The sequence below is a fragment of the Streptosporangium sp. NPDC053982 genome (genome assembly GCF_055585205.1).
In genome coordinates this window covers 229529-281238 of record NZ_JBVJKQ010000014.1, presented here as the reverse complement: position 1 = coordinate 281238, position 51710 = coordinate 229529, and the positions used below count along the sequence as shown (strand labels likewise).

Below are 51710 nucleotides of genomic sequence, written 5' to 3'. Positions count from 1 at the left end.
CCACCTCCCCCCGGAACACCGCACACCCATCCAGCAACCCCACCGCCATCCCCGCCCACTGCGACCCCTGACCCGGAAACACGAACACCGGACGCGCCCCCCCCCCCCCCCCCCCCCCCCCCCCCCCCCCCCCCCCCCCCCCCCCCCCCCCCCCCCCCCCCCCCCCCCGCGGCCCCCCGCGGCCGGACCTACAGGCGCGGGTCCACCGGCTCCGACTCCAGCGCCAGGACCGCGAAGACCGGCTCGTGGACCCGCCACAGCGGCTCGCCCTCGGCCAGCCGGGAGAGCGCCTCCAGCCCCAGGGCGTACTCGCGCAGGGCCAGCGAGCGCTTGCGGCCCAGGAAGCGGTGACGCAGTTCCGCGAGGCTCTCGGTGTAGTCGGGGCCGTAGACGATCCGCAGGTACTCCCGGCCGCGCACCTTGATCCCGGGCTGCGTCCGGCTCCCCTCCGGGGCGTCCAGCGGCTTGACCACCATGCCCTCGCCGCCCGCGGCGGTCAGCTCCGACCACCAGGCGGTGGCCGCCTCCCGGGAGGAGTCCGAGGCGAGGTCGGCGAACACGTGCCGGGTGGGCGCGATCAGCGGGTCGGTGAGCCGCGAGAGCGTCTCCAGGTGCCAGGTGTGCGGCTCCAGGGCGGTGACGCGGCCCTCGCAGGCCAGGATCTGGAACGGCGCCAGCCGCAGGCCGTCCAGTCCGTCCACTTCCCAGCAGTATCGCGCATAGGCGTCCCGGAATCGGGCAGCGTTATCCAGGCGGCGACGGGTGCGGTCCAACAGATCGCCCACATCCAACCCGCGCCCGGCCGCCGCCTCCAGCGCGGCGACCGCCTCGGGCAGCGCCGCGCGTGCCGCGGCACCCACCGACGCGTACTGACCGCGGATCAGCCCCTCGGCCTTCGCCGACCAGGGCAGCAGCTCCGCGTCGAGCACCAGCCAGTCGGTGCCCAGCTCGTCCATGAGCGGCTCGCACGCCCGCCGGAGCCGGTCCACCAGCCCGGCGGTGTCCTTGAAGAAGGACCGGCCGGTGCGGGTGTGCACGACCCCGGCGCTCCCGTCGGAGACCCCGAACCGCGCCGCGGCCACCTCGGCGTTCCTGGCGAGCACGGCGACCGCCCGCGACCCCATGTGCTTCTCCTGGCAGACGACGCGGGTGACCCCGGCCGCGGCGAACTCCGCGAACGCCTCCGCCGGGTGCTCCAGGCAGCCGTCCAGGGAGGAGGTCTCCGGCGGCGCCATCGTCGGCGGCAGGTAGACCAGCCAGCGCGGATCGACCGCGAACCGGCTCATGATCTCCAGCGCCGCGGCGGCGTTCTCCTCCCGGACCTTGATACGGCCTCCGCCGTGGCGCACCTCGACGTGCATGGGGCCCCGGACGTCGGCGGCGGCGAGCGCGCCCCGGTCGCGGTGGCCGGCGTCGCGGTGGCCGGGGGCGGCCAGCGGCCGGACCGGCTCGTACCACGTCCTCCCGGCCGGCACCGAGACGAGTTCCTTCTCGGGGTAGCGCAGCGCGGTGAGCCGGCCGCCGAACACGACCCCTGTGTCCAGGCAGATCGTGTTGTTGACCCACTCGGCCTCGGGGACGGGGGTGTGGCCGTAGACGACCATGGCCCGGCCCCGGTACTCCCGCGCCCACGGGTAGCGCACGGGCAGGCCGTACTCGTCGGTCTCGCCGGTGGTGTCTCCGTACAGCGCGAAGGAGCGCACCCGTCCCGAGGCGCGGCCGTGGTAGGCCTCCTTCAGCCCGGCGTGCGCGACGACGAGCCGGCCGCCGTCGAGCCGGTAGTGGCTGATCAGCCCCTTCATGAAGTCCAGCGCGGCGGCGCGGAACTCCTCCGGCTCGGCCGCGAGCTGCTCCAGCGACTCCGCGAGGCCGTGGGCGACCCTGACCTTGCGGCCGTCGAGGGCACGGGCCAGCTTCTGCTCGTGGTTGCCCGACACGCACAGGGCCGTGCCGGCGGCGACCATGCCCATGACCAGCCGGAGCACGCCCGGCGTGTCCGGCCCGCGGTCGACCAGGTCGCCGAGGAAGATCGCCGTCCGCCCCTCGGGGTGGGTCGCCCCGGCGCCGTCGGGACGGATCTCCCAGCCGAGGTCGCGCAGCAGCGCCTCCAGCTCGGCGCGGCAGCCGTGCACGTCGCCGATGAGGTCGAACGGGCCGGTCAGCTCCCGCCGGTCGGTCCACGCCCGCTCGGTGACGATCGTGGCGGCCTCGATCTCCTCGGCCCCGCGCAGCACGTGGACCCGGCGGAACCCCTCGCGGGAGAGACCCCGCAGCGACCGGCGCAGGTCCTTGGCCTGCCGCCTGATCACGTGGGACCCGAAGTCCCGGTCGGGCCTGGTCTCGTTGCGCCCGGCGGCGACCGCCTCCGGCACGTCCAGGACGATCGCGTCGGCGAGCACGTCGTGGGCCTTGGCGAGCGCGATGAGACTCCCGCGCGCCTCCCGCTGGACGTTCGTGGCGTCCACGACCGTCAGCAGACCGCGCCGCAGGCGGGTGCCGACGATGTGGTGCAGCAGGTCGAAGGCGTCGGCGCTGGCGCCCTGGTCGTTCTCGTCGTCGGACACCAGGCCGCGGCAGAAGTCGGAGGAGACGACCTGGGTGGGTGCGAACCGGCGGCGGGCGAAGGTCGACTTGCCGCTGCCGGAGATCCCGACGAGCACGACCAGCGACATCTCCGGCAGGGAGATCTCGGTGCCTACGGCGCTCCCGGTGATCCGGGTGTTCTCGGTGGTCTCCGTGGTCCCGGGCGTCCCGGTGGTCTCCGCGGCCACGGTGGGCTCGGAGACCATGATGGCCTCGGTGACCTCGGTGACCTCGGTGCTCTCTGTGCTCTCTGTGGACTCGGCCATCCCGGTCACTCCCCTTCCCGCGCCGTCTCGTCCGCCCGTTCCGGCGGGCCCGCCGGATCCGCCGGCGCCGTTCCCTCCGCGTGCGCCGCCCCGTCTCCCTCCGCGGCCCCGTCCACCCGGGTGAGCACCGCCAGCTGGGTGGGCGGACCCACCTCGGGGTCGTCCTCACCGACCGGCCGGAACCCCGCCCGGTAGCCGTTGCGCTCGCCCACCGCCAGCGCCCACGCCCGGAACTCGTCGCGGGTCCACTCGAAGCGGTGGTCGGGGTGGCGCATGCCGTCGAGGAACTCGTAGCGGACGTTGTACTCGGCGTTCGGCGTCGTCACGATCACGTGCCGGGGACGGGCCGCGCCGAAGACCACGTGCTCCAGCGCGTCCAGACGGGACGGGTCCACGTGCTCGACGACCTCCATGAGCACCGCCGCGTCGTATCCGGCGAACCGGTCGTCGGTGTAGGTCAGCGCCCCCTGGAACAGCTCCAGCCGCTCCCTGCGCCGCTCCGGCATCCGGTCGAGCCAGAGCCGCCTGGCGGCGACGGTCAGGGCCTGCGTCGAGACGTCCGTACCGGCGACCCTGGTGAAGGCGGGCCGCTCCAGCAGCGCGCCGACGAGCTGCCCCGATCCGCAGCCCAGGTCGATGACCGTACGGGCGCCCAGCTCCTCCAGCACGCCGATCACCGCCTCCCGGCGCAGGACGTTCAGCGGGCGCCGGGACGACGCGTCCGGTACGGTCTCCTCCCCGGACGTGCCGGACGTCTCCGGCACGCCGGCCCCGTCGCGTACGGCGGGCACGCCCGGGTCCGCTCCGGGTGCGGAGACAGGGGCGGTCCCGGCGTCGGAGCCGATGGGCTCCGCGAGGTCGACGGGGTCGCCGAGGTCACCGGGGTCCTCTTCGACGGGCGGCTCCAGCTCCTCCGCCACGTCGTCGCCCAGCTCGGCCAGGCGGGCGAAGGCCGCCCGCTCCAGCGACCGGCGGCGGCCCAGGTAGCGGCGGGTGATCAGGTTCCGGTCAGGGTGGGCCGCCAGCCAGGACTCCCCCGCCCGGATGAGCTTGTCGACCTCGTCGGAGGCGACCCAGTAGTGCTTCGAGTCGTCCAGCACCGGCAGCAGCACGTAGAGCTGGTTGAGGGCGTCGGCCAGGCGCAGCTCGCCGCGTAGCGTCAGCCGGACGTAGCGGGAGTCGCCCCACCGGGGGAACCGCTCGTCCAGCGGCACGGCGCGCGCCTCGACCGTCCAGCCGAGCGGCTCGAAGAACCGGCGGGCCGCCTCCGCCCCGCCCCGGCAGGGCAGGGCGGGCAGCGTGATCTCCAGCGGGAGCGGCCGGGCGGCCAGCTCGGGGCGGGCGGCACAGCGTCCGGCGCGGGCGGTGCGGAACACGTCCCCCAGGGCCACGGCCAGCAGCGACGACGCCGCGTAGGGCCGGTCGTTGACGTACTGACCCAGGGCGTAGTCGGGCGTGGACCGGCCGCGCGAGCGGACCAGGCGGACCGGGTCGACGTCCAGCATGAGCGCGGCCGTGCAGCGCTCCTCGTCCGCCTCCGGGTAGAAGACGCGGGCCACGCCGTACGACTGGCCGAACTCCTGGACCCGGCCGGGGTGCTTGTGCAGCAGGAACCCGAGGTCCGTCGCGGGCCGGGCGGTGGTGGAGATCGTGATCAGCACCCGCGACAGTCTGCCTCATACCCGGCGATCCGGACCATGGATTAACCGGCCCCGGCACCGGGCGGCCGGCCCCGCACGGCGGCCGCGCGGGGCCGTCCGGGGCGGGGCGGGGCGGGGCGAAAGGTGCGGGGCTCGGCGAAAGGTGCGGCGGCCGTGCGGGGGCCGGGCAGGCGGGAGACGAGGCGGTCAGACCCGCGGGAGCACCTCGGCGGCGATGAGCTCCAGGTGGTCTAGGTCCGACAGGTCCATGACCTGCAGATAGAGGTGCTCGGCGCCCAGCTCGGCGAACCTGCCGATCTTCTCGATCACCTCGGAGGGGGTGCCCGCCAGTCCGTTGGCGCGCAGTGCGGCGAGGTCGTGCCCGGCTGCCCGTGCCCGCCGCGCGACCTCGGCCTCGTCGGCCCCGACCGCCACGGTCTGCGCGGCCGACAACACGATCGACTCCCGGCCGGCGGCCTCGCACGCCTTCCTGACCCGGTCGAACGCCAGCTCGGTGTCATCGAGATCGTGGAACGGCAGGTTGTACTCGTCGGCGAACCGCGCGGCGAGCCGCGGGGTCCGCGTGGCGCCGAACCCGCCGATGATGATCGGCGGCCCCGGGCGCTGCGCCGGCTTGGGCAGGGCCGGGGAGTCGGCCAGCCGGTAGTGGGCGCCCTCGAAGGAGAAGGTCTCGCCGGGGGGCGTGGACCACAGCCCTGTGATGATCTCCAGCTGCTCCTCGAACCGGCCGAACCGCTCGCCGACCGGCGGGAACGGGATGCCGTAGGCGGTGTGCTCGGCGTCGAACCAGCCCGTCCCCAGCCCCAGCTCGACCCGGCCGCCGCTCATCTGGTCCACCTGGGCGACGCTGATCGCCAGCGGGCCGGGCAGCCGGAAGGTGGCGGGGCTGACCAGGGTGCCGAGCCGGATCGTGGAGGTGTCCCGGGCCAGGCCGGCGAGCATCACCCAGGCGTCGCTGGAGCCCGGCCCGTGGTCGCCCTCGGTGATCCGCAGATAGTGGTCCGACCGGAAGAAGGCGTCGAACCCGAGCCGCTCCGCCGTCCGCGCGACCGTCAGCAGTTCCTCGTAGGTGGCGCCCTGCTGCGGTTCAGTGAAGATCCTCAACTTCATGTCCCCCATTATCCGGGCACACCGGACGGCATCCGCAGAAAGTCCGCCCCGCGCGGCGGGTCCTTGCTAGCGTTCGAGCTTTGAAAGCACCGGGTGGCGGACCCGGTGCGCAGAGCGACCATCGGGCGGCATCGAGGAGGGGGACCCCATGCCGGTCACGACAGACCGCTCCGCCGGCCGTGGCCCCGGCGGGCCGGTCGGGCCGGGCACCCTGCCCCGGCCGCTGACCGCGCTGGCGTCGGCCGCGCTCCTGGCCGGGACCGGCGTCGCGGTGTGGCTGCTGCCGTCCGGGCCGGTGAACCGGCCCTGGGCGGGCGGTCCCGGCCCGGACGGCCCGGCCCGCGGCGGGGCCTCGTCCCGCCCGGTCCCCTCCGGCCCGCCCTCCCCCGCCTCGTCCGGGCCGGACTCTCCCCCGCGCCCGGGACCCGGAGCGGCCCGGACGGAGCCGTCGACCGGCCGTCCGTCCGGCTTCGTGCCCTTCGCCGACGTCGCCCGCGGCCCGTCCCTCGCCCCGTACGGCATGACCGGGCGTGAGCGCGCCCGGTGGGTCGTCCTCGGTCACCTGGTGGCCGCCGGCGACGGCTGCGCCACCGGGTGGGCGGGCCTTCCCGGGCGGGCCGGCGGGATCGCCGCCCGCCTCGGCCCGCTGCGCGCGGCCGGCGGCGAGGTGGGCGTCGTCTTCGGCGGTCCCGCGGGTCGCGAGCCGGCCGCCGCCTGCGCCGACCCGGGCCGGCTCGCCGCCGCCTACCGCCGGGCGGTCGGCGCGCTCGGGGCCTCCTACGCCGCCTTCGAGCCGTCCGGCTCTTCCGGCTTGAACGGCCCGGACGGCCCGGAGACCGTGCTGCGCCGCGCCCGGGCGATCGCGGTCCTCCAGCGCGAGGCGGCCGCGCGCGGCCGTCCCCTCACGGTGGGCTTCGCGCTGGAGGCCACCGTGGCGGGTCTGGCCCCGGGTGACCGGGCGATGCTCAGGTCCACCCGGCTGGCCGGGGTGGAGATCGGCGCCGTCGACCTCCTGGTCCCGCTCGACCGCGCCCCCACCGGGCGCGCCCGTCTGGGCGCGGTCGCCGCGGCGGTCCGGGCGGCCCAGCCGCAGGTCGCGCGGGCCCTCGGCCGTCCGACCTCCTGGGACCGGATCGCCCTGTCGCCGGTCCTGACCGGCCCGCGGGGGCTCACCGCCGCCGAGACCCGCACGCTGACCGGCTTCACCGTCCGCAACGGCCTGGCCTGGCTGTCGGTCCGGGAGCCCGCCCCCGGCCCCGGCGGCGCCCGCCTCCTGGCCGGCGGCCCCGACCGGGCGAGGTGAGGCTCACTTCCTCAGCATCACGTACAGACCCAGGACGACGCCCCCGGCCACCAGCAGGAAGCACAGAGCGGCGCCTGCCCGCCCGGCCGGACGTCCGGTGGCCAGGCCCACCAGGGCGAGCGAGAAGACCGACACCAGCCCCGCGCCCGCCACCAGGGCGAACACGACGACCTTCCACAGGGTGTCCAGGCCGAAATAGTCGTTCACGACACGGTCTCCGGGGTGCGGGCGGGGGTGATGCCGCCCCGCCAGTCGTCGTTGACGTTGCCGGCGTGCACCGGGCGGCGCCGCGAGGCGGCGTAGAGCGCGCCGCCCAGCAGCAACGCGACGGCGAAGACGACCGCCACGCCGGTGGCTCCACCGATCCGCGTGGCCGCGAACCACGACAGCGCGCCGACCACGGCCGCGGCGGGCAGGGTGACCAGCCAGGCGGCGAGCATCGTGCCCGCGAGACCCCAGCGGACCTCGGCCAGCCGTTTGCCCAGTCCGGAGCCGATGACCGAGCCGGTGCACACATGCGTGGTCGACAGGGGGAAACCGAAGTGGGAGGAGACGAAGATGACGGCGGCCGAGGAGCCCTCGGCCGCGAACCCCTGCGGTGTCTCGATCTCGGTCAGGCCCTTGCCGAGGGTACGGATGACCCGCCAGCCGCCGAGATAGGTGCCGAGGGCGATCGCGACGGCGCACGCCGCGACGACCCAGAACGGTGTGGCCGCGTTCACGGCGAGGGTGCCGTTGGCGATCATCGCCAGGGTGATGACGCCCATGGTCTTCTGCGCGTCGTTGGTGCCGTGCGCGAGGGAGACCAGGGAGGCCGAGCCGATCTGGCCGTACCGGTACCAACGTCCGCGCAGCTCTTCCGGCACGTTGCGGGTCAGCCTGTACACCAGGCAGGTGCCGACGGTGGCCACCAGGATCGCGGTCAGCGGGGCGAGCACCGCGGGGACGAGCACCTTCGACACGACCTCGGCAACCTTGATCGCCGAGGTGCCGGCCGCGATCAGGGTGGCACCGACCACGCCACCGATCAGGGCGTGCGAGGAACTGGAGGGGATGCCGTAGTACCAGGTCAGGAGGTTCCAGGCGAACCCGCCGACCAGCCCGGCGAAGACCACGGTGAGGGTGATGGCACCGCTCTCGACGATACCGGTGGCGATCGTGGCGGCGACCTTCAGCGACAGGAAGGCGCCGACGAAGTTGAGGACGGCGGACAACGCCACCGCCGCTTTGGGCGGCAGCGCGCCGGTGGCGATCGAGGTCGCCATGGCGTTGGCGGTGTCGTGGAACCCGTTGGTGAAGTCGAATGACAGCGCCGTGGCGACGACGACGGCGAGGAGCACGGTATTGGCGTCCATGCACCGCCTCTGACCCTGAGGGCCCGCGCCAATCCGGCGCGGCGAAGAAATTCACCCGCCGTTCTCCGGGAAGCGGCGACGGGCGGCGGTGGCCTCGGCCTCGCCGAGGAGGGCGATCCACAAGGGAGTGCACGTCTCACCGTGTTCTCGCGCCCCTACCTGGCGGGGGGAGCCGGTGCAGAGGGGTGGTCGGTTCGGTTCACGGCCGAGTCTGCCCGGCGGACGGTGCGGGGCCGGTGGAGAGGACGTGGTCGACGGCGGCGTTGAGGGTCTCGGTCTCGGCGATGAGGACGGATTCGCGGGTGGGCAGGGCGCGTTCGACCGAGAGCCCGTTGAGGACGGTGAGAAGGAACCTGACGTTGCGGGTGTGGTCTCCCGGGGGCAGTGCGCCTTCCTCGGCGAGCACCTGCAGCCAGTGTTCGACCCGGCGCTCCGCCGCCCGCTCATGGCCGAGGTATGCGGCGCGTACCGGTTCGGTCGGCGTGGGTTCGATGAAGGCTCGATACATCGCGCCCCATGCGGCTCGCGCGTCCTCGTTGGTGCCGAGCGGTGCGAGGACCTGCCGCAGGCAGTTCAGAAGCCGTTCGCGGGGCGGCAGTGTCCGGTCCCGGATCGGGTCGTCGGGCAGCAGGTCTTCGTAGATCCGCGCGAGCAGGCTGTCCTGCAGGGCGCGCTGGGTGGGGAAGTGGAACCTCAGCGAGCCGGTGCTCACCCCCGCACGCGCGGCGACCGCTCGCACGCTCAGCTTCGCCGCCACATCCTCGGCGATCATCTCTGCAGCGGCCCGGAGGATCTTCTCGCGTGTTTCCATGCCCCGCGCTCCTTCGCTTCTTCCAGCCCCCTCAGCCTACTAGCACGCCGTACTAGTACAGTGTGCTAGCGTCTTCACCAACACGCTGTACTAGTGCCGTTGCGGCCGATGCGCGCAGGAGGGGCGGAGCATGATGTGGAAGCAGTGGGCGGCATCGAAGCGCCTCAAGCCGGGAGACGGCAGGGAACTGCAGCCGTTCCGCTGGTGGCAACTCCCCCTGCGCTCCCTGTTCTGGCTACGACTCCCCGGCGCCGGCGGGCACGCCCGCCTGCACGCCGTCGACGTACGGCACTGGGCGCGGTTGGACGACAGCAAGGTCCGGGCGCATCTGTTCCTGGACGGCAGGCACGTGGCCGAGTCGAAACTGCCCGCGGTCTTCCCTGTCGACGGGGGCGTCATCGAGGTGGCGATGAGCAACTACGGCATAAGGCGCTGCCACTACCGCCCCTCGGGCGGACAGCCGCGTCAGCTCACGCCCGACCCGGCCTCGGCGGAGGGGCGGCGGGCGCGCTTCGGCGCCCGCCATCCGGGACTGAGCCGGGCGATCGGCATCGGATCGGTTTTGCTGCTCCTCATCGGTGTGGGCCTGAACCTGTTACAGCTCGCTGAACCCCTCTCTCACATTCCTCCCGTCATGCAACGGGTCGGAACGTTCGAATCACCGATACACCTGCCGATCTGGCTGAACCTCGTTCTGGGGGGCGGGGCCGTCCTGGCGAGCATGGAGCGCGCGCTCCGCCTGCGGTACTCCTCCCTGCTCGACGCGGCCGGTCACTGACCCCCCGAAGTCTCTGCTCGACACGGCCGGCCACTGACCCCCCCGAAGCGAGGAAGGCACGACCACGTCGGCCCTCTCCGGCCGGCCCCTTGCGCGGCCGGCATGGCCCGGCCGCATGGAATGACACGAGCACGGCGAAAGGAAGATCATCATGATTCGGTCGAGGCCAAGGCCCGCCGCCTGGTACGGGGCGGCGTTCGCCGCAACCCTCATGGTCCTGACCGGGTGCTCGTCTGGCGCCTCGGGGCCGCGCAGCACGTCCGCAGCGGGCGCACCGGCCTCCGTCGTCCCGTCCCCGGACCGGCTCACATGGAGCACGTGCGGGAAGAACCTCGAATGCGCCACGATCAAGGTGCCGCAGGAATACACCGAGCCTCATGGCGCGCAGATCCCGCTCGCGGTCATGCGGCACCGGGCCACCGATCCCGGCCACCGCATCGGCAGCCTGTTCTTCAACCCGGGCGGGCCCGGGGTCCCCGCCACCGAAACGCTGCGTAATCTACCCAGAACAGCCGGCACTCCCGGCGCCTTCTCACCCGCGGTGCTCGCCAGATTCGACATCATCGCGATGGACCCGCGCGGCGTCGGCGGATCGCAGGCCGTTCGCTGCCTGACCGACAAGCAGCGAGCCGACGCCGCCGGAACCGCCTTCGACCCGGCCGTCCCCGGGGGCAGACCCCTGCCGCGGCTGCTGACCGATGCCGCCGCGTTCACCGGCGGCTGCGCCAGACACCAGAGCAAGAAATTCCTGGCAGGCATGTCCAGCGACAACGTGGCCCGCGACATCGACCGGGTTCGCTCCGCGCTCGGCGAGCGCGAGATCACGTATTACGGCTTGTCCTACGGCACCGTGGTCGGCCCGATGTACGCCACCCTGTTCCCTCACCGCGTCCGCCAGATGGTGCTCGACGCACCCATCGACACCAACCTGTGGTTCGGCGACTCCCTCACCTTCCTCAATGAGGTCGCCGTGGCGAGCGAACGGACGCTCAACGCCTGGTTCGAGACCTGCCGCACCGAAGGGACCGCGGTGTGCCCGTTCGGAGCGGGAGACCCGCAGGCGGCGTTCGACACACTGATCGGCAGACTGGAAGCGAAGCCGCTGAAGATCGCACCCGTCAGGGGCGCCACCCCGGGCGGTGAACTCGACGGCGCCATGGCTCTTGAGGCCACCCGAGCCCTGGCCGGCGACCAGCACACCTGGCCGTTGCTGACCTCGGCGCTGCTGGCCGCGCAGGACGGCAACGGCGCACCCCTGTACACCCTGTGGAGCGCCGTCACGGTATCCCCCTTCCCTGTCCCCACCGAGATGTTCGAAGCCCACACCGCGGTACGCTGCGCCGACTGGCGGACCCCGGCCGGCGTCGCCGCCCACAAGGCCGCGGCCGCCAAGGCCGTCACCGAGGCGAAGCGGATCGGGACCCGGGCCGCCTACTCCGCCCTGAACTGCGCTCGGTGGCCCGCGCCGAACAAGGACCGCGTCACCAGGCCGCTCACAGGCACCGGTACGCCGCCGGCACTGGTGGTCGCGGGCCGGCTGGACCCCGTCACCCCCCACCATTGGGCCGAGAACATGACCCGGACTCTGGACTCCGCGGTCCTGCTCACGCGCGAAGGAGTCGGACACGGCTCCTACGGCGCCAACTCGTGTGTCAACAGCGCGGTCGACGCCGCCCTCATCAACGGCGCCCACCCCGCCGACGGCGCCGTATGCAAGACGGACAAGCCCGCCACCACCCGCCCTCTCGTCTTCCCGAACCGCTGAGTCACAACCGGTCTTCACCCGCGTACGCACGGCATGACCGTCGGGCGAGTGAAGGCGGAGGTCGCCGCCATCCGTCGGGCGGCCGGAGACCTCGCTCAGCCGCGCTTTCCGGCGGGTTTGAGGATGGCGACGCACTCCACGTGGTGGGTCATCGGGAAGGCGTCGAAGGCGCGCAGGTCCGCGAGGGTGTAGTGGTGGTCGGCGAACCAGGCGAGGTCGCGGGCGAGGGTGGCCGGGTCGCAGGAGACGTAGACGACGCGACTCGCGTCGAGGCCCGCCACACGCCGGACGACGTCGCGGCCGAGGCCGGCCCGGGGCGGGTCGACGACGACGACGTCGGCGCTCTCGATGCCGAACCGGTCGAGGGCGTCCTCCACACGGCCTCGGGCGAACCGGGCCTGGGACAGGTCGCGGAGGTTGCGCTGAGCGTCGCGCACGGCGGCGGCGTCGGACTCGACGCCGAACACGGCGCCCTCCTCGCCGACCGCCTCGGCGAGCGCGGCGGCGAAGAGGCCGACCCCGCAGTAGAGGTCCAGGGCCGACTCCCCCGGCCGCGGGGCGGCGAACTCCATGACCGCGTCCCGCAGCGCGGCGGCGGCGCCGGGGTGGATCTGCCAGAATCCGCTACCGGTGACCTGGAAGTCCCGGTCGCCGACCCGTTCGACGACGTGGCCGCGGCCGTGGACCGCGCGGGTGCGGCCCTTGCCCTCGTCGACGAGGACGGCGACGCTCCGGTCGAGGTCGGGCACGGCCACCGTACGGCGCGGCCGAGGGGTGATCACCACGGCCTGGTCGCCGGTGCCGGAGGCGATGACCTCCACCGCGGCGGCGTTGCGCCAGTTCATCACCTCGACGCCGACGTTCTCCACCTCGGGGTGGGCGATCAGGCAGAGGTCCACCGGCTGGACGTCGTGGGAGCGGTGGCGGCGCAGGCCCGGGACGCCGTCGCGGTCGACGGCGAACTGCACGCGGGTGCGCCAGCCGAGCCCGTCGGGGGCGCCGGGGACCTCCTCGACGACGCCTTTCCACTCGATCCCGGCCAGGCGGCGCAGCTGCTCGGCGACGACCTCGGTCTTGAGGAGGCGCTGGGCATCGAGGGAGGCGTGCTGCCAGTCGCAGCCGCCGCAGAGGCCGGGCCCGGCGAAGGGGCACGGCGGGGTCACCCGGTCGGGCGACGGCTGGAGGATCTCCACCGCGTCGGCGCGCAGGAACCGGGTGGTCTCCTCGGTCACCTCGGCCATGACGCGCTCGCCGGGCAGGGCGTGGCGGACGAAGACCACCCGGCCGTCATGGCGGGCGACGCACCAGCCGCCGTGCGCGACGGGCCCCACCGTCAGTTCGATCGCCATGGTCCGTTAGCCCCCAAAGAATCCTTGTCGAGCCTCCCCGCGGTCCGGAGCGCATACGACGCATACGAAAGGTTATGCCTTGGTGTCCGGGCCGCGATCCATTCCCTGCGGCACATCCCCCGGCCAGGGACGGCGGACGGCCATGGCGGCGGCCCGCTGGGCGCGGCGGACCTTGAGGCGGTCGGCGGAGTGCAGCTGCCAGGGCACGCTGGTGACCATCACGCCGGGCTGGAACAGCAGGCGGCCCTTGAGCCGCAGCGCGCTCTGGTTGTGCAGCAGGTGCTCCCACCAGTGACCGACCACGTACTCGGGGATGTAGACGGTCACCACGTCACGCGGCGAGCGGCGGCGCAGCGACTTGACGTACTCCAGGATCGGCCGGGTGATCTCGCGGTAGGGCGAGTCGAGGGTCTTCAGCGGTACGGCGATGCCCCGCCGCTCCCACTCCTCCTGCAGCGCCCTGGCGTCCTCGCCGTCCACGCCCACGGTCACGGCCTCCAGGGTCGAGGGCCGGGTGGCGCGGGCGTAGGAGAGGGCCCGCAGGGTCGGCTTGTGGATCTTGGAGACCAGGACGACGGCGTGGTTGCGCGCCGGCAGCATCGACTCGTCCACCTGTGTGCCCTCGGCGACGGCCAGCTCCTGGGAGACGTTGTCGTAGTGGCGGCGGATGGCCTTCATCATCAGGAACAGCACGGGCATGGTCACGCAGACGATCCAGGCGCCGTGGGTGAACTTGGTCAGCAGCACCACCACCAGCACCAGGCCGGTCATGATGCCGCCGAAGAAATTGATCACCCGGGAGCGGCGCATCCGGGCGCGCGCCGACGGGTCCTCCTCGGTCCGGAGGTGGCGGGTCCAGTGCCGCACCATGCCGGTCTGGCTGAGGGTGAAGGAGACGAAGACGCCGACGATGTAGAGGTTGAGCAGGCGGCTGACGTCGGCCTGGAACCCCCACAGCAGCAGGCACGCCCCGGCCGCCAGGATGACGATGCCGTTGGAGAAGGCGAGCCGGTCGCCCCGGTTGTGCAGCTGGCGGGGCAGGAAGCGGTCCTGGGCCAGGATGGCGCCGAGCACCGGGAAGCCGTTGAAGGCGGTGTTGGCCGCCAGGAACAGGATCAGCGCGGTGACGGCGGCGATGACGACGAAGAACACCGACCCGTTGCCGAACACCGCCTCGGCGACCTGGGCGATGATCGGCGGCTGGTTGTAGCCGGGCCCGGCGGGCCGGCCGTCGATGAGCACGCTGGTCGCGGCGGTGGCGGGGTCGGCGAGCTTGACGCCGGAGGCCAGACCGAGCGTGATGATGCCGACGAACATGGTGATCGCGATCAGGCCCATCATCAGCAGCGTGGTCGCGGCGTTCTTGCTCTTGGGCTTGCGGAAGGCGGGCACGCCGTTGCTGATCGCCTCCACGCCGGTGAGGGCGGCGCAGCCGGAGGAGAACGCCCGCAGGATCAGGAACACCGCCGCCAGGCCCGCGAGGTTCGACTGCTCGCCGACGATCTGGTAGCCGGCCGTGGGCGCGCGCAGCTCGTCGCCAAGGACCAGCAGCCGGAAGCCGCCCCAGAAGACCAGGCCGATGACGGCGAACATGAAGGTGTAGGTGGGAACGGCGAAGGCCGCCCCGGACTCGCGGATGCCGCGGAGGTTGACGATCGTCAGCAGCACGACGATGAGGATCGCGATCTGCGGCTTGTGCTCGGCGACGTAGGGGATCGTCGCGCCCACGTAGTCGACACCGTTGGCCACCGACACCGCGACGGTGAGGATGTAGTCGACCATGAGCGCGCTGGCCACGGTGAGGCCGGCGTTCTGCCCGAGGTTGACGGTGGCCACCTCGTAGTCGCCGCCGCCGCTGGGGTAGGCGTGCACGTTCTGCCGGTAGGAGGCGACGACCGTCAGCATCACCACGACCACCGCGGCGGCGACCCAGGGGGCGAACCCGTAGAAGGAGACGCCGGCGATCGACAGGATGACGAGGATCTCCTGGGGCGCGTAGGCGACCGAGGAGAGGGCGTCACTGGCGAAAACCGGCAGCGCGATACGCTTGGGGAGCAATTGCTCATGCAGCTGCGTACTGCGCAGCGCGCGCCCGATGAAAAGGCGCTTGACGAGGTCCGTCACCTTTGACACGTCTGCCGATGCTAGCCGCTGCCAAACCCCGCCGACACGGCACTCCCCCTCCGGGTCATACTGGCTGAGTACATTCGGAGCAAGATCCGCCTCAAACGACCGGCGGGGGAGCATGCATATCGTGATCATGGGGTGTGGGCGTGTCGGATCCACGCTGGCGCACATCCTGGAGGACAGCGGCCACTCGGTCGCCATCATCGACCGGGACCCCCAGGCGTTCCGCCGCCTGCGGGCGGGGTTCCGGGGCCGCCGGGTCACCGGCATCGGCTTCGACCGCGACGTGCTGGAGGAGGCCGGGATCGAGTCGGCCGGCGCCTACGTGGCGGTGAGCAGCGGCGACAACTCCAACATCATCTCTGCCCGGGTCGCCCGCGAGACGTTCGGCGTGGACAACGTGGTGGCCCGGATCTACGACTCCCGGCGCGCCGAGGTCTACCAGCGGCTCGGCATCCCCACCGTGGCCACGGTCCGCTGGACCGCCGACCAGATCCTGCGGCGGGTGCTGCCCGAGGGCGCCGAACCGCTGTGGCGCGACCCCACCGGGACCGTCGTGCTCGCCGAGGTGGCTTATCACCCGGGCTGGATCGGCACCAGGACCAGGGACCTGGAGGCGGAGGCGGGCACCCGTACGGCCTTCGTCAACCGGATGGGCGAGACCCTGCTGCCCAAGAACGACACCGTGCTGCAGGAGGGCGACATCCTGCACGTCATGGCGGCGGGGAACGACATGGACCGCATCAACAAGGTGCTGTCCGGGGCTCCGGAGGAGAGGCACTGATGCGCGTCACCATCGCAGGCGCCGGCGCCGTCGGCCGGTCCATCGCCGCCGAGCTCCTGGAGAACGGCCACGAGGTCCTGCTGGTCGACATCGACCCCAGGGCCATCAAGATCGACACGGTGCCGCGGGCGGAGTGGCTGCTCGCCGACGCCTGCGAGATCTCCTCGCTGGACGAGGCGGGTCTGGCCGACTGCCACGTGGTCGTCGCCGCCAGCGGCGACGACAAGGTCAACCTCGTCGTCTCCCTGCTGGCCAAGACCGAGTACGGCGTGCCCCGCGTGGTCGCCCGGATCAACCACCCCAAGAACGAGTGGCTGTTCAACGAGTCGTGGGGGGTGGACGTCGCCGTCTCGACCCCGCGGCTGCTGAGCGCGCTGGTGGAGGAGGCGGTGAGCGTGGGCGACCTGGTCCGGCTGATGACCTTCCGCCAGGGCCAGGCCAACCTGGTCGAGCTCACGCTGCCCGAGGACGCGCCGGTCGTCGGCCACCGGGCCGGGTCGGTGCCGTGGCCCACCGACACCGCGCTGGTGGCGATCCTGCGCGAGGGCCGGGTGCTGGTGCCCAGCGAGGACGATCCGCTGGAGGCGGGCGACGAGCTGATGTTCGTGGCCAACCAGGAGGTCGAGGAGGAGCTGGCCCGACTCCTGTCCCCCCGCACAACAGGCTGAGCCGCGGGAGGGAGCCCGCTCGGGGGCGCCGGTGTCTGGACTGAGGAGAGAGCGAGCGCAGCGAGCGAACGACGAGGGAAGACACCGGATAAGAGCCCCCGAGCCGCGACACGCAGTGTCGCCTGAGCACAGGGGCGCCGGTGTCTGGACCCGCTCGGGGGCGCCGGTGTCTGGACTGAGGAGCGCAGGAGCGAAGCGACGGAGCGACGAGGGAAGACACCGGTTACCAGCCCCCGAGCCGCGACGCGCAGCGTCGCCATGAACACTGTCGCAATGAGCTACGTACGGACCGGGGTCCTGCCCCTCGTCAGCAGCCACACCATCGCGGCCAGACCCGCGATCTGCAGCGGCCAGCCCATGACGATCTTGAGGATTCCCAGCTCGGCCACGGCGTCGTTGCCGCCGATGAGGTAGACCGGCAGCTGCACCGCCACCCGGATCACGCACGGGACCAGCAGCAGCCAGGTGAGCCTGGAGCAGAGCCGCACCACCGCCGGGTCGGCGCGCCATCCGGTCGGGTCGCCGGTGACCGACCCGATCAGGAAGCCCACCACGGGCCACCGGGTGACGATGGACAGCAGCATCGCCACGGCGTATCCCGCGTTGTACAGGATGCCGGGGAGGTAGACGTCGCGGGCCTCACCGGTGCGGGAGGCGAAGAACGCGCCGATCCCGATGCCGACGAGGCTGTTGAGGACGAACTGCGGCGTCGAGCGCTGCGCCAGGCGTACCACGAGCAGCACCACCGCCGCCGCGATGCTGACGGTCAGCGACTGCCGCAGGTCGGAGGTGGTGATCCAGGCCAGGGTGAAGAAGATCGTGGGCACGGCCGCCTCGACGACGCCCCGCACCCCGCCGAACGCCTTGGCGAGCTGGACGCGGATCGCCGCCTCGACGGTGTCGTGCGCGGCGGTCTCGGTGGACGCCGCCGGCCCCGGCTTCGACGTCCCGGCGGAGGGCTCGGGGGTGGTCATCTTGTCGTTCACGCTCCGTGCTCGTCGATGGGTCACGCACCGCCCGCGGGACGCAGCTCGTAGCGCGGGTTGAACATCACCTTGCGGCCGTCCTGCACGCTGACGAGCCCCTCGGCCAGGACCATGCGGCCCGGCTCGATCCCGGCGATCTTCCGGCGGCCGAGCCAGATCAGCTCGACCACGTCGGAACCGTCGTAGAGCTCCGCCTCCAGCGCGGGGGCGCCCCCGCGGGGACGTAATGTAACCGTACGTAGTGTACCGGTCACGCAGAACCTGCGGCGCCCGGCGCAGGAGACGATGGGGGTGGCGCCGTGGCGGTCGAGGTCCTGCTGGAGTTCGTCGGCCTCCAGCTCCTCCTGACTCGTGGTCAGCCGCCGGAAGAAGCTCCGAAATCCGCGCTGTTTATGCGGTTCCTGAGAACCCACGACTTTCTCCTTCAGATACGTGTCGCAACAGCGTACGCGATCCGGTGGTTCAACGGAGTTCGGCGATCTCGGGCCCCCGTTCGAACGGCCGGAGGTCCCGGCCGTTCGGGGCCCCGGCCTGCTGCTCCATGGCCTGGCGGGCCTCCGGGGGCAGTTGCAGCTCGATCGGTTCCTTCGGCACCATCGGCTCGTCCCCGCGGACGACGACGATGTCACGGATCACGTCCTCCAGCGTCGCGGCCACCTCGGCGTCCGTCGCGGCGCGGCCGCTGAGGACCGCCCGCAGGAACCAGCGGGGGCCGTCGACCCCGATGTAGCGGACCGGCTGGGCGACCCCTTCCGCGGGGACCCGCGCGTCCAGCTCGACGCCGAACGGACCGTCCTTCTCCTCGGCCGTCCCGCCCGCGGTCTTCACGCCCGCGGCCAGCTCGGCCCGTACCTCGTCCCAGATGCCGTTGCGCTTGGGCGCGGCGAAGGCATGCACCTGCAGGGCACTCTCCTCGGCCAGGATGACCGCGCCGACGATCTGCTCTCCGGCGAGGTTGAGCTGCACCTCGAACCCCTGGTCGATCGGCAGCCGCAGGCCACCGAGATCGACCCGCTCCCGCTCGGGGTAGGCGTCGGCGGCGTCCCACGGCCCGGACTCCCTGGCCGGTCCCTCCGCGGTCCCCTTGGGCTCCTCGGTCCGCGCGAACCCCTCGGCCGGGGCCGGGGACTCCTCGCGACGGCGGCGTCCGAACACTTTCCTCACGCTCCTTGAAGTCTCGTCTGCGGCGGGCCACCGGCTGGTCGCCCGCCGGCTCTCAGCGGCCGGTGGAGCCGAAGCCTCCGGCGCCGCGCGCCGACCCGGGCAGCCGGTCCACCTCGTGGAACACCGCCCTGGCGACCCGTTGGACCACCAGTTGCGCGATGCGGTCTCCCCTGTGCAGCCGTACGGCCCGCCCGGCGTCGGTGTTGAGCAGCGTCACCCTGATCTCGCCACGGTAACCCGCGTCGACGGTGCCGGGCGCGTTCACGATCGTCACGCCGTGCTCGGCCGCCAGGCCGGAGCGCGGGTGGACGAAGGCGGCGTAGCCGTCGGGCAGCGCGATCGCCACGCCGGTGCCCACGGTGGCCCGCCCGCCCGGCGGCAGCTCGACGTCCTCGGCCGCGCGCAGGTCGGCGCCGGCGTCGCCCGGGTGGGCGTAGTCCGGCAGCGGCAGCCCGGCGTCGATCCGGCTGATCAGCACCTCGACCTTCTCGCTCACGGGTTCACCTCGTAGTCGTGATGCTCGTCCAGGAGTGCCTGGGCGTCGCCGTGCTCGGCGAAGTGCTCCATGCCCACCTCGACGAAGAGGGCGGCGGCCCGTACGGCGACCGGTCCGTCGGCGGAACCGATCCGCCCCTCGGCTTCAAGGTACGCCTTCCGGCCCGACACCCCGGTGCACCAGGCCCGGAGATGCAGGGTGGTGCCGACCGGGACCGGCGCGAGGTAGTCGGTCTCCAGCCGGGCGGTGACGTAGGGGCGGCGGAACAGCCAGATGGACATGCCGATGACCTCGTCCATCGCCGTGGCGAGCACGCCGCCGTGCGCGAGGCCCGGGGCGCCCTGGTGGGCCTCGGCGACGGTGAACTCGGCGACCACCGTCTCCCCGTCGGGCGTGACGGCCTTCAGGTGCAGGCCTGTGGGGTGCCGGTCGCCGCAGCCGAAGCAGCGGCTGTAGTGGGAGCCGAGCGGCTCACCGGGGCCGGGCGCGCCGGAGGCCGGCCGGGGGCCGGCCGCGCCGGGCGGAGGGGTCGTCAGGGCTGAACGGGTCACGAGGCAGAACGTTACCGCCTGGGCTGCGGCGACTCCTCATTCACCGGATCCTCCCCCGCCGGATCGGCGTTCCCTCCGGCTTCGGAGGGAACGGTCCTTTCCGGCGGCCCGGCCTCCCCGGCGGCGCCGGACGACCCTCCCGGCGCGTCTCCGGCCGGCACGTCCGCGGACGGCGCGTCTCCGGCCGAGACGTCTGCGGACGGCGCGTCTCCGGCCGAGACGTCCCCGGCCGAGACGGTCGAGGTCGAGGCGGGCGGGGCGTCTCCGGCCTGCTCGGCCGCGGACGGCGGGCCCTGCGGCCCCCCGGCGTCCCCGGACCCGCCGGGCGGTTCGTGCGGCGGGGCGGGCGGCAGGGCCCGCTGGTCGCCGGCCAGCGCGGGCAGCGCCCGGTAGATCACCGCGGCGATCGGCACCGCCACCGCGGCCCCGGCGATGCCCGCCAGGACGCCGCCCACGGCCAGCACCAGGATGATCGCCAGCGGGTGGAAGTCGAGCGCCCGGCCGACGATCAGCGGCTGGAGCACATGGTTCTCCAGCTGCTGCTCGACCACCAGGATCCCCAGGAAGATCAGGGCGTAGACCGGCCCCTGGGCGCCGAGGGTCACCACGGTCGCGACCGCGCCGGCGAAGAGGATGCCGACGATGGGGATGAAGCTGGCCAGGAAGATCAGTACGGCGAGCGGCGCCCAGAGCGGCACGCCCATCCCGGCGAGCACGATGCCCATGACCACGCCGTGCACGGCGGCCACCGCGACGGTGCCCTGCACGTAGTGCGACAGCGTCGTCCAGGCGGTGCGGCCGGCCCGGTCGACGCGGGGCGCGGCCGAGCCGAACGCCCTCAGGAACCACGACCAGATCCGGTCGCCGTCCTTGAGCAGGAAGAAGGCGATGAACATCACCAGCACCAGGGAGGCCAGCACCTCCGCCGCGACCGTGGCGCCGGTGAGGACCGTCTGGGTGATCTGGTTGCGGCTCGCGCTGAGCTGCTCGGTGAGGTTGTCGATCCAGGAGCTGATCTGGCTGCGCTGCAGGTGCAGCGGCCCGCTGTACAGCCAGTTCTCCACATCCTTGATCGTGGACTTGACCTGGTCGACCATCCGGGGGAACTCGTCGTTGGCCCGCAGTCCGATGAACCAGCCGATGCCGCCCAGCACCGCGAACGCGATCAGCATGGTCAGCCACGTGGCGTAGATCGGCCGCATCCCCGCCGCCCGGAACCGGCGGGTCACCGGGAACAGCAGCGCCGTCAGCAGCAGCGCGATCGCCACCGGCAGCACCACGATGCGCAGCGTCGCGATGAACTGCGCGAAGTAGAAGACGGCCCAGCCGATGATGATCAGGCACAGGCTCCAGGCCGCGATGCGGAGCAGCGTGAGCGGCACCAGATGCTTCAGACGTTCCCGGTCGGAGATCACGCGTTCCAGACTGTCACGTCACGGCCTGCGGCGCGCATGGTCAACACCCGGACTCGGAAGAGACCGGCCAAGGAACGGCAAAGGGGAGGCCCGGCGGGACGCCGGGCCTCCCCTCAGCGGGCACCGGATCAGCGCTCTCCCGGCGGCCGGGAGATCACTCTGTCCTCGAGGTAGCAGTTGCAGCTGCCGCACCCTGGCGTCATGCGCCGTCCTCCCCTCGCCTGCCCTGGACCGGTCCGTGCCTCGACCGTACGGCAGGACCGCCCGACGCGGAGGACAGATTCCCGTGGGCTCAGGTGAGGGCGACCTCCACCGTCAGCTCGCCCTCGGCGGGCTCCAGCACGAACTCCTCGACGACGCCCGCGCCGCACAGGTCGTCCTGCGCCTGCCGCACCAGGTCCGCCTGGGCGCCGGTGACGCTCAGCCGGGAGACCTCGGCGCGCATCGAGAGCCGGGCGTCGGACTTGGCCTTGCGGACGTGGCCGAGGACCGCCGCCACCGCCGGCAGCAGGTCGGGCCGGCCGCCCGTCTCGCGGACCTCGGGCCAGGGCGCCCGGTGCACCGAGCCCTCGCGCCACCAGGACCAGACCTCCTCGGTGACGAACGGCAGGAAGGGCGCGAACAGCCGCAGCAGGACGTCGAGGGCCTCGCGCAGCGCCGCGCGGGCCGAGCGGGCGGGGCCGCCCTCGCCGTAGGCGCGGTTCTTGACCAGCTCCAGGTAGTCGTCGCAGAACTCCCAGAAGAACCGCTCGGTCCGCTCCAGCGCGCGGGTGTAGTCGTAGGACTCGAACGCCTCGGTGGCCTCGCCGGTCACCTGGGACAGCCGGGCGAGCATCGACAGGTCCACCGGCTCGGTGATCTCGGCGGTCCCGGCGGTCCCGGAGCCCGCCGGTCCGCCGTCCGGTCCGTTTCCGGCCTCGCCCAGGCCGAGGATGAACTTCGAGGCGTTCAGGATCTTGATCGCCAGGCGGCGGCCGACCTTGATCTGCCCGACGTCGAACGCGGTGTCGGTGCCCGGCCGGCCGCTCGCCGCCCAGTAGCGGACCGCGTCGGAGCCGTACTGCTCCAGCAGGCCCAGGGGGGTGACGACGTTGCCCACCGACTTGGACATCTTCTTGCGGTCGGGGTCGAGGATCCAGCCGGAGATGGCGGCGTTGCGCCAGGGCAGGGTGCCGTGCTCCAGGTGCGCGCGGACCACGGTGGAGAACAGCCAGGTCCGGATGATCTCGTGGGCCTGCGGGCGCAGGTCCATCGGGAAGACCTTACGGAACAGCTCGTCGTCGATCCCCCAGCCGCCCGCGATCTGCGGGCTCAGCGAGGAGGTGGCCCAGGTGTCCATGACGTCCGGGTCGGCGATGAAGCCTCCCGCCTTGCCGCGCTGGTCCTCGGTGTAGCCGGGCGGGACGTCGCTCTCGGGGTCGACGGGCAGCGCGGACTCGTCCGGCAGGATCGGCCGGGAGCGGTCGGGCTCGCCCGCGGCGTCGAGGGGGTACCACACCGGGATCGGCACGCCGAAGAACCGCTGCCGGGAGATCAGCCAGTCGCCCGCCAGGCCCTCCACCCAGGACTCGTAGCGGACCCTCATCCGCTCCGGGTGCCAGGACAGCTCCCGCCCGCGTTCCAGCAGCGCCTCGCGCAGCCCGGCGTCGCGCCCGCCGTTGCGGATGTACCACTGGCGGGTGGTGACGATCTCCAGGGGGCGGTCGCCCTTCTCGTAGAACTTCACCGGGCGCTTGACCGGCCGGGGCTCGCCGTCCATCTCGCCCGAGACCCGCAGCGCCTCCACGACCCGTTCCCGGGCGCCGTGGACGGTCAGGCCGGCCAGCTCGCCGTACGGCCCGGCCGGGACGCCGGCGGGCGGGTCGGGCAGCAGCCTGCCGTCGCGGCCGATGACCGGGCGGGTGGGGAGGTTCAGCTCTCGCCACCAGACGATGTCGGTGACGTCGCCGAAGGTGCAGACCATCGCGATGCCGGAGCCCTTGCCGGGCTCGGCCAGGTGGTGCGGCAGCACCGGCACCTCGACCCCGAACAGCGGCGTGGCGACGGTGGTGCCGAACAGCGGGCGGTAGCGCTCGTCGTCGGGGTGGGCGACCAGCGCCACGCAGGCGGGCAGCAGCTCGGGCCGGGTCGTCTCGATCCAGACGCGCTGCCCGGCGGCCGGACCCCCGGCGGCGGTGAAGGCGATCCGGTGGAAGGCGCCGGGGTGCTCGCGGTCCTCCAGCTCGGCCTGGGCGACGGCCGTGCGGAAGGTGACGTCCCACAGCGTGGGCGCCTCGGCGAGGTATGCCTCGCCGCGGGCGAGGTTGCGCAGGAAGCCGCGCTGGGAGGAGGCCCGCGCGCCGCCGTCGATGGTGGCGTAGGTCAGCGACCAGTCGACCGACAGGCCCAGGCGCCGCCACAGCTCCTCGAACGCCTTCTCGTCCTCGATGGTGAGCCGCTCGCACAGCTCGATGAAGTTGCGGCGCGAGATCGGCACCTGCCGCCTGGGGTCGGGGTCGGCCGGCGGGCGGAAGGCGGGGTCGTAGGGGACGGAGGGGTCGCAGCGCACGCCGAAGTGGTTCTGCACCCGGCGCTCGGTGGGCAGGCCGTTGTCGTCCCAGCCCATGGGGTAGAAGACCTCGCGGCCGCGCATGCGCCGGAAGCGGGCGATCGCGTCGGTGTGGGTGTAGGAGAAGACGTGGCCGACGTGCAGGGATCCGGAGACGGTCGGGGGCGGGGTGTCGATCGAGTAGATCTCGTCCCGGCTGCGCGACCTGTCGAAGCGGTATGTCCCCTCGGCCTCCCAGCGGGCGGCCCATACGGATTCCAGCCCGTCGAGAGTCGGCTTCCCGGGCATGGCCGCATGGCGTGATCGCTGGTGTGTCATGCCTCCCCATGGTATGGCTTCGCGCGTTCCCGCGACGGGGAGGGTTAGTGTTCTTCTGCAAAGCGATACAAAGGCAGGGAGCACATGCCGGGCAAAAGCGATAAGCAGCAGCAGGACATGGCGTGGCGGGCCATCGGCGGCCTGGTGGGCCTGGCGACGGCCTTCGCCGCGCGCAAGGCCATCGGGTTCGCCTGGGAGAAGACGACCGGCAGGAAGCCCCCCGTGGACACCGAGTCGCTCGACGTCGGACTCGGCGAGGCGATCGGCTACGCCATCGTGATGGGCGTGGGCATGCAGGTCGCGCAGATCCTCGCCGGCCGTACCGCCAGGAAGCGCTACGACGCCTGGAAGGCCGTGAAGTCCACCGCGCGCGACGCCGTCTCCTGACCCGCCTCCGCGCGCCCGCCGTACGGGCCTCCCTCGGGGAGTGCGTACGGCGGGCACAGGCGGGCGCGGGCGATCACGGGCGGCGCGCACGGCGTGCCGGCCGTACGGCGGTCACAGGTGGTCACGGACGGCGCGCCGGGGCGCCGGGCCGGCCGTACGGCGGACGGCCGCGCGGGCGGCGCGGTCAGGACTCCAGGTCGGCGAGGAAGTCCTTCGCCCAGCGGTCCACGTCGTAGGTCGAGACCCGGCGGCGCAGCGAGCGCATCCGCCGCGACAGGTCGTGCGGCGTGGCCCGCATCGCGGCGAGCATGGCCCGCTTGAGGCCGTCGATGTCGTAGGGGTTGACCAGGAACGCCTGTCGCAGCTCGTCGGCCGCGCCGGCGAACTCGCTGAGCACCAGCGCGCCGCGCAGGTCGTGGCGGCAGGAGATGTACTCCTTGGCGACCAGGTTCATCCCGTCGCGCAGCGGCGTCACCACCATGACGTCGGCGGCGAGGTAGAGCGCGGCCAGTTCGTCGCGGCCGTAGGACTGGTGCATGTACTGCACCGGCTGCAGGCCCAGTTCCCCCTGCTCGCCGTTGATCCGGCCGACCTGCAGCTCGATGGAGTCGCGCAGCCGCATGTACTCCTCGACCCGCTCCCGGCTCGGGGTGGCGATCTGCACGAACGCCGCCTCCCCCGGCTTGATGGAGCCCTCGTGGAGCAGCTCGCCGAACGCCTTGAGCCGCTGGCCGATGCCCTTGGTGTAGTCGAGCCGGTCGACGCCGAGCAGCACGCACTCCGGGTCGCCCAGCTCGGAACGGATCTCTTTGGCGCGCTCCACGATGTGGGGCTGGCGGACCAGGGAGTCGAACTCGCCGAAGTCGACCGAGATGGGGAAGGCCGCGGCGCGGACCACCCGGCCGCCCTCCAGGTGGATCTCGTTCTTCTGGTGCTGCAGGCCCAGCAGGCGGCGGCAGAGGCGGGTGAAGTTGGACGCGCCGCCGGGGCGCTGGAAGCCGACCAGGTCGGCGCCGAGGAGGCCCTCCAGGAGCTCCCGCCGCCAGGGGAGCTGGTAGAACAGCTCGCCCGGCGGGAAGGGGATGTGCAGGAAGAAGCCGATGCGCAGGTCGGGGCGGAGTTCGCGCAGCATGGCCGGGACCAGCTGGAGCTGGTAGTCCTGGATCCACACGACCGCGTTCTCGGCCGCCTCCTCGGCGGCGGCGCGGGCGAAGCGCTCGTTGACCGTGCGGTAGGCGTCCCACAGCACGCGCGAGTAGACCGGGGGGGCGACCACGTCGTGGTAGAGCGGCCACAGTGTGGAGTTGGAGAAGCCCTCGTAGTAGAGCTCGACCTCCGACGCCGACAGCGGCACGGGGATGAGGTGCATGCCGTCGTGGTCGAAGGGGTCGAGGTGCTCGTCGGGGGATCCGGGCCAGCCGATCCAGGCGCCCTCCCTCCGCTGGAGGACCGGAGCGATCGCGGTGACCAGTCCGCCGGGGCTGCGCCGCCACGTCCCCTCCCCCACCCGATCGACGGGAAGGCGGTTTGCGACGATCAGAAACGAGCTGCGGCCCGGCACGAAATCCTCCAGGGAGTTGGTTTGTTCTATCAACTACCCAGTTGGGGACTTTTTATGACTTAGCGGGAGGGAGTTCGTGGCGGCTTCTCAGGTCGGCGCGCACGACCTCGGCGAGCTTGCGGGTCGCGGCGCGGTTGAGCGTGCCACCGGCCACGGCGCCGGTGAGGAAGGGGCCGAGGGTGGTCAGGTTGCGGCCGAGCGTGCGCATCAGCCGGTTGCGCAGGGCCGTCTTGGCCGCCGTCCCGAGGGCGACGGTGACCGAGCCGGGGGCCGCGGGGTCGACGCCGCGCTGCTTGGACCAGGCGTTCACGAACGCCACGGCCCGCTGGGCGCCGCCGCCGGGGATCTGCACGCCGTACACCTCGTGGAGTTCGGCGAGCAGCTTGACCTCGATGGCCGCCACGACGAGGGTCTCGGCCACGAGCTGGGCGGGGGCGGAGAGCAGCAGGGGCGGGGCGGCGAACTCGGCCGCCGCGAGGGCTCCGCCGATCGCGCCGACCGTCATGGTCGCCTTGCCCGCCGTGCGGACCAGGTCGTCGGCCAGCGCCTCGGCGGTGAGGCCGTGATGGTGCTCGGAGAGGGTGGCCAGGTCCCGGACGGGGATCCGGGGGGCCACGGACATGAACACGTCGGCCAGCCAGCGTCCCCGGCCGACGCCCGACTTCCTGGCGTTCTTCGCTCCCGCGGCCAGCGCCGCGGACAGGCGGCCGAGCAGCCGTCGCCGCTCGGCGCCCTTGATGTCACCGGGCTCGGTGAGCCTGCCGACGATCTCCGCCACTTCCCGTTCCGGTGCGCCGGCCTCCCCCGCGGGCGCGGGATCCTCCGGCGAGCCACCGGTCTTGCCCCTCTTCGAAGTCATGTCGCGGAACCTCCTCAAGGCCGTCCTGGCGCGCACTTACCCTTCCACGGGAGAACACACCTCGGACAGGCCATCGGAACGATCGTCAGGCCGCGCACTCCCGGCAGATCTGCTGGCCGTTCCTCTCGGTGGCGAGCTGGCTGCGGTGGTGCACGAGGAAACAGCGCGCGCAGGTGAACTCGTCGGCCTGACGAGGGATCACCCGGAGCGAGAGCTCCTCGTTGGACAGGTCCGCGCCCGGCAGTTCGAGCGACTCGGCGAGATCGGTCTCGTCGATGTCGATACTGCCCGAGGACTTGTCCGTACGGCGCGCCTGCAGTTCCTGAAGACTGTCCTCGTTGAGGTCGTCGTCGGTCTTGCGTGGGCTGTCGTAATCAGTGGCCATCGGTTTGCTCCATCCCCCTCATCTCTCTTTGCGCCCGTTCGCGCGTGTAACGTCTGAGAGGCACGAGTTGTGCCCAATCCGACGAAGAGACTTTGCTTCGGTACCCCGTCGGAATGGTCACTGAACCTCCCCACACGTGAGGTACCTACTGCCAATGGCCATGGTTAGCCGAATATGGCGTAAACCACAGCATCGGCGGTATGAGCCACCGTGTTCGACGGCACATCCAACCACATGTGCGGCGTGAGCGAGACGCCCCCCGCCGGATCACCGTGGCTGGAGTCTCACGGTCACCACGAGACCGCCCCCGTCCCTGGGGACGGCGGTCACGTCGCCTCCGTGAGCCCGCACGACCGCGCGCACGATGGACAACCCGAGCCCGGCTCCCTTGGAGGAGTCGACCCGGTCTGCGTTGAGCCGCCGGAACGGCTCGAACAGGCTGTTCACCTCGTACGCGGGCACGTGCGGCCCCGTGTTGGCCACCTGAACAATCAGGACGCCCTCCACAATTCCCGCCCTGACCCACAAATGGCCGGCGTCGGGGAGGTTGTGTTTGATCGCGTTCTCCACGAGGTTGGAGACGCACCGTTCCAGGAGCACCGGATCGCCTGTCGTTTCGGCCTTCCGGAGTTCGGTGGAGATCGTCACGCCGGCCGCCTCGGCCACCGGGGCGAGCTGCTCGACGGCGGTCCGCGCCACGTCCCTCATGTCCACCGGCTTGCGCACGCTGAGTTCGCGCTCGCTGCGGGCCAGCAGCAACAGGCCCTCGATCAGGCGCTCGTTGCGCGCGTTGACCTCCAGCAGGGTGCGGCCCAGCGCCTTGAGGTCCTCCGACGCCTCCGGATCGCCCAGCGCGATCTCCAGGACGGTCCGGTTGATCGTCAGCGGGGTCCGCAACTCGTGGGAGGCGTTGGCCACGAACCTGCGCTGTGTGTCGAACGCCACATTGAGTCTGGTCAGCATCGCGTCGAAGGTGTCGGCCAGCTCCTTGAGCTCGTCGTCGGGGCCCTTGAGCGCGATCCGCTCGTGGGCCAGCGTGCTGCTCGACAGCCTGCGGGCCGTCGAGGTCATCTGCTGGATCGGGCGCAGCGCCCGGTCTGCGACGACGTAACCGATGACGATCGCCAGGATCCCCACCCCCACCAGGGCCAGGAGCGTACGGCTGAGCAGGGCGTCGCGCGCCTCGTCGATCGCGGCGTGCTTCCACCACAGCCAGTCCTGCTGGAAGCGCTGCTCGTAGGCCAGCGGCGCGTCGGGCAGGCTGACGCCGGGCCAGGCCTCGTTGATGGCCCAGCCGACCATCATGTAGATGACGAAGACCAGCAGCATCCCGGCCAGGAAGAACAGCAGGCCGTAGGTGATGGTGAGCCGCCAGCGGATGCTGATCCGGTCGAAGATCGCCCGCACCCGCTCCAGCGGCCCGCCGTGCGCCTGTGCGGCGCCGCCCGGCGGCGGCCCGTCCCACACCGGCGGGCCCTGCGGCGGCGGAGCCTGCCCGCCCTGCCCGGGACCGGTCGGCCCCGAGCCGGTCCGCCGTGGATCGGTCCGCCCCGGGTCGGTCCGCGGCGAGGTCCGCCCGCCCGGCTCCGGACCGGCCTGCGGCGTCTCCTCGTCGCGCCGCGGCCCCCGCGCGGAGTGGGGACTGATCATCGGGTGGGTGGGTGCGGAGAGGCGCGCGTCGTCCGCCGGGACGCCCGCCGGGCGTTCGGCCCCACCGCCTGCCGGGGCGCTCACAGCCGGTATCCCACCCCGGGCACCGTCTCGATGACCTGAGGCTCACCCAGCTTCTTCCTCAGGGTCATCATGGTGACGCGCACCACGTTGGTGAACGGGTCGATGTTCTCGTCCCATGCCTTGTCCAGCAGGTCCTCCTGGCTGACCACGGCGCCCTCGGCGCGCATCAGCTCCTCCAGGACCGCGAACTCCTTCTTGGTGAGCGAGATCTCCTCGCCGTTCCTGGTCACCAGCCGCTTACCCGGGTCCAGGCGGACACCGGAGCGCTCCAGGACCGGCGGCAGCGCCGGGGCCGAGCGGCGGCCCAGCGCCCGCACCCGGGCGACCAGCTCGATGAACACGAACGGCTTGGCGAGGTAGTCGTCGGCGCCCAAACCCAGCCCCTCGACCTTGTCGTCGACGTCGCCCGAGGCGGTGAGCATCAGGATCCGCGAGGAGGTCCGCTCGGCCACCAGGCGGCGGCAGACCTCGTCCCCGTGGACCTTCGGCAGGTCCCGGTCCAGGACGATGACGTCGTAGTCGATGTAGCCGGTCCGCTCCAGCGCCGCGGCGCCGTCGTAGGCCACGTCCACGGCCATGGCCTCACGCCTCAGCCCCGTAGCGATCGCGTCGGCGAGCACCCGCTCGTCCTCCACCACAAGCACCCGCACGGCTTCCGAACCTCCCCGTGAAATCTGCGAACAGCCGCCGGAACGGCCCCCCATTGTGAGCACTCCCCCCGTAAGCCGGCGGTAAGCCCCCAGTCACGATAACCACCGTGCGTGATGTATCCCACAACGAGGTTTAGCGCGAGGTGAGAGGTGGGTACGGCTGAAGGCCAGTCCCCTCAGACCCAGTCCTTACATCCCCGCCGAGAAAGAAGGTGAGATGGGCGAGTTCACCTCCACGATCGAACACCGCCTCGACCAGGCGTACAAGAACCTCCACGAAGCCGAATCCACGGGCGACCAGTACCTCGCCGACACCTTCACCGCCGAGATCGAGGATCTCCACCGTCTGGCGACGGACAACGGGGTCCACCTCCGGCACTGACGCGGTCCGGCGCTGATCCGGCACCGATGTGGGAGGAGCCCCCGGCCATCCGGCCGGGGGCTCCTCCCGTGTCCGGGCCCGTGAGGGCCCGGACCGCCCGTGACCTCGGGCGCCGTCACCCGCCGTCACCCGCCGTCACCGTGCGGGGCCGGACGCGCGGGCCCGGGCGCGCGGGGCCTTCAGGCGTCGCGCTCGGGGTCCAGCGGCGCCAGCAGGTCGCACAGCTCCTCGAACAGGCCCGGCGCCGCGCAGACCGTGAGCCCGGGGCCGTGCGGCCGGCCGTTCAGACCCCCGATCCTGGCGCCGGCCTCGACCGCGACGAGACCCCCGGCGGAGTAGTCCCACGTCTGCGGGCCGCGCTCGTAGTAGCCGTCCACCCGCCCGGCCGCCACCGAGCACAGGTCCGCCGCGGCCGACCCGCCCCGCCGGATGTCGCGTACGGCGGGCAGCACCCCGGCCAGCACCTCGGCCTGGACCCTGCGCCGCCCCGCGTCGTAGCCGAACCCGGTGGCGATCAGCGCTCGGTTCAGCGGCACGCCGGTGTTGCAGCGCAGCCGCTCCCCCGCCAGCCACGCGCCCTCGCCCCTGGCGGCGGTGAAGACCTCGCCCCGGGGCACGACGTTGACCGCGCCCGCGACGACCTCCCCGTCGACCTCGACGGCGATGCTGACCGCCCAGTCGGGCAGGCCGTACAGGAAGTTGACCGTGCCGTCGATGGGGTCGACGATCCAGCGGACCCGGCCGTCGCCGGTCGAGCCGCCCTCCTCGCCGAGGATCGCGTCGTCGGGCCGGACGGTCCTGATCCTGGTGCGGATCAGCTCCTCCGAAGCCCGGTCCAGCGCGGTCACCACGTCGGTCGGGCTGGACTTGGTGGCCAGCACCTCCGGCCGGGCCGGCCGCTTGGCCACGAGCATCTCCCCGGCCTCCCGGGCGATCTCCTCGGCCAGCTGGGCGAAGGTCACGAAGGTCTCCATGGCCTGCCCCCCTCTCGTTCACTCGCCGTCCGTCCACGACGACCCTCCGCGGCGGGGCCGTCGTCCGTCCTCACGCCAGCGACTCCGGCCGCTTCCACTCCTGGCCCAGCACGTGCTGCGCCAGGAAGGCGAAGACCGTCTCGTACCAGGCGATCACGTTGCCGGGCTTGAGGATCCAGTGGTTCTCGTCGGGGAAGTACAGGAACTTCGACTCGACATGGGAGCGCTGCAGGTCCCACCACAGCCGGAGGCCCTCGGCGATCGGCACCCGGTAGTCCTTGTCGCCGTGGATGACCAGCATCGGCGTGGAGATCTGATCCAGCGACAGGTGCGGGGAGAGCGCGCCGTACAGCTCGCCGCCGAGGGCGCCGAACTCGCGCTGCCAGTACATCGGCGCGTCGGTGGTGCCGGCGAACTGGTCCAGGTGCCACAGCGAGGCGTGGGTGACGATCGCCGCGAACCGGTCGGTGTGCCCGGCGACCCAGTTGGCCATGTAGCCGCCGAACGAGCCGCCCATGGCCGCCGTCCTGGTCTCGTCGACCTCAGGCAGCTCCAGCGCGGCGTCGGTGATCGCCATCAGGTCGGCGTGGGTGCGCGGCCCCCAGTTCGCCCAGCCCCGGCGGATCATCTCGGGGCCGTAGCCGGTGGACAGGCACGGATCGGGCAGCAGTACGGCGTAGCCGCGCTCCGCCATGATCCACGGGTTCCACCGCCAGGACCAGTCGTTCCAGCTTCCCAGCGGACCGCCGTGGATCCACAGCAGGAACGGCGCCGGGTGCTCCGCCGAGGCGCCCTCGGGCAGCACGAGCCAGGCCCGGATCGTCGCGCCGTCGTCGGCGGTCGCGGTGACCTCGGTCAGGGTGCCGGGCACCTCGGGAACGGGCACCGGCGAGGCCAGCTCCTCGACCTCGCCGCCGGGGGTGATCCGCACCGGGCGGGAGGGCGAGTCCACGGCGCTGCGCAGCGCGTAGACCGAGCCGTCGGGCGCGGCGCCGAGCGACAGGTAGGCGCCGTCGTCGGCGGTGAGCCGGACCGGCTCCGAGGAGTCGGCCGGGACACGGAACACGGGGCGGCGGCCCTGATGGTCGGCGGCGACGTACAGCGAGCGGGAGTCGGGCGCCCAGGCGACGTCGGACGGCCACAGGTCGCCGCCGGCGGCGTGCCCCTCGCCGGTGGCGAGGTCGATGATCCACAGGGTGATCTCGGGGATGGTGGCGCCGTCGGCGCGGCGGGCACGGGTGCAGGCGACCTGCCGGCCGTCGGGCGAGACCCGGACCGGGCCGTCGAAGTCGTGGTCCTCCTCCTCGGCGAGGACGCGCGGGGCGTCGTCGCCGGACGTGCCGATCACCACGAGCCGGGAGCGGACCTCGCCGCCGGGCTGCGGCACCTCCCAGGTGGTCACCACCGCCGAGCCGTCCGGCGTCACGTCGTAGGAGGCGTTGCCCAGGGCCTTGCCCGGCTGCGGGGTGAGGTCCCTGACCTCGGTCAGCCGGTCGTCGCCGAGCGTGCCGGCGAACAACCGCGTCTCCCCGGGGCCGAGGTCGTGGTCCCAGTAGCGCACCGGGGCGCTCTCGTGCAGGATCGCACTGATCCCCGCGTCCTTACGGCTCTTGCGCCGCTCGCCCTCGGTGGCCTCGTCGCCGGGCAGCACGTCGGCGGTGAAGACCACCGCCGGCCCGCCGGTGGCGAACCCGGCCACGCCGCCGGGCCGGGAGGCGACCTGCCGGGCCTCGCCGCCGCCCGCGGGCAGCAGCCACAGCGCGGGCGCCTCATCGTCGGGGTCCTTGACGACCGGGTCGGGGCGGCGCGAGCCGAAGAGCAGGTCGCCCCCCGCGGTGAACTCCGCCCCGCTCTCACCCTTGGCGGACCTGGTCAGCCGGTACGGCGCACGGCCGTCGAGGGGGATCTCCCACAGGGACGTCCCGTAGGACTTCCCGTCGGGGTCGAGGGCCTGGACCACGCCGGCGAGGCGGGATCCGTCGGGAGAGAGTCGGAGGGACACCAGCCTGGGCGTGCCGACATAGTCACGCATGTCGCTGAAAGGAGTCACGGTCCGAACCTACTCCCGTCTCCGCCCGGACCGGATACCCCTCGTCCGGTGAGACGTCCCGCCGGACGTCCGGGAAGAGGCCGGAAACGGGGTCCGCCGGACGCCCCGGAGGGGGAGAGCAGCCGGAATGTGACGAAGAAGACGCCCGGAAGGGGGCGGCGAAGGCGTCCGGGAGGACGCCCGGTTCCGAATCCCCTGGTGTGACCATGCAGAAAGACCTCCCGGCATGCGGTTTGATGAGTGCCATGGGGACTTACGACGCACTTCTCGTCGTGTCGTTCGGCGGCCCGGAGAAGCCGGACGACGTGATGCCGTTTCTGGAGAACGTCGTGCGGGGCCGGGGGATCCCGCGCGAGCGGCTGCTGGAGGTCGAGGCGCACTATCAGCGCTTCGGCGGGGCCAGCCCGATCAACCAGCAGTGCCGCGACCTGATCGCCGCCGTCGAGCCGACGCTCGACGTCCCGGTCTACTGGGGCAACCGCAACTGGCACCCCTACCTTGAGGACACGCTCCGGCGGATGGCCGCCGACGGCGTCCGCAGGGCCGCCGCCTTCGTCACCGCGGCCTACAGCTCCTACTCGGCCTGCCGGCAGTACCTCGACGACATCGCGCTGGCCAGGGCCGCGGTCGAGGGCGCGCCCGAGGTCGTCAAGCTGCGCCACTACTTCGACCACCCCGGGTTCATCGCGGCGATGGCCGACCACACCCGCGAGGCCCTGGAGCGGCTCCCCGCCGAGCTGCGCGACTCCGCGCGGCTGGTCTTCACCGCCCACAGCATCCCGCTGTCGATGGCCAGGACCGCGGGGCCGGACGGCGGGGCCTACGAGGCGCAGCTGCGCGAGGCGGCCGCCCTGGTCACCGCCGAGCTGGGCGGGGACCGCCCGTGGGACCTGGTGTGGCAGAGCCGCAGCGGCGCCCCGCACATCCCGTGGCTGGAGCCCGACGTCTGCGACCACCTGCGGGTGCTCGACGCCCCGGCCGCGGTGCTGGTCCCGATCGGGTTCGTCTCCGACCACATGGAGGTCGTCTACGACCTCGACGTGGAGGCGGCCGAGACGGCGAGGGAGATCGGCCTGCCGCTGGTCAGGGCCGCCACCGCCGGCACCCACCCGCGGTTCGTCTCGATGGTGGGCGAGCTGCTGGCCGAGCCGGAGCCCGCCGGGTGCCCGCCCGGCTGCTGCCCGGCGCCGCTCCGCCGCCCCGCCGGGACGGGCGATACGAGGTAGGCGGGGCAGGCGCGGGCCTGCGCGGCGCAGGGCCGCACAGGGCCCTCGCACGGCGGTCACCGGCCGGGGTCTCACGCGGGCGCGGGCGGGTCCGCGGTCAGGGGTAGGTGCGGGCGTAGGCCTGGGCGATCGACATGACCTTGGAGACGTAGGCCCAGGAGTGGTTGTAGAACCAGATGGACTTCTCCAGCTTCTTGCCGCCCTGCCCGGCGCCGTTGGCGCACAGGTAGTTGGCCGCGCCCGGGACCGCGTCGTACGGGCTCCAGATGTCGGCGACCCCGTCGCCGTCGCCGTCCACCCCGTAGGTCTTCCAGGTGGCGGGCATGAACTGCATCGGCCCCTGGGCTCCGGCCGACGAGGGCCCGTTGTTGCGCCCGTGCGAGCTCTCCACCTGGCCGATCGCGGCCAGGACGGTCCAGGACAGGCCGGGGCAGACCGCGGCGGCCCTGCGGTACAGCTCCAGGTAGCTGCCGGGCCGTCCGACCTGCGCGCGCCGGACGGTGGAGGCGCCCCCTCCCGAGACGTTCTCGGTGGAGGCGGTCCCGGTTCCGCCCGTGCCGCCCTTCTCGCCGGTCGCCGGCTTGGCGGTGGGCGGCGCAGCGGCGCGGGCGCGGCCCACGGTGATCACCTGCGTGCCGCCCCCGGCCAGCCTGCGCACCAGGGAGCCCAGCTTGGCCGAGGCGTTCTCCGGGCCGTTCACCAGCAGCACCACGCCGGGCAGGAGGCCGAGGCGGCGGCCGGTCTCGGCGCCCACCAGGCCGTCCACACCGGGCAGGCCGAAGTGGGCCGAGGCCGCGACCCGCAGGAGCGGGCCGCCGTCCACCTGGTAGTTCGCGCCGAGGACCAGGCCGAGCCGGCGCGCCCCGGCATCGTCGGCGACGAGCTCGCCCCGGTCCAGCGCCTCCCACACGGCGGGCTGGGCGGCCACGGCCTTCGGTGCCCAGGCGCGGAAACGGGCGGGGTCGACCGCGAGCAGGTTGAGGCCCGTCCCGGAGACCTTGACCGCGCCGCCGTCGAAGGAGTCGATCTTCTCGACGTTCTTCAGGCGGGAGATGTCGGCCTTGGTCCTTTCGGACAGCGTCGTCTGGGAGACCACGAGCAGGCGGGGCGGGGTGAGGGTGATGCCGGGCCCGCCGGTGGCGGCCGGAGCCGGCCTGGTCTCCGCGGGGCGGCTCCGCTCCTGGCCCTGGCTCTGGCTCTGGCTTCCCGGTCCGCCCTGATCCCGGCCCTGGCCCTGGCTCTGACCCCGGCTCTGGTCCTGCGGCCGGCCCTGGTCCTGGCCCTGGTTCCGGGCCGGTTCCCCCTCCGGCTGGTTCACGGGCTGCGGGACCAGGCTGGTCAGGTCCCTGACCTCGGACTCGGCGACGGGTACGGTGACCGGCTCGGCGGGGCGGGTGGCGAGGAACACCGCGGCTCCGGCGACCGCGAGGGCGACCACGGCGGCGAGCACCGCGACGAACGCCCCCATCCGGGGAACATGCGACACCGCGCTCACATTAGCTCCAAGTCCCCGGAAATGGGGTGCGGTCCGGAAAATGGTTTTCCTCCGGACAGGTCGCTGGGGGATCCTCGGTACGATCGACGCCGGGAGAACGGGGAGGGGGTCCGACGGTGGCCGGGCTGTATCGAGGGCTGTTCGGCATGCCCGGGGCCAAGGGATTCGTCGTGGCGGGCCTCGTCGGGCGGATGCCCATGTCGATGCTCGGCATCGGCGTCGTGCTGCTCATCCAGACGCTCACCGGCTCCTACGCCTTGGCGGGGGCGGTCGCCGCCACCGTCAACCTCTCCTTCGCCGTCGCCGCTCCCCTGACGGGACGCCTGGTGGACAGGTTCGGCCAGGCCAGGGTAATCGTGCCCTTCGTGCTGGCGCACGGCGCCGCGCTGACCGGCCTGATGTTCTGCGCGGGCCCCGCGGTCCCCCGGTGGGCCCTGTTCGCCACCGGCGTCGCGACCGGCGCGACCGGGATGTCGCTCGGCTCGCTGGTGCGGGCCCGCTGGTCGCATCTGCTGGCCGGGACCGACCGGCTGCACGCCGCCTTCTCGTTCGAGTCCGTCGCCGACGAGGTCGTCTTCGTGGCCGGGCCGGCGCTGGTCACCGCCCTGGCCACGATGGTGAACCCGTACGCCGGCCTGGTGGTGGCGCTGGTCTGCACGGTCGTGGGCACGCTCGCCTTCGCCGCGCAGCGCGGCACCGAGCCGCCCATCCGTCCGGCGAGCAGGGGCGCGGGCACCCCGATCACGATCCCCGGGGTCGCCCTGATGTCGGCCGCGTTCTGCGCGATGGGCGCGGTGTTCGGGTCGATCGACCTGATCACGGTCGCGTTCGCCGACGAGCGCGGCGTCAAGCCCGCGGCCGGCCTGCTGCTCGCCGCCGTCGCCGCCGGGAGCATGCTCTCCGGGCTCTGGTACGGCGCGCGGCGGTGGAGGATCACGCTGAACAGCCGGTTCGCCCGGTCCCTGGCGGTGTTCGCGGCGGGGATGATCCCGCTCTCCCTGGTCGGCGACCCGAGGCTCATGGCGGTGGCGCTGTTCGCCGCCGGGACGGCCATCTCCCCGACGATCATCACCGGCTACTCGCTCGTCGAGCGGCTGGTGCCGCCCGCCCTGCTGACCGAGGGCATGGCCTGGCTCTCGACCTCCATCGGGCTCGGCGTGGCGCTCGGCGCCTGGGCGGGCGGGCGGCTCACCGACGCGTTCGGCGCGTCGAACGCGTACGTGTTCCCCCTGGGCTGCGCGCTGCTGGCCGCGGCCATCGGCGCCGCCGGCGCCGCCTGGCTGCGGACCCCTGTCGCCCGGCCAGAATCATGAGTACTGTTCATGTTCACGGTCGGAGAGGTGAGCCGGCGGCCGCGGCGTGACCTCGCCCGCCCGCCGGCGGGCGAGGAGCGAGAAGCATGAGCGAGGCATTCCGCAACTGGGCCGGGAACCAGTCCGCCACGCCCGCGGAGATCCGTACCCCCGCCTCCGCGGAGGAGGTGGCCCGCGCCGTACGGGACGCCGCCGCCGCGGGGCGCCGGGTGCGCATGGTCGGCTCCGGGCACTCCTTCACCGGGGTCGCCCTGACCGACGGGGTTCTGCTGCGGCCGGGCGCGCTGACCGGGATCCGCGAGACAGGCGACGGAGAGGTGACGGCCGCGGCCGGGACGACGCTCGCCGCGTTCAACGAGGAGCTGCACCGCAGGGGCCTGGCCCTGGCCAACATGGGCGACATCACCGCCCAGACCCTGGCCGGGGCCGTGCAGACCGGCACCCACGGCACCGGGCGGCACAGCGGCGGACTCGCCGACCAGGTGACCGCCATGGAGCTGGTGCTCGCCGACGGTGAGATCGTCACCGTGCGCGACGGCGGGCAGGGGAGGATCCGCGACGGGGTGAGTGAGCAGGACCTCTTCGACGCGGCCCGGGTGGGGCTGGGCGCGCTCGGCGTGGTGACCGCGCTCACCTTCCGGGTGGAGCCGTCGTTCCTGCTGCGCGGCGACCGGCGGCCCATGGCGCTCGGCGACGCCCTCGGCTCGCTCGACGAGCTGGCCGCCGGCAACGACCATCTGGACTTCTACTGGCTGCCGCACACCGACGCCTGCCTGGTCAAGCGCAACAACCGCGATCCGGGCCCGGCCGACCCGCCGGGCGGGTTCCGGCGCTGGCTGGACGAGAGGTTCCTGGAGAACACCGCCTTCGGCGCGCTGTGCGCGCTCGGCGCCCGCCTCCCCGGCCTGATCCCCCGGCTCAACGCGGTCTCCGCCGCGGCGCTGACCGCCTCCACCCGCACCGACGCCTCCTACCGGATCTTCGCGACCGTGCGGGAGGTGCGGTTCCTGGAGATGGAGTACGCGATCCCGCGCGAGCACCTCGGCCGGGCGCTGCGCGAGACGCGCGACCTCATCGAGCGGCGGGGCTGGCGGATCACCTTCCCGATCGAGGTCCGGGTCACCCCGCCCTCCGGCGCGTGGCTGTCCACCGCGTACGGCAGGCCGTCGGCGTACATCGCCTGCCACGTCTACCGGGCGACGCCCAACCCGGCCTACTTCGAGGAGGTCGAGGAGATCATGACCGGGCTCGGCGGCCGCCCGCACTGGGGCAAGCTGCACACCCGGGACGCGACCTACCTGTCCGCGGCCTACCCGCGGTTCGCCGACTTCCGGGCGCTGCGGGACGCCCTCGACCCCGGCCGGGTGTTCACCAACGACTACCTGGACACCGTCCTGGGCTGAACCGTCACTCGCCCGCCGGGCCGACCCGCACGTCCTCGCCGTCCTGGGCGTCCCCCTGGGCGGGGGCGTCCGTCTCGGCGGGGGCCGGCGAACCGGTCGGGTTCCCGGTGGGCTCCGGGGACGGCTCGACCTGGGTGGGGCTCGTCGTCGGAGCCCGGCTCGGCGTCACCGGGGTGGTCGGCTTCGACGTCGCGCCGGACCCGGGCTCCTCGGTCCGGGCCGGCTCCCCGGTGCCGGTCGGCTCCGGGGTGGCCTGCGGGGCCGTCGCCGGGGCCGAATCGGACGGCCTGGGCGTCCGCTCCCGCACCGGGGGTGCCTCCTCTCGCCGCACCACGGGCCCGGGGTTGAGGCTCGTGCCCGAACTCCGCTCGCCCTTGACGGTGCTCGCCACGGGCTGGCCGGTGACCTTCTCGAAGCCCAGGATCGCGCCCATGCCCACGGCGAACGTGATCACCGCCGTCGCGGCGAGCACCCAGATCCTGGCCCGGCCGCGGTCACCGGACGGACCACCGCCCCCGGAGAGGCCGGAGACGGCGGGCAGGACGGCCGTGCTCCCGGGAGGCACGGCCGTGCCGGCGGCGGCCGTGGCCGCCGCCGCGGCCGGCACGGCGGCGGGCAGTTCGACGGTGATCCCTGACGGCCCCGCCGTGGCGGACGCGGGGATCCCCGCCGTCGCGGGGCCGGTCGCGGGGATCACCATCGTCGCCGGATCGGTCGCGGGGATCTCCGCCGTGGCGGGATCGATGTCCACCACGACGAGGTCTTCCAGCTCGTCGCCGTCGCCGTACGGCTCCGCGAGGGCCCCGCCGTACGGTCCCCCGAGGGTCTCGCCGTACGGTGCGACGGGGCTTCCGCCGGACGGCCGCACGGGAGCCTCGCGCACGGTGGCCAGCGCCGCCGTCGCCAGCTCCCCGTTGTCCTCGACCTTCTTCGGCGGGTCGTCGCCGGCCTCCTGCCGGGACAGGAACGGCAGGTGGGTGCCGGTGCGCTTCAGGTAATGGGTGTATACGGCGCCGCCGACCGTGCTGCCCACGCTCATCACGGCCGCGCCGATGACCGTGCCCGCGACCCCGAGATACGAGGCGGCCACCGCCGCCGTCATCGTGGCCAGGGCTCCCCCGACGATCTGCGGCAGGCTCAGATCGAACCTCTGTTCGCCGCCCATTCCCCGAATCAGTCCCTTCTCACGAGCTTTCGGTAAAGGGGTGCGTAAAGGCTCCCCCGAAGAATGACGCATCCGCGTGTCCTGTTGTTCCTGTGACCTGTGCGACAGGCAGATTCGCAGACGCCCCGCGCCGCTCGACCCCGAGGGAGTCCGCCGGAGATGACATTCTCCCGCCTACCAGGCCCGCCGTCGCTTCACGCCACACCGGGCGCCGTGATCGCCACCTCCGGTGACGGCCGGGCCGGTCCGGCCCGCCCCCCGGACGCCCCTCGCCGGCGCGCCCGGCCGGGGGCGGCCGGAACGGTTCCGGCCCGCCCTTCCGGCACTTGCCCCAAGTCCCCGGCGGCGCCTCCGTTCATCGGAGAGAATCCGTTGGGAGACTTCAAACCCGCTGCTCCATCCCGGTGGCCTGTAAGTTGATGAATGGAGCAAATGTGACCGGCGTCACATCGCTGCGACCCCCATCCAGGAAGGCGATGTTCGGACATGCCGGGTACGGTGCTGGCAGGCAACCGGCACACGCGAGAGACTCAAGGGTCCGGGGGAAGATTGAGCACGACGACGAAGGGACTCGCATGCAGGAGCTCCGACTCGTCGCGGTGAGTGAGGACGGAACCTACCTCGTGCTGGCCACGGCCGGCCGGGGCACCCGGTTCACGCTGCCCGTCGACGACCGGCTCCGCGCTGCCGTCCGCGGCAACTTCTCCCGTCTCGGCCAGTACGAGATCGAAGTGGAGAGTCCGTTGCGCCCCAAGGAGATCCAGGCCCGGATCCGCGCCGGCGAGACCGCGGAGGAGATCGCCGCCACGGCGGGCATCCCGGTCGAGCGGGTGCGGTGGTTCGAGGGCCCCGTGCTCCAGGAACGTGAGTACATGGCTCAGCAGGCGCAACGCTGCGCCGTGCGATTGCCGGGCGACTCCGCTCCCGGTCCCACCCTCGGCGACCTGGTCGCCGAACGGCTGACCCGTCGCGGCGTGCCCGCCGACGAGATCGACTGGGACTCGGCCAAGAGGGACGACAACCTGTGGCGGATCAAGCTCGGTTTCGTATGGAACGGCCACACCCGCCGGGCTGAGTGGATCTTCGATCCGCGCAGGCGGCACATCACCCCGCACGACGACGAGGCCATGCGCCTGTCGTCGGGCGACTACACCGAACCGGCCGAGGACGCGACGGTCACCCCGTTCGTGCCCCGCGTGGTGGCGAAGCTCTCGCCGGTGCCGCCGCTGACGTCCGAGCCGCTGAACCAGCCGCCGGTGTCGTTCCCCTCCGTCGTGCGGGACGACGCGCCGGAGCCGAACGCGGCCGAGCCGCCGGCCGCGCGCGCCGAGCCGGTGCCGTACGAGCAGCCGCCGATGCCGCCGATCCCGGCCGGGTTCGACCCGCCCAGGCCGACGGTGCCGCCGCTGCGCGCCCCGGACGTCTACGAGCCGATCAGAGCGCCCGAACCCGGCTCGGTCACCCCCGTGACCCGGGTACGGCCCGCCGAACCGCCGGAGCTCCCCGGACCCGCGGAGCTCCCGGAACTCCCGGAACCCCCGAAGGCCGCGGAGCACACGGAGGTCGTGGAGCCCGCGAAGCCGGCGGACGCCACGGGTCCCGCCGGTGCGCCCGCGGAACCCTCGGCGTCCCCGGAGGCCGCGGAGCTCGGGAGGCCCACGGCCGCCGGACCCGTCGCGGAGGCCGCGGAGCTCGCGGAGCCCGGGGAGCCCGCGACCGGTGAACCGGCCGCGACGGAGGAGCCGAAGACCGGTGCGGCGCCGGAGCCCGGCCCGGGAGCCGGAGCCCACGGGCCCGAGACCGCTCCCACCGGACCCGCCCCGGCGGCGAAGGAGGAGCCGGAGCCGGTCGCCGACGCCCCGATAGCCGTGCCCGCGGCGCGCATCAGCCTCGACACGGGCGCGCAGGCCGAACCGGTGAAGGAGGAGCCGCGGACGGCCGCGGCGGCGAAGGAGCCGCCGGCCGAGAAGCCCGCGGATCCGCCCGCCCAGCAGGCTCCGGCCGCGCCGCCGGCTCCGGCCGTTCCGCCCGTTCAGCCCAAGCCCGCGCCCGCGCGGCCGGCGAAGAAGGCCAGGGGGCGCCGCGCGTCGGTGCCGACCTGGGACGAGATCATGTTCGGCGCCCGGCGCCAGGACTGACCGCGACACGGGACGAGGCGGGGGCGACCGGTCCGGTCGCCCCCGCCTCGCCGTACCGGGTCAGGCGGGTGGTCCGTCCTCGACGAACGGGGCGAGCCAGGCCGGTGTGACCTCGGCGGCGAAGGTCACCCCCTGGGCCTCGCCGACGTCGATCGCCGCGTAGCCTCCGCTGCCCGCCCCCACCCCGGCGACCACGGTCAGCACGCCGGCACGCCGCTGGAACCACGTCTGGCGCAGCGTCCAGCCGACCACGGCGCGTTCCTCGATCACCACCTGCGAACGGCGCAGGGAACCCGAGCGGACCGACAGCCGCCCACCCTCGTGGGTGTGGCCCAGGGAGCGGTAGCGGTCGAGACCGAGGGGCACGCCCAGGACCGCGAGGACGAGGGCCGCGGCCACCGCCCACCACAGCGGCGGCCAGGACCGGGCGGCGGCCGCGGCGCAGGCGGCGGTCACCAGCCAGGGGAAGACCGCCCGGAACAGGCGGCGGCGGCGCGCGACCGGCGGATGAGGCCGCAACCCCGTCAGGATCGGCCCGACCGCCTCGCGCACCACGTCCAGCGCGGCGCGGCGCGGGATCACGGACAGCAGCTGCCCCCGGGTCCCGGAGTCGCCCAGCCCGGTCACGATCGCCCAGGCGCGGGCGACCCCGGCCCAGCGTTCGGCCAGACCCTCGACCAGTTCGAATCCGCGCACCCTGCGCCGCTCCAGGGACACGCTCCTGCGGGTCAGCAGGCCGCGCTCGGCGACGAGGTAACCGTCCCTGGCGCGCAGGGTGAAGTCCCAGTTGAACACGGCGTACATGGCGGCGCCGAGCACCGGCATGGCGAGCACCAGCACCGCCAGCGCGCCGCCGAGGAGGAGGGGGTGGCCCCACAGCCACTCTCCGGCGCCGACCACGACCCTGCCGTCGATCCTCAGCTCCGAGCCCCACTGGAACGCCAGGCCGACCGCGCCCGCCACGAACGCGAACGGGGTCAGCAGGTAGGAGCCGGAGAGGGGACCGTAGGCCAGCCATCTGCGAGGCACCACGAACAGCACCCGCTCAGGGGACGCCTCCCCCGTCCGGCGAGGGACCGGGGAGGCGGTCGCGGCCGGTGACGGCCCGGCGGGCGCCGGAGAGTCGGGGAGGGCCCCGGCGGGGACGGTGACCGCCGCTCCCGGGGGACCGTCGCCGTGGGCGGCGACGGTCCCCCGGGCCTCGGCTCGGCGCGCCGCCCGCGCGCGCGCGTGCCAGAGCAGGGCGGCCTTGAGGCGCTCGGCCTCGGCGAGCGTCACCCCGTCGAGTTCGCCCTCCTGCTTGGCGCCGCCGGCGCCCGTGTCGATCCTCAGTACGGCGAGCCCGAGCAGGCGGTGCAGCGGCGGGCTGCTGACGTCGACGCCGCGGATGCGCTCCAGCGGGATGGTCCGCACCGACCTGCCGATCAGGGCGCGGGTCAGCTCCAGCCTGTCCCCGATGACCTGATAGGTGAAGGTGGCCCAGCGGACGGCGGCGTACAGGACCGACCCGACGAGGCCGAAGGCCGCCCAGCCGAACGAGCCGGACGAGAACCCGCCGAGGAAAAGGACGCCGGTCAGCGGCAGGAGCAGCGAGGGCAGGGTTCTGATCGGCTCGGTCAGCAGCACCCGGGGGCTGAGCCTCAGGGACGGCCTGACCGGCGGCGAACCGGCCGGCGGCGGGCCGTACGCGTGGGGTCCGGGCGCGGTCCGCGGGCCGGGGCCTTCCGCGGCGGACCCGGCGTGCGGGTCGGGGCCTTCCGCGGCGGACCCGGCGTGCGGGTCGGCGGACGGACCGGCGTCCGGGCCGGTGCGCGGGTCACCGTGCCGGTCGGCCGGGCCGGGGAGACCGGTCACGTGGCGTCGTCCCTCAGTTCCTCGGCCCGCTGAGCGAGTCTCTCGGCCAGCGCGGCCGCGACGCCGTAGTCGAGGCCCTTGATCGTGGACGATCCCGCGTGCGAGGCGGTGCGGATGTCCACCGTCGCCAGGCCGAGCAGCCGCTCCAGCATGCCCTGCTTCTTGTCGACCGTCTGTATGCGGCTGACCGGGACGAACGTCCACTGCCGGTCGATCCACCCGGAGCGGGCGTAGACCACGTCGCCGCTGAGCTCCCACCGGTGCACGGCGTAGCGCCAGAACGGCTCGGCGAGCGCGGCGGGCACGACGAGCACCGCCGTCAGCACGGGCAGCCATCCGGCGCCGTCGGACAGCCACTCCGGCAGCCAGCCCCACCGGCCGCCGCCGATCCACCCGGACAGGAGGAAGGCTCCGCCGACCAGGAGCACCGACCAGAAGAGCCCGTCCAGCAGCCACATCACGACGGCCTTGCGGGAGACCGGGTTGGCCGGGGGACGCAGCGGCACCCGCCCGGGAAGGCGCCCGGCGCCCCCGCCCTGCTCGGTTCGGTCGCTCACAGCGTCCAGCCTAAGGGGTCGCGTCAGGTCCGTCGGATCTTCGTGTCAGCGATATGTCAGCGGCTCCCCGCCCCGGCCCGCCCGATGTCAGGAGGCCGTCAGCGGCCCCGGGCACCCTGGTTCCCGTCGCGGCTCCGGGGCCGTGACGACGACAGGAAGGCGCAGATCGTGCGATACGCCATCCAGGCAGAGGGCCTGGTGAAACGCTACGGGGAGACCCGCGCGCTCGACGGGGTGGACCTCGCCGTCCCCCAGGGGCGGCTGCTCGGCGTGCTGGGACCGAACGGCGCCGGCAAGACCACCGCCGTGCGGATCCTGGCGACGCTCCTCCGTCCCGACGGGGGGAGCGCCTCGGTCGGCGGGTTCGACGTGGTGGACCGCGCCCACGAGGTGCGGTCGATGATCGGCCTGACGGGGCAGTACGCCGCGGTCGACGAGATGCTCACCGGCGTGGAGAACCTCGTGATGATCGGCCGCCTCCTCGGCCTGCGGAAGGCCGAGGCCCGGCGGCGGGCCGGCGAGCTGCTCGAGCGGTTCGCCCTCGCGGACGCCGGGGGACGCGCGGCCAAGACGTACTCGGGCGGCATGCGCCGCCGCCTGGACCTGGCGGCCAGCCTGGTCGGACGGCCCCAGGTGCTGTTCCTCGACGAGCCCACCACCGGTCTCGACCCGCGCAGCCGTACTGAGCTGTGGGACGTCGTGCGGGGCCTGATGGCGGACGGGGTGACGGTGCTGCTCACCACCCAGTACCTGGAGGAGGCCGACCAGCTCGCCGACGACATCGTGGTGTTCGACCACGGCAGGGTGATCGCCTCCGGCACCCCCGACGAGCTGAAGGCCACCACGGGGGCGCAGGTCCTGGAGGTCCGGCCGCTCCGCGCCGACCACCTGTCGCTGGTCTCCCAGGTGGTCGGGGACGTCACCGGCGAGTCCCCCGCGCCGGCCGGCGGCAGGGTCGTGGTCTCCGTGCACGACCCCGCGGCCGTGCCCGCCGTCGTGCGGCGGCTCGACGACCTCGGCGTCGTCGCGGCCGAGCTGACACTGCGCCGGTCGAGCCTCGACGAGGTGTTCCTGGCCCTCACCGGCCATCCGGCCGAGGAGAGCGCCGGGACCGAGGCCGGAACCGCCGGATCCGAGAAGGAAGGGGCCATCGCGTGACGACGGCGACCATGACCGCCACCGGGCCGACCCCTGCGAGGCGGGTCGGCCCGGTGGCCGCGCTGACCCAGACGGCGACGCTGGCCTGGCGCAGCCTGGTCCAGATCAAGCACAACCCGTGGGAACTGCTCGACCTGGGCATCCAACCCATCATGTTGCTGCTGCTGTTCACCTACGTGTTCGGCGGGGCGATCTCGGGATCGACGGGGGACTACCTGCAGTTCGCCCTGCCGGGGCTGCTCGTGCAGAACGCCCTGTTCTACACGCTGTCCACGGCGGTCGGCCTGAACACCGACATCACCAAGGGGGTCTTCGACCGGCTGCGCAGCCTGCCGATCTCCCGTACGGCGCCGCTGTCCGGGCGGGTCGCCGCCGACGCCCTCAAGCAGGTGTGGGCGTTCGCGCTGCTCGTCGGTTTCGGCATGATCCTGGGGTTCCGGGTGCAGACCAGCGTGCTCGGCGTGCTGGGCGCGCTGGCGCTGCTGGTGGCGGTCGTGCTGGCCATGTCGTGGATGTCGGTACTGATCGGGCTCAAAGCGTCCAATCCGGAGAAGGTGCAGATGTTCGGCTTCTCCGTCATGATGCCGTTGACGTTCACCAGCAGCGCGCTGGTCGATCCGCGCACCTTTCCCGGCTGGCTGCGGACCTGGGCCGATCTGAATCCCGTCACCCATCTGGCCGACGCCATCCGCGGCCTGCTGATCGGCGGTGAGGTGGCCGCGTCCGCACTCGTCGCGCTGGCCTGGTCGGCCGGGTTCGTCGTGGTGTTCGCCCCGCTGGCGGTCCGCGCCTTCCGGGGCCGGGCCTGATCCCCTGCGAAGGCGGGACGGGCGGCGGGGCCGGGGCCGCTCCCGGACGGCGGGTTCCCGGACGGGTTCCCGAGCGGGTTCCCGGACGGCGGGCTCCCGGACGGGTTCCTATGCGGATTCCCGGACGGCGGGCTCCCGGACGGGTTCCCGCGCGGGTTCCCGGACGGTTCCCGCGCGGCGGATCCCCGGGAGAGCATGAGTGACAGACGAGGAACGGAGTGATCGCGTGCTGGTGGTTCACGGTGGCTGGTACGGCGGGCGGCTGGCGCTGTGGGGGGAGGACGTCTCCCGGGGCCACTCCCCCGCTTCCCGGGGCCGCGCCGCGTCCTCCGGGGCCGCGCCCAGGCGGCATCCGTTCGCCGCGTCCGCCGCCGCTCTGGCCGCCGCGCTCGGCGCCGGGGGCTCCGAAGCGGCCGGGGAGGCCGGAGGGATCCCGGGGAGCGAGAAGGCCGGGACCTCTGGAGCGGCGCGGGCCGAGGCGGCCGAGACGACGGTCCGGCTGCCGGGGTCGGCCTCCCGGCCGCTGCCCTCTCCCGAGTCCGGGCTGACGGGCTCGGCGCGCGGCCCCCGGATCTCCACGTGGCTCGTGCCGGTGCTGCTGCTCCGCCCGGACGCCGCGCTCGCCCTGCTCGAAGCCCTCCCCCAGCCGGGCGAGGAGGGCTCCGCGACCGCCCCCGGCCCTCAGGGGTCCCCCGGGAACGAGTGGGGTCCCCCCGGGGACGGGCGGGGTCCCGCCGGGGACGAAGACGGAACATCCGCGCCCCGGGACGGGACGCCCGGACACGGGCGGGGGACGTCCGGGGACGCCGAGGAGCCGCCCTGGGAACCGGGTCTGTCGCTGCGCTACCTCGCCGTGGTCGCCGAGCACGCCCGGAGCCTGGTACGGCGCGGCCGGATCCTGCCGAGACTGGTCGAGGAGGACGGCGGTCACGCGGCCCGCTGGCGTCCGGTGCTCATCGGCGCCGACGCCGCCGCGTTCCGCGGCCTCGCCGCCGCCATGCCGCCGGTCTGCCGGGCGCTGCCCGGGGAACGGCCGTCGGCGGAGGCGCTGCGGGAGGCGCTGGAGGGCCTGGTGGACGCCGCGGCCCGGACGGCGCTGCCCGAGCGGCTGATCGTCGGCAACCGGCCGGGACGCAGAACGGCGCTGGCCGACCGCTGGCTGCACGCGCTGACGGCGCCGGACGCCTCGCTGCCCGACGCGCGGCCCGCCGAGGCGGCGGCGCTCGGCGACGCCCTGCGTGACTGGTCGGCGGCGGCACACGAACTGGACGGGCCGGTCCGGGCCTGGTTCAGGCTGGTCGAGCCGACCGGTGAGGACGACCCGTGGAAGGTGGAGCTCGGCCTCGCCCCGGCGGTGACCGCGGGGACCGGCCGGGCGGGCGACGCGGGCCGTACGGCCGGGGCCGATCGCGCGGGTCACGCGGGTCACGCGGGTCACGCGGGCGGTGAGGGCGCGGACGATCCGGGTGCCGGTGGCGCGGACGAGCCGGATCACCTGTCCGCCGCCCGGATCCGGGCGGGGGAACGGGCGTCCTGGCTGCCCGAGCGGCCCTGGGAGGTCCTGCGGGCCGAGCTGGCCAGGGCGGTGCGCCTCCACCCCGACCTGCACGGCGTGCTGCGCGAGGCCGAACCGGCCGTCATGGAGATCGACACGGCGCGGGCGTTCTCCTTCCTGCGCGGTGGCGCGCCCGCCCTGGCGGCGGCCGGGTACGTCGTGCGGCTGCCGGAGTGGGCCGGCCGGCAGGGCCTCGGCCTGAAGCTGACCGTGCGCGCCATGGAGGGCGGGAAGGAGACCGGGCTGGGCGACAAGGTGGGTTTCCGGCTGGAGGCGGCCGTCGGCGGTCACACGATCGGCGAGGAGGAGCTGTCGCGGCTGGCCGGGCTGAGGGTACCGCTGGCCCGGGTCGGGGGCAGGTGGGTGGAGCTGGACGACCGGCAGCTCAAGGCGGCGCTCGAGGTCGTCGGACGGCGGGGCGGGGGGGAGACGACCCTCGGCGAGGTGATCCGCGAGATCGCCGCCGGCGGTGAGGGTGACCTGCCGCTGGTGGCGGTCGACGCCGACGGCCCGCTCGGCGACCTGCTGTCGGGCGAGGCCGACCGCCGGCTCACCCCCGTCGCCACCCCGGGCGCGCTGCGCGGGACGCTCCGCCCCTACCAGGAGCGCGGCCTGTCGTGGCTGAGCTTCCTGTCCGGGGTCGGCCTGGGCGGCGTCCTGGCCGACGACATGGGGCTCGGCAAGACGGTGTCGGCCCTGTCCCTCCTGCTGTCCGAGCGTGAGCGGGCGGCCGGCGGCGCAGAAGGAGCGTCGGGGGCGTCGGCCCGGAGCACCGAGGAGACGGCCGGGCAGGCCGTCGGGGGCGCGGAGCGGGCGCCGGGGCCGACGCTGCTCGTCTGCCCGATGTCGCTGATCGGCAACTGGCGGAAGGAGGCGGCCAGGTTCGCCCCGTCGTTGCGGGTGTACGTCCACCACGGCGGTTCCCGCAGGCGGGACGACGAGCTGCCCGCCGCCGTACGGGACGCCGATCTCGTCATCACCACCTACGGCACGGCCCTGCGCGACCTGGGGGCGCTGGCCGCGCTGAGGTGGGAGCGGGTCATCTGCGACGAGGCGCAGGCGATCAAGAACAGCGCGGCGCGGCAGTCGCGGGCGGTGCGGGCCATCCCGGCGCGCACCCGGCTGGCGCTGACCGGTACCCCCGTGGAGAACCGCCTCTCGGAACTGTGGTCGATCATGGAGTTCTGCAACCCCGGCCTCCTCGGCCCTGCCCGGCGCTTCCGCCAGCGCTACCAGGAGCCGATCGAGACCCGGGGCGACGAGGACGCGGTGGCGGCCCTGCGGCGGGCCACCGGGCCGTTCGTGCTGCGGCGGCTCAAGACCGACCGGTCGATCATCACGGACCTGCCGGAGAAGCAGGAGATGAAGGTCTGGTGCACCCTCACCCCCGAGCAGGCGGAGCTGTACAAGGCCGTGGTGAACGACATGATGGGCCGGATCGGCGGTTCGGCGGGCATCGAGCGGCGCGGCAACGTGCTGGCCGCGATGACGAAGCTCAAGCAGATCTGCAACCACCCCGCCCACCTGCTGAGGGACGGCTCGCGCCTGGCCGGGCGGTCGGGGAAGCTGGCCCGGCTGGAGGAGCTGGCCGGGGAGGTCCTCGCCGAGGGGGACAGCGCGCTGATCTTCACCCAGTACACCGAGTTCGGCGCCCTGCTGCGCCCCTACCTGGCCGCCCGCCTGGACCGGCCGGTGCTGTGGCTGCACGGCGGGCTGTCCAGGACCCGGCGGGAGGAGCTGGTGGAGCGTTTCCAGCGCGGCGACGAGCCGACGCTGTTCCTGCTGTCGCTCAAGGCCGCGGGGACCGGCCTGAACCTCACCGCCGCCAACCACGTGATCCACGTGGACCGGTGGTGGAACCCCGCGGTGGAGGACCAGGCGACCGACCGGGCCTTCCGGATCGGCCAGAAGAGGAACGTGCAGGTGCGGAAGTTCATCTGCGTGGACACCCTTGAGGAGCGGATCGACGAGATGATCGAGCGCAAGAGGTCGCTCGCCGAGAGCGTGGTGGGCGCCGGTGAGGACTGGATCTCCGAGCTGTCCACCGACCAGCTGCGTGAGCTGTTCCGTCTCGGCCCCGGGGCGGTGAGCTGACGTGGGAGCCGACAGGGGAGCCGGCAGGGGATCCGCACGGGCCGGTGACCCGCGCCGTGACGCCGCCGTCCCGCGTGACGGATCCTCCCGCGAGGACGGCGTGTCCTCCGGTGACGCGGCACGGGCCGGTGACCCGCCGTTCGAGGAGCTGCTCGGGGACTTCTACTCCCCCGGCGTCCCGCTGGACCGGCTGCGGCCGCGGCCGGCCGCGGCCGGTCCCGCGGACCTGCTGCTGCGGATGCTGGAGCCCCCGGCGGTGAAGGTACGGCACATCCCCCTGATCGACCTGCTCAGGAAGCCCTACCGGGAGCTCGGGTCGCCAGATCGATGATCTCCTCACGGGGCAGGGCGCGGCCGTGCTCGTGGCGCCGGGAGAACCCCTCGCGGCCGAGCACGGCCACGGCGCGCTCGGTGACGCGCACGTGGTCGAAGTCGACCACCGCGTCGGTCCCCCGGGCCGCCGCGGCCCCGCCGAGGAGCACGGCGGCCCCGCCGGGATCGCCGCCGGCCAGCGCCACCCCGGCGAGACCGACCAGGACCGGGACGAGCAGCGTCGTGTCCCGGCTCTCGACGGCCTTGGTGAGCGCGGCGCCCAGCAGCCGCCGGGCCCGGGGCGGGTCGCCCTCCTGCTCGGCCAGCAGTCCCAGCGCCGTGCCGAGCACGGCGTGCAGCTGCGGCGGCGTCCCGGTCTCGCGGTCGAGCAGGCCCGCGGCCTCGGCGTAGTGGCGCCGGGCCCGCTCCAGGTCGCCGTCCCGGCGGGCGAAGTCGCCCCGGGCGACGAGCAGGGGGACCGCGGTCATGCGGTCGCCGCTCTCCAGCGCCCTCAGGAGGCTTTTCTCCAGGGTCTCCTCGGCCGCCGCCCGCTCCCCTCTCAGGTGGAGCCCGATCGCCAGGCGGCCGCGCATGAAGGTGACCTCGTCGATCGCGCCGATCTCCTCCATCCGCCGGATGGACTCGCGCATCCGCTCCAGCGCCCGCGCGGACTCGCCGTGCAGGAGGTCGATCTCCGCGAGGCCGGCCAGCGCGTTGCCGGCGCCCCAGCGGTCGCCGATCCGCTCGAAGCCGTCCAGCGCCGTCCCCAGGTCCGTTCCGGCCTCCGCGACGCGGCCGGCGCTGAGGTGCTCCACCCCGCGCATCAGGTGCGCGGAGCACACCACCCAGGGGTCGGGGTGGGCGAGCATCTCCCCGAAGTCGGGCTCGCCGAGGGGTCCGCCGCCGAACAGCGCGGCGACCGCGTCCGCCATCGCGACCGACGGGTGCCAGGGGCGGGGCAGCTCCTCGCGGGCCAGCCGTACCACCTCGCCGAGCGAGGCCCGCGCCGCGTCGAGCGTGACGCCGGCGCTCAGCGCGTTGTACCCGTGGGCGGCCTCGGCGAGGGCGATCAGCCGGGGGTCCTCCCCGCCCGTGGCCAGTCCGACCGCCTCGCGGGCGCGGCGCGCCCCCTCGGCCCGGTGGCCGCGCAGCCACCAGTACCACCCGAGCGCGCCGGCCAGGCGCAGCGCCAGGACGGTCCTGGACTCCTCGACGGCCCAGCGCAGCGCGGCCGACAGGTTGTCGTGCTCGGCGGCGAGGGCGGCGAGGGCGGCGGCCTGCCCGCGGTCCCGCAGGGCGGGGTCGGACGCCTCGGCCAGCTCGGTGAAGAACACCGCGTGCGCCAGCCGTACGCGGGGCTCCTCACCCGACTCGGCCAGCCGCTCGGCGGCGTAGGCGCGGACCGTCTCCAGCATCCGGTAGCGGACGGCGGCGCCGTGCTCGTCGGCCACCACCAGCGACTTGTCCACCAGCCGGGCCAGCACGCCGAGGACGTCGTCCCGGTCCAGCCCGTCCCCGGCGCAGACCCGCTCGACGCAGCCCAGGGCGGCTCCCCCGGCGAAGACGGCGAGGCGCCGGGCCAGCACCCGTTCCGGACCGTCCAGCAGGTCC

The 51710-nt window shown here is 73.5% G+C and carries 42 protein-coding genes (1 of these 42 cut by a window edge); 15 read left to right on the top strand and 27 right to left on the bottom strand.

All coding sequences use genetic code 11. The features are described from left to right. Positions 1-188: 188 nt before the first annotated feature. From ACZ6W9_RS26495 to ACZ6W9_RS26485, 3 genes are all read right to left on the bottom strand, one after another. Positions 189-2849, bottom strand: a complete 2661-nt coding sequence (locus tag ACZ6W9_RS26495) for a polynucleotide kinase-phosphatase (RefSeq protein ID WP_470120182.1) — start codon at positions 2847-2849, stop codon at positions 189-191. 5 nt (positions 2850-2854) lie between these two features. Continuing rightward, positions 2855-4510 carry a 3' terminal RNA ribose 2'-O-methyltransferase Hen1 gene (locus tag ACZ6W9_RS26490; protein WP_470120181.1) on the bottom strand — a complete coding sequence of 552 codons (1656 nt, stop codon included), beginning with the start codon at positions 4508-4510 and terminating at the stop codon, positions 2855-2857. Between the two features lie 186 nt (positions 4511-4696). Then, entirely contained in the window at positions 4697-5620 is a 924-nt protein-coding gene (locus ACZ6W9_RS26485; RefSeq protein ID WP_389960434.1) for an LLM class F420-dependent oxidoreductase, read from the bottom strand. A 148-nt stretch (positions 5621-5768) separates the two neighbouring features. On the opposite strand from ACZ6W9_RS26485, the gene ACZ6W9_RS26480 reads away from it, so the two are divergent. After that, positions 5769-6923 carry a glycoside hydrolase family 18 protein gene (locus ACZ6W9_RS26480; protein WP_389960432.1) on the top strand — a complete coding sequence of 385 codons (1155 nt, stop codon included), beginning with the start codon at positions 5769-5771 and terminating at the stop codon, positions 6921-6923. 3 nt (positions 6924-6926) lie between these two features. Here ACZ6W9_RS26480 and ACZ6W9_RS26475 read toward each other — a convergent pair whose 3' ends face one another. The 3 genes from ACZ6W9_RS26475 to ACZ6W9_RS26465 all read right to left on the bottom strand — a co-directional run bounded on the left by ACZ6W9_RS26475 (position 6927) and on the right by ACZ6W9_RS26465 (position 9089). Then, a complete protein-coding gene (locus ACZ6W9_RS26475) occupies positions 6927-7130 on the bottom strand; it encodes a hypothetical protein (protein ID WP_389960430.1) in 204 nt (67 codons plus the stop codon). Then, positions 7127-8278, bottom strand: a complete 1152-nt coding sequence (locus tag ACZ6W9_RS26470; RefSeq protein ID WP_470120178.1) for an inorganic phosphate transporter — start codon at positions 8276-8278, stop codon at positions 7127-7129. The genes ACZ6W9_RS26475 and ACZ6W9_RS26470 overlap by 4 nt, the downstream gene beginning before the upstream one ends. A gap of 199 nt (positions 8279-8477) precedes the next feature. Beyond that, entirely contained in the window at positions 8478-9089 is a 612-nt protein-coding gene (locus ACZ6W9_RS26465; protein WP_389960426.1) for a TetR/AcrR family transcriptional regulator, read from the bottom strand. 130 nt (positions 9090-9219) lie between these two features. Here ACZ6W9_RS26465 and ACZ6W9_RS26460 point away from each other — a divergent pair, with 130 nt between their 5' ends. Together ACZ6W9_RS26460 and ACZ6W9_RS26455 are read left to right on the top strand one after the other, a co-directional pair. Next, on the top strand, positions 9220-9867 hold the full coding sequence (locus tag ACZ6W9_RS26460) for a hypothetical protein (RefSeq protein ID WP_389960424.1): 648 nt from the start codon (positions 9220-9222) through the stop codon (positions 9865-9867). Positions 9868-10018: 151 nt separating this feature from the next. Next, positions 10019-11632, top strand: a complete 1614-nt coding sequence (locus ACZ6W9_RS26455) for an alpha/beta hydrolase (RefSeq protein WP_470120175.1) — start codon at positions 10019-10021, stop codon at positions 11630-11632. 95 nt (positions 11633-11727) lie between these two features. On the opposite strand, the gene ACZ6W9_RS26450 is transcribed toward ACZ6W9_RS26455, so the two are convergent. Together ACZ6W9_RS26450 and ACZ6W9_RS26445 are read right to left on the bottom strand one after the other, a co-directional pair. Beyond that, complete coding sequence (locus ACZ6W9_RS26450; protein ID WP_389960420.1) at positions 11728-12981, bottom strand: class I SAM-dependent RNA methyltransferase; 1254 nt, start codon at positions 12979-12981, stop codon at positions 11728-11730. 72 nt (positions 12982-13053) lie between these two features. Beyond that, positions 13054-15114 (bottom strand): APC family permease, encoded by a 2061-nt coding sequence (locus tag ACZ6W9_RS26445; protein WP_470120173.1) that lies wholly within the window; start codon positions 15112-15114, stop codon positions 13054-13056. Between the two features lie 112 nt (positions 15115-15226). On the opposite strand from ACZ6W9_RS26445, the gene ACZ6W9_RS26440 reads away from it, so the two are divergent. Continuing rightward, on the top strand, positions 15227-15892 hold the full coding sequence (locus tag ACZ6W9_RS26440) for a potassium channel family protein (protein ID WP_362946835.1): 666 nt from the start codon (positions 15227-15229) through the stop codon (positions 15890-15892). Next, the gene (locus ACZ6W9_RS26435; protein ID WP_389960415.1) at positions 15892-16560 is read left to right on the top strand and encodes a potassium channel family protein; all 669 of its coding nucleotides are present in this window, start codon (positions 15892-15894) and stop codon (positions 16558-16560) included. The genes ACZ6W9_RS26440 and ACZ6W9_RS26435 overlap by 1 nt, the downstream gene beginning before the upstream one ends. Before the next feature lie 278 nt (positions 16561-16838). Here ACZ6W9_RS26435 and ACZ6W9_RS26430 read toward each other — a convergent pair whose 3' ends face one another. The 7 genes from ACZ6W9_RS26430 to valS form a co-directional block, all read right to left on the bottom strand. Then, the gene (locus ACZ6W9_RS26430; protein WP_389961123.1) at positions 16839-17534 is read right to left on the bottom strand and encodes a DUF3159 domain-containing protein; all 696 of its coding nucleotides are present in this window, start codon (positions 17532-17534) and stop codon (positions 16839-16841) included. Between the two features lie 32 nt (positions 17535-17566). Continuing rightward, complete coding sequence (locus ACZ6W9_RS26425) at positions 17567-17959, bottom strand: OB-fold nucleic acid binding domain-containing protein (RefSeq protein ID WP_389960413.1); 393 nt, start codon at positions 17957-17959, stop codon at positions 17567-17569. Positions 17960-18008: 49 nt separating this feature from the next. Beyond that, positions 18009-18710 carry a DUF3710 domain-containing protein gene (locus ACZ6W9_RS26420; protein WP_389960411.1) on the bottom strand — a complete coding sequence of 234 codons (702 nt, stop codon included), beginning with the start codon at positions 18708-18710 and terminating at the stop codon, positions 18009-18011. Positions 18711-18762: 52 nt separating this feature from the next. Beyond that, positions 18763-19206 carry a dUTP diphosphatase gene (gene dut / locus ACZ6W9_RS26415; protein ID WP_389960409.1) on the bottom strand — a complete coding sequence of 148 codons (444 nt, stop codon included), beginning with the start codon at positions 19204-19206 and terminating at the stop codon, positions 18763-18765. Beyond that, the gene (locus ACZ6W9_RS26410) at positions 19203-19757 is read right to left on the bottom strand and encodes a PaaI family thioesterase (protein ID WP_362939632.1); all 555 of its coding nucleotides are present in this window, start codon (positions 19755-19757) and stop codon (positions 19203-19205) included. The genes dut and ACZ6W9_RS26410 overlap by 4 nt, the downstream gene beginning before the upstream one ends. 11 nt (positions 19758-19768) lie before the next feature. Then, entirely contained in the window at positions 19769-21172 is a 1404-nt protein-coding gene (locus ACZ6W9_RS26405) for an AI-2E family transporter (RefSeq protein ID WP_389960407.1), read from the bottom strand. A 292-nt stretch (positions 21173-21464) separates the two neighbouring features. Further along, positions 21465-24038 (bottom strand): valine--tRNA ligase, encoded by a 2574-nt coding sequence (valS, locus tag ACZ6W9_RS26400; RefSeq protein ID WP_389960405.1) that lies wholly within the window; start codon positions 24036-24038, stop codon positions 21465-21467. Between the two features lie 84 nt (positions 24039-24122). Between valS and ACZ6W9_RS26395 the strand changes: the two genes are divergently transcribed. Next, complete coding sequence (locus ACZ6W9_RS26395) at positions 24123-24425, top strand: DUF4235 domain-containing protein (protein WP_362939623.1); 303 nt, start codon at positions 24123-24125, stop codon at positions 24423-24425. Positions 24426-24609: 184 nt separating this feature from the next. Here the strand turns inward: ACZ6W9_RS26395 and ACZ6W9_RS26390 are convergent, their stop codons facing one another. The 5 genes from ACZ6W9_RS26390 to ACZ6W9_RS26370 all read right to left on the bottom strand — a co-directional run bounded on the left by ACZ6W9_RS26390 (position 24610) and on the right by ACZ6W9_RS26370 (position 29614). Then, a complete protein-coding gene (locus ACZ6W9_RS26390; protein ID WP_389961121.1) occupies positions 24610-25986 on the bottom strand; it encodes an alpha,alpha-trehalose-phosphate synthase (UDP-forming) in 1377 nt (458 codons plus the stop codon). A gap of 52 nt (positions 25987-26038) precedes the next feature. Continuing rightward, entirely contained in the window at positions 26039-26845 is an 807-nt protein-coding gene (locus ACZ6W9_RS26385) for a hypothetical protein (RefSeq protein ID WP_389960403.1), read from the bottom strand. Positions 26846-26930: 85 nt separating this feature from the next. Then, the gene (locus tag ACZ6W9_RS26380) at positions 26931-27230 is read right to left on the bottom strand and encodes a DUF4193 domain-containing protein (protein WP_362939618.1); all 300 of its coding nucleotides are present in this window, start codon (positions 27228-27230) and stop codon (positions 26931-26933) included. 267 nt (positions 27231-27497) lie between these two features. After that, the gene (locus ACZ6W9_RS26375; RefSeq protein WP_470120168.1) at positions 27498-28964 is read right to left on the bottom strand and encodes a sensor histidine kinase; all 1467 of its coding nucleotides are present in this window, start codon (positions 28962-28964) and stop codon (positions 27498-27500) included. Beyond that, complete coding sequence (locus tag ACZ6W9_RS26370; RefSeq protein ID WP_179826978.1) at positions 28961-29614, bottom strand: response regulator transcription factor; 654 nt, start codon at positions 29612-29614, stop codon at positions 28961-28963. Before ACZ6W9_RS26370 ends, ACZ6W9_RS26375 begins: the two co-directional genes overlap by 4 nt. Before the next feature lie 217 nt (positions 29615-29831). Between ACZ6W9_RS26370 and fliE the strand changes: the two genes are divergently transcribed. Beyond that, a complete protein-coding gene (fliE, locus tag ACZ6W9_RS26365; protein ID WP_389960398.1) occupies positions 29832-29996 on the top strand; it encodes a flagellar hook-basal body complex protein FliE in 165 nt (54 codons plus the stop codon). 179 nt (positions 29997-30175) lie between these two features. On the opposite strand, the gene ACZ6W9_RS26360 is transcribed toward fliE, so the two are convergent. Continuing rightward, a complete protein-coding gene (locus tag ACZ6W9_RS26360; protein ID WP_470120165.1) occupies positions 30176-30970 on the bottom strand; it encodes an inositol monophosphatase family protein in 795 nt (264 codons plus the stop codon). A 70-nt stretch (positions 30971-31040) separates the two neighbouring features. After that, complete coding sequence (locus ACZ6W9_RS26355) at positions 31041-33002, bottom strand: S9 family peptidase (protein ID WP_470120163.1); 1962 nt, start codon at positions 33000-33002, stop codon at positions 31041-31043. A 263-nt stretch (positions 33003-33265) separates the two neighbouring features. On the opposite strand from ACZ6W9_RS26355, the gene ACZ6W9_RS26350 reads away from it, so the two are divergent. After that, positions 33266-34246: a ferrochelatase gene (locus ACZ6W9_RS26350; RefSeq protein WP_470120161.1), complete on the top strand. Its 981-nt coding sequence runs from the start codon at positions 33266-33268 to the stop codon at positions 34244-34246. Positions 34247-34343: 97 nt separating this feature from the next. On the opposite strand, the gene ACZ6W9_RS26345 is transcribed toward ACZ6W9_RS26350, so the two are convergent. Next, on the bottom strand, positions 34344-35732 hold the full coding sequence (locus ACZ6W9_RS26345; protein WP_389960392.1) for a lytic transglycosylase domain-containing protein: 1389 nt from the start codon (positions 35730-35732) through the stop codon (positions 34344-34346). Positions 35733-35857: 125 nt separating this feature from the next. Here ACZ6W9_RS26345 and ACZ6W9_RS26340 point away from each other — a divergent pair, with 125 nt between their 5' ends. Both ACZ6W9_RS26340 and ACZ6W9_RS26335 read left to right on the top strand, forming a co-directional pair. Next, a complete protein-coding gene (locus ACZ6W9_RS26340) occupies positions 35858-37054 on the top strand; it encodes an MFS transporter (RefSeq protein ID WP_389960390.1) in 1197 nt (398 codons plus the stop codon). A gap of 86 nt (positions 37055-37140) precedes the next feature. Then, the gene (locus ACZ6W9_RS26335) at positions 37141-38457 is read left to right on the top strand and encodes a D-arabinono-1,4-lactone oxidase (RefSeq protein ID WP_470120159.1); all 1317 of its coding nucleotides are present in this window, start codon (positions 37141-37143) and stop codon (positions 38455-38457) included. A 4-nt stretch (positions 38458-38461) separates the two neighbouring features. Here the strand turns inward: ACZ6W9_RS26335 and ACZ6W9_RS26330 are convergent, their stop codons facing one another. Beyond that, complete coding sequence (locus ACZ6W9_RS26330) at positions 38462-39622, bottom strand: hypothetical protein (protein WP_470120157.1); 1161 nt, start codon at positions 39620-39622, stop codon at positions 38462-38464. A 575-nt stretch (positions 39623-40197) separates the two neighbouring features. Between ACZ6W9_RS26330 and sepH the strand changes: the two genes are divergently transcribed. Continuing rightward, entirely contained in the window at positions 40198-41760 is a 1563-nt protein-coding gene (sepH, locus tag ACZ6W9_RS26325) for a septation protein SepH (protein WP_470120156.1), read from the top strand. Between the two features lie 60 nt (positions 41761-41820). Here the strand turns inward: sepH and ACZ6W9_RS26320 are convergent, their stop codons facing one another. Both ACZ6W9_RS26320 and ACZ6W9_RS26315 read right to left on the bottom strand, forming a co-directional pair. Beyond that, positions 41821-43614: a PH domain-containing protein gene (locus ACZ6W9_RS26320; protein ID WP_470120154.1), complete on the bottom strand. Its 1794-nt coding sequence runs from the start codon at positions 43612-43614 to the stop codon at positions 41821-41823. Beyond that, on the bottom strand, positions 43611-44171 hold the full coding sequence (locus ACZ6W9_RS26315; protein WP_389960380.1) for a PH domain-containing protein: 561 nt from the start codon (positions 44169-44171) through the stop codon (positions 43611-43613). The genes ACZ6W9_RS26320 and ACZ6W9_RS26315 overlap by 4 nt, the downstream gene beginning before the upstream one ends. A gap of 168 nt (positions 44172-44339) precedes the next feature. On the opposite strand from ACZ6W9_RS26315, the gene ACZ6W9_RS26310 reads away from it, so the two are divergent. The 4 genes from ACZ6W9_RS26310 (at position 44340) to ACZ6W9_RS26295 (ending at position 50118) form a co-directional block, all read left to right on the top strand. Next, the gene (locus ACZ6W9_RS26310) at positions 44340-45329 is read left to right on the top strand and encodes an ATP-binding cassette domain-containing protein (protein WP_389960378.1); all 990 of its coding nucleotides are present in this window, start codon (positions 44340-44342) and stop codon (positions 45327-45329) included. Then, positions 45326-46138: an ABC transporter permease gene (locus tag ACZ6W9_RS26305; RefSeq protein WP_389960376.1), complete on the top strand. Its 813-nt coding sequence runs from the start codon at positions 45326-45328 to the stop codon at positions 46136-46138. Before ACZ6W9_RS26310 ends, ACZ6W9_RS26305 begins: the two co-directional genes overlap by 4 nt. A gap of 226 nt (positions 46139-46364) precedes the next feature. Further along, the gene (locus ACZ6W9_RS26300; RefSeq protein WP_389960374.1) at positions 46365-49787 is read left to right on the top strand and encodes an SNF2-related protein; all 3423 of its coding nucleotides are present in this window, start codon (positions 46365-46367) and stop codon (positions 49785-49787) included. Position 49788: 1 nt separating this feature from the next. Continuing rightward, the gene (locus ACZ6W9_RS26295; RefSeq protein ID WP_389960372.1) at positions 49789-50118 is read left to right on the top strand and encodes a hypothetical protein; all 330 of its coding nucleotides are present in this window, start codon (positions 49789-49791) and stop codon (positions 50116-50118) included. Here the strand turns inward: ACZ6W9_RS26295 and ACZ6W9_RS26290 are convergent. Beyond that, positions 50078-51710: the end of an AfsR/SARP family transcriptional regulator gene (locus ACZ6W9_RS26290; protein WP_470120150.1), read on the bottom strand. Its footprint extends 1853 nt past the window's final position; the window shows 1633 of its 3486 coding nt (coding positions 1854-3486); its start codon lies off the right edge, out of view — the gene reads right to left on this strand; the stop codon is at positions 50078-50080. The two genes, ACZ6W9_RS26295 and ACZ6W9_RS26290, sit on opposite strands and share 41 nt — an antisense overlap.

What these genes read in the sequence shown, in the direction of transcription:
- ACZ6W9_RS26495 (WP_470120182.1), bottom strand. Translation starts at nt 2,849, where the DNA reads ATGGCCGAGTCCACAGAGAGCACAGAGAGCACCGAGGTCACCGAGGTC.
- ACZ6W9_RS26485 (WP_389960434.1), bottom strand. Translation starts at nt 5,620, where the DNA reads ATGAAGTTGAGGATCTTCACTGAACCGCAGCAGGGCGCCACCTACGAG.
- ACZ6W9_RS26480 (WP_389960432.1), top strand. Translation starts at nt 5,769, where the DNA reads ATGCCGGTCACGACAGACCGCTCCGCCGGCCGTGGCCCCGGCGGGCCG.
- ACZ6W9_RS26470 (WP_470120178.1), bottom strand. Translation starts at nt 8,278, where the DNA reads ATGGACGCCAATACCGTGCTCCTCGCCGTCGTCGTCGCCACGGCGCTG.
- ACZ6W9_RS26465 (WP_389960426.1), bottom strand. Translation starts at nt 9,089, where the DNA reads ATGGAAACACGCGAGAAGATCCTCCGGGCCGCTGCAGAGATGATCGCC.
- ACZ6W9_RS26460 (WP_389960424.1), top strand. Translation starts at nt 9,220, where the DNA reads ATGATGTGGAAGCAGTGGGCGGCATCGAAGCGCCTCAAGCCGGGAGAC.
- ACZ6W9_RS26455 (WP_470120175.1), top strand. Translation starts at nt 10,019, where the DNA reads ATGATTCGGTCGAGGCCAAGGCCCGCCGCCTGGTACGGGGCGGCGTTC.
- ACZ6W9_RS26450 (WP_389960420.1), bottom strand. Translation starts at nt 12,981, where the DNA reads ATGGCGATCGAACTGACGGTGGGGCCCGTCGCGCACGGCGGCTGGTGC.
- ACZ6W9_RS26440 (WP_362946835.1), top strand. Translation starts at nt 15,227, where the DNA reads ATGCATATCGTGATCATGGGGTGTGGGCGTGTCGGATCCACGCTGGCG.
- ACZ6W9_RS26435 (WP_389960415.1), top strand. Translation starts at nt 15,892, where the DNA reads ATGCGCGTCACCATCGCAGGCGCCGGCGCCGTCGGCCGGTCCATCGCC.
- ACZ6W9_RS26430 (WP_389961123.1), bottom strand. Translation starts at nt 17,534, where the DNA reads ATGACCACCCCCGAGCCCTCCGCCGGGACGTCGAAGCCGGGGCCGGCG.
- valS (WP_389960405.1), bottom strand. Translation starts at nt 24,038, where the DNA reads ATGACACACCAGCGATCACGCCATGCGGCCATGCCCGGGAAGCCGACT.
- ACZ6W9_RS26395 (WP_362939623.1), top strand. Translation starts at nt 24,123, where the DNA reads ATGCCGGGCAAAAGCGATAAGCAGCAGCAGGACATGGCGTGGCGGGCC.
- ACZ6W9_RS26385 (WP_389960403.1), bottom strand. Translation starts at nt 26,845, where the DNA reads ATGACTTCGAAGAGGGGCAAGACCGGTGGCTCGCCGGAGGATCCCGCG.
- ACZ6W9_RS26380 (WP_362939618.1), bottom strand. Translation starts at nt 27,230, where the DNA reads ATGGCCACTGATTACGACAGCCCACGCAAGACCGACGACGACCTCAAC.
- fliE (WP_389960398.1), top strand. Translation starts at nt 29,832, where the DNA reads ATGGGCGAGTTCACCTCCACGATCGAACACCGCCTCGACCAGGCGTAC.
- ACZ6W9_RS26360 (WP_470120165.1), bottom strand. Translation starts at nt 30,970, where the DNA reads ATGGAGACCTTCGTGACCTTCGCCCAGCTGGCCGAGGAGATCGCCCGG.
- ACZ6W9_RS26355 (WP_470120163.1), bottom strand. Translation starts at nt 33,002, where the DNA reads ATGCGTGACTATGTCGGCACGCCCAGGCTGGTGTCCCTCCGACTCTCT.
- ACZ6W9_RS26350 (WP_470120161.1), top strand. Translation starts at nt 33,266, where the DNA reads ATGGGGACTTACGACGCACTTCTCGTCGTGTCGTTCGGCGGCCCGGAG.
- ACZ6W9_RS26335 (WP_470120159.1), top strand. Translation starts at nt 37,141, where the DNA reads ATGAGCGAGGCATTCCGCAACTGGGCCGGGAACCAGTCCGCCACGCCC.
- ACZ6W9_RS26330 (WP_470120157.1), bottom strand. Translation starts at nt 39,622, where the DNA reads ATGGGCGGCGAACAGAGGTTCGATCTGAGCCTGCCGCAGATCGTCGGG.
- sepH (WP_470120156.1), top strand. Translation starts at nt 40,198, where the DNA reads ATGCAGGAGCTCCGACTCGTCGCGGTGAGTGAGGACGGAACCTACCTC.